At 71.6% G+C, this 57,671-nt stretch carries 28 protein-coding genes and 2 pseudogenes (2 of these 30 only partly in view); 14 read left to right on the top strand and 16 right to left on the bottom strand.

Annotated features, from left to right (window positions below; translation table 11 throughout):
- Positions 1-1,227, bottom strand: the 5' end (the start) of a protein-coding gene (locus N8I87_RS01120; protein WP_263204795.1) for a heavy metal translocating P-type ATPase. Its footprint begins 1,581 nt before the window's first position; 1,227 of the gene's 2,808 nt are visible here — the first part of the coding sequence; the start codon lies at positions 1,225-1,227; its stop codon lies beyond the left edge, outside the window.
- A gap of 202 nt (positions 1,228-1,429) precedes the next feature.
- Between N8I87_RS01120 and N8I87_RS01115 the strand changes: the two genes are divergently transcribed.
- Positions 1,430-1,693 (top strand): SHOCT domain-containing protein, encoded by a 264-nt coding sequence (locus tag N8I87_RS01115; RefSeq protein WP_263204793.1) that lies wholly within the window; start codon positions 1,430-1,432, stop codon positions 1,691-1,693.
- 54 nt (positions 1,694-1,747) lie between these two features.
- Entirely contained in the window at positions 1,748-1,996 is a 249-nt protein-coding gene (locus N8I87_RS01110) for a DUF2933 domain-containing protein (protein ID WP_263204792.1), read from the top strand.
- A gap of 98 nt (positions 1,997-2,094) precedes the next feature.
- Here the strand turns inward: N8I87_RS01110 and N8I87_RS01105 are convergent, their stop codons facing one another.
- The 7 genes from N8I87_RS01105 to N8I87_RS01075 form a co-directional block, all read right to left on the bottom strand.
- A complete protein-coding gene (locus N8I87_RS01105; protein WP_263204791.1) occupies positions 2,095-3,234 on the bottom strand; it encodes a YVTN family beta-propeller repeat protein in 1,140 nt (379 codons plus the stop codon).
- Positions 3,235-3,374: 140 nt separating this feature from the next.
- Positions 3,375-4,511, bottom strand: coding sequence for a sensor histidine kinase (locus N8I87_RS01100; protein ID WP_263204790.1), 1,137 nt, complete (start codon positions 4,509-4,511; stop codon positions 3,375-3,377).
- Positions 4,511-5,227, bottom strand: a complete 717-nt coding sequence (locus N8I87_RS01095; protein ID WP_263204789.1) for a response regulator — start codon at positions 5,225-5,227, stop codon at positions 4,511-4,513. Before N8I87_RS01095 ends, N8I87_RS01100 begins: the two co-directional genes overlap by 1 nt.
- A gap of 113 nt (positions 5,228-5,340) precedes the next feature.
- The gene (locus tag N8I87_RS01090) at positions 5,341-6,822 is read right to left on the bottom strand and encodes a hypothetical protein (protein WP_263204788.1); all 1,482 of its coding nucleotides are present in this window, start codon (positions 6,820-6,822) and stop codon (positions 5,341-5,343) included.
- Positions 6,819-7,655 carry an undecaprenyl-diphosphate phosphatase gene (locus N8I87_RS01085; protein ID WP_263204787.1) on the bottom strand — a complete coding sequence of 279 codons (837 nt, stop codon included), beginning with the start codon at positions 7,653-7,655 and terminating at the stop codon, positions 6,819-6,821. Before N8I87_RS01085 ends, N8I87_RS01090 begins: the two co-directional genes overlap by 4 nt.
- 88 nt (positions 7,656-7,743) lie before the next feature.
- On the bottom strand, positions 7,744-8,961 hold the full coding sequence (locus tag N8I87_RS01080) for a glycosyltransferase family 4 protein (RefSeq protein WP_263204786.1): 1,218 nt from the start codon (positions 8,959-8,961) through the stop codon (positions 7,744-7,746).
- Positions 8,958-9,614 carry a DedA family protein gene (locus N8I87_RS01075; protein ID WP_263204785.1) on the bottom strand — a complete coding sequence of 219 codons (657 nt, stop codon included), beginning with the start codon at positions 9,612-9,614 and terminating at the stop codon, positions 8,958-8,960. The genes N8I87_RS01080 and N8I87_RS01075 overlap by 4 nt, the downstream gene beginning before the upstream one ends.
- Before the next feature lie 129 nt (positions 9,615-9,743).
- Between N8I87_RS01075 and N8I87_RS01070 the strand changes: the two genes are divergently transcribed.
- From N8I87_RS01070 to N8I87_RS01060, 3 genes are all read left to right on the top strand, one after another.
- Positions 9,744-10,133: a BlaI/MecI/CopY family transcriptional regulator gene (locus N8I87_RS01070; RefSeq protein WP_263204783.1), complete on the top strand. Its 390-nt coding sequence runs from the start codon at positions 9,744-9,746 to the stop codon at positions 10,131-10,133.
- Between the two features lie 21 nt (positions 10,134-10,154).
- Positions 10,155-11,099: a M56 family metallopeptidase gene (locus N8I87_RS01065; protein ID WP_263204782.1), complete on the top strand. Its 945-nt coding sequence runs from the start codon at positions 10,155-10,157 to the stop codon at positions 11,097-11,099.
- A gap of 185 nt (positions 11,100-11,284) precedes the next feature.
- Complete coding sequence (locus N8I87_RS01060; RefSeq protein WP_317633434.1) at positions 11,285-11,896, top strand: MarR family winged helix-turn-helix transcriptional regulator; 612 nt, start codon at positions 11,285-11,287, stop codon at positions 11,894-11,896.
- Positions 11,897-11,925: 29 nt separating this feature from the next.
- On the opposite strand, the gene N8I87_RS01055 is transcribed toward N8I87_RS01060, so the two are convergent.
- The 6 genes from N8I87_RS01055 to N8I87_RS01030 form a co-directional block, all read right to left on the bottom strand.
- Positions 11,926-12,306, bottom strand: coding sequence for a DUF3040 domain-containing protein (locus tag N8I87_RS01055; RefSeq protein WP_263204781.1), 381 nt, complete (start codon positions 12,304-12,306; stop codon positions 11,926-11,928).
- Between the two features lie 79 nt (positions 12,307-12,385).
- The gene (locus tag N8I87_RS01050; RefSeq protein WP_263204780.1) at positions 12,386-12,838 is read right to left on the bottom strand and encodes an SPW repeat protein; all 453 of its coding nucleotides are present in this window, start codon (positions 12,836-12,838) and stop codon (positions 12,386-12,388) included.
- 327 nt (positions 12,839-13,165) lie between these two features.
- Entirely contained in the window at positions 13,166-13,978 is an 813-nt protein-coding gene (locus N8I87_RS01045; protein ID WP_263216253.1) for a chloride channel protein, read from the bottom strand.
- A gap of 274 nt (positions 13,979-14,252) precedes the next feature.
- Complete coding sequence (locus N8I87_RS01040; RefSeq protein ID WP_263204779.1) at positions 14,253-14,501, bottom strand: hypothetical protein; 249 nt, start codon at positions 14,499-14,501, stop codon at positions 14,253-14,255.
- Between the two features lie 193 nt (positions 14,502-14,694).
- Positions 14,695-15,210 (bottom strand): GNAT family N-acetyltransferase, encoded by a 516-nt coding sequence (locus N8I87_RS01035; protein WP_263204778.1) that lies wholly within the window; start codon positions 15,208-15,210, stop codon positions 14,695-14,697.
- 372 nt (positions 15,211-15,582) lie between these two features.
- Positions 15,583-17,280 carry an acetolactate synthase large subunit gene (locus N8I87_RS01030; RefSeq protein ID WP_263204777.1) on the bottom strand — a complete coding sequence of 566 codons (1,698 nt, stop codon included), beginning with the start codon at positions 17,278-17,280 and terminating at the stop codon, positions 15,583-15,585.
- 228 nt (positions 17,281-17,508) lie between these two features.
- On the opposite strand from N8I87_RS01030, the gene N8I87_RS01025 reads away from it, so the two are divergent.
- Both N8I87_RS01025 and N8I87_RS01020 read left to right on the top strand, forming a co-directional pair.
- Positions 17,509-18,246, top strand: coding sequence for a flavodoxin family protein (locus N8I87_RS01025; protein WP_263204775.1), 738 nt, complete (start codon positions 17,509-17,511; stop codon positions 18,244-18,246).
- Positions 18,247-18,306: 60 nt separating this feature from the next.
- Positions 18,307-18,999, top strand: coding sequence for a hypothetical protein (locus tag N8I87_RS01020; protein WP_263204774.1), 693 nt, complete (start codon positions 18,307-18,309; stop codon positions 18,997-18,999).
- An 888-nt stretch (positions 19,000-19,887) separates the two neighbouring features.
- Here N8I87_RS01020 and N8I87_RS01015 read toward each other — a convergent pair.
- Positions 19,888-20,973 (bottom strand): DUF2855 family protein, encoded by a 1,086-nt coding sequence (locus tag N8I87_RS01015; RefSeq protein WP_263204773.1) that lies wholly within the window; start codon positions 20,971-20,973, stop codon positions 19,888-19,890.
- A 55-nt stretch (positions 20,974-21,028) separates the two neighbouring features.
- On the opposite strand from N8I87_RS01015, the gene N8I87_RS01010 reads away from it, so the two are divergent.
- The 5 genes and pseudogenes from N8I87_RS01010 (at position 21,029) to N8I87_RS00990 (ending at position 23,708) form a co-directional block, all read left to right on the top strand.
- Entirely contained in the window at positions 21,029-21,691 is a 663-nt protein-coding gene (locus tag N8I87_RS01010) for a TetR/AcrR family transcriptional regulator (RefSeq protein ID WP_263204772.1), read from the top strand.
- Between the two features lie 112 nt (positions 21,692-21,803).
- Positions 21,804-21,926: pseudogene (locus N8I87_RS01005) on the top strand (HNH endonuclease); the annotation flags it as partial.
- Positions 21,927-21,969: 43 nt separating this feature from the next.
- Positions 21,970-22,149 (top strand): annotated as a pseudogene (locus N8I87_RS01000) (hypothetical protein); the annotation flags it as partial.
- Between the two features lie 86 nt (positions 22,150-22,235).
- Positions 22,236-22,841: a hypothetical protein gene (locus tag N8I87_RS00995; RefSeq protein ID WP_263216251.1), complete on the top strand. Its 606-nt coding sequence runs from the start codon at positions 22,236-22,238 to the stop codon at positions 22,839-22,841.
- A 525-nt stretch (positions 22,842-23,366) separates the two neighbouring features.
- The gene (locus tag N8I87_RS00990; protein WP_263204771.1) at positions 23,367-23,708 is read left to right on the top strand and encodes a hypothetical protein; all 342 of its coding nucleotides are present in this window, start codon (positions 23,367-23,369) and stop codon (positions 23,706-23,708) included.
- 146 nt (positions 23,709-23,854) lie between these two features.
- Here the strand turns inward: N8I87_RS00990 and N8I87_RS00985 are convergent, their stop codons facing one another.
- Positions 23,855-24,535, bottom strand: a complete 681-nt coding sequence (locus N8I87_RS00985) for a 4'-phosphopantetheinyl transferase family protein (RefSeq protein ID WP_263204769.1) — start codon at positions 24,533-24,535, stop codon at positions 23,855-23,857.
- 411 nt (positions 24,536-24,946) lie between these two features.
- Here N8I87_RS00985 and N8I87_RS00980 point away from each other — a divergent pair, with 411 nt between their 5' ends.
- Both N8I87_RS00980 and N8I87_RS00975 read left to right on the top strand, forming a co-directional pair.
- The gene (locus N8I87_RS00980; protein ID WP_263204768.1) at positions 24,947-48,292 is read left to right on the top strand and encodes a type I polyketide synthase; all 23,346 of its coding nucleotides are present in this window, start codon (positions 24,947-24,949) and stop codon (positions 48,290-48,292) included.
- A 71-nt stretch (positions 48,293-48,363) separates the two neighbouring features.
- Positions 48,364-57,671 carry the 5' portion of a type I polyketide synthase gene (locus N8I87_RS00975; protein ID WP_263204767.1) on the top strand. It continues 1,405 nt past the right edge of the window, so only the first 9,308 of its 10,713 coding nucleotides appear in the window; its start codon is at positions 48,364-48,366; the stop codon falls past the right edge of the window.

Genomic DNA, 57,671 nt, shown 5'->3' with positions numbered 1-57,671 from the left:
GGCGAGCATCGTGTCCGCGCCGACCTTGGACGCCCGCACCCGCAGGGATCCCGTGCCGTTGACGGTGGCGCCGATGACCGTGTCCCCGGCGCGCTTCGTGACGGGCATGGGCTCGCCGGTGACCATCGACTCGTCCAGCGCCGAGGAGCCGGAGAGGACCTCGGCGTCGACGGGGATCTTCTCGCCGGGCCGGATGACGAGCACGTCTCCGACCCCCACGTCCTCGACGGGGATCTCACTCTCGGTTCCGTCCCGCAGGACGCGAGCGGTGCGGGCCTGCAGGCCCAGGAGGGCACGGATGGCCTCGCCGGTGCCGGCCTTCGCCCGGGCCTCCAGCAGCCGCCCGAGCAGGATGAGGGTCAGGATCACGCCGACGGCCTCGAAGTAGACCTCCCGCACCTCCTCGGGCAGCAGACCGGGGGCAAGGGTTACCAGCAGGCTGTAGCCATAGGCGGCACTCGTACCCAGGGTGATCAGCGAGTTCATGTCTGCGGCGCGGTGGCGCAGGGTCAGCCAGCCCGTCACATGGATCGGCCGGCCGGTGTAGAACATCACGGGCGTGATCAGCGCCAGCTGCAGCCAGTGGTTCAGCATCCAGGCCGGCACCCAGTCGGCGCCGAACAGTTCGTGCGCCATCACCGCGAACAGCACCGGAGCGGTGAGCACCGCGCCCACCAGCACGCGACGGGTCAGGTCCTTGATCTCCGCCTGTCGCTCGGCGGCGTCCGCGGCCTCCGCCTCCGTCGCCGTCCGCTCCTCACCCGCCGGCGGCCCGCCTCCCGCAAGCGGCGCGGGAGGAGGTGTGGCCGTGGCGCCATGGCCGTCCGGCTCGGGCGGCGCGGAGCCGGCTTCCGAGGGTTCGACCAGCAGGGTGCCGTGGATCATGTTCATGCCGCAGGCGAAGCCGAAGGAACCTGGACGGTCGGGGTTCAGCCGAACTGTGGTGCGGGTGTGGGCGGGCAGGCCCGCGCCGATCTTCAAGTCGGGGAAGACCACACGGGAGGTGCACTCGCCGGCCTCCTGCCGGTTGAAGACCAGCTCGACCGGCGTGCCTTGGCGGACCTTGATCAGGTCGGGGCTGTAGCCGCCCCGTACCGTCACTTCCACCCGCTGCACCCCGCCTTCCAGCCGGGCGGCACCGGCCCGGCGCGGGCCGAAGAAGTACCAGCCCAGCGCGGCGATCAGTACGGCCGAGGCCAGGACGACGACGATTTCGAGGGCACCCATGGACAGCTCGCCTCCCTCTTGGTTCCTACTCCAGCCTGCGCCCGGCTACCCCTACCTGGTAGGGGCGCAATGGCCCGTGCTTCCTGGACCATCCGGCTCCAGACCGCCATCCCCGGCAGCGGGACGATGCAGGAGAAGGCAAAGGCCGCTGGATGCCCCTCCGCATCCGGCCACGGAACAAAGCCGAAGCAGGTGAACAGCGATGATGTTCTGGTACGACCACAATGTCAGCGGCTGGGGCTGGTTCGCGATGTCGATCGGCATGGTCCTGTTCTGGGCGCTGATCATCACCATCGCCGTGCTGCTCTTCCGCGCCCTCACCCGGCCCCAGGAGCACACGCACATCACGGCCACGCCCTCGCCGGAGGACATCCTCCGTGAGCGGCTGGCCCGCGGGGAGATCGACGAGGACGACTACCGGCGTCGCCTGAACGCACTGCACGCCGGGCCCCTCACCAAACCCTGAAACTCCCTGGCCGCACCCGTCGCGGCCCGCGTTCTCCGGTGAAGGAGGCAGGTCATGAACAAGCGCAACTACGGCATGTACGCGCTCGCCGCCGCGATCGTCGTCGGAGCCCTGATCCTCGGCGCCTCGCTGGAATCCCTGGTCTGGCTCGCCCTCGTCGCTGCCTGCCCGCTGATGATGTTCTTCATGATGCGCGGCATGCACGGCCAGGACACGCACGCCAGCCACGATCAGCACCGCGCCGACCGCGGCGAGGACCCGCTGCACAAGCACGACCACCCCACCGGCCCGAGCCGGCCCTGACTGCCCGCGACTTGATGGGGCGCGACGCGGAGTTCGCGGGGCGCCCCCCGGCTTCCTGAGCCGAGATCAGGAAGGGCCCACTCACCGGCCGGGTGGCCTCAGTGGTTGTGGTCCATGCCCTCGTGGGACGACTCACCCTCCGACATGGCTGTCCGAGGCAGGGACACCGTGGTCTCCGGGTTTTCGGGTACGACCGGGGCCTGCGAGGTGAAGGAGATGCCGTTGGGGGCGTCACCGACCGGAACGCGGGCGACCACCTTGCGCTCGGCGAGGTCCAGCACGGCTACGTCGTCTTCGTAGACGTTGGTGATGAAGGCGTGCCTGCTTGTCGCGTCGACGGTGATGCCGTGCGGGCCCTTGCCCACGGTCGGCCTGGCCACCACGGTGAACGTCGCCGTGTCGATGATCGAGACCGTCTTGCCCGGTTGCGCCTCGGTACCCTGATTGGCCACCAGGAGATGGCGGCCGTCAGGGCTCGCGTAGATCTGGGCCGGGTGCGGGCCGGAGGGAATCTTCGCCACGACCGTGCGCTTGGCGACATCGATCTTCGCGACCGCATTCTCGCCTCCGAGGGTGACGTAGGCGTACCGGCCGTCCGGTTGGAAGGCAACCTGTACCGGGGCGGCTCCCACCGGGATGCTCGCCACCTGGCGGTCCTTGGCGGTGTCGAGCACGCTGACGGTGCCGGCGCCCATGTTCGCGGTGTACACCCACCGCCCGTCGGGACTGGGCCGCATCCCGTGCGGGCCCTTGTCCACGGTGATCCCTCCCGCGCGGGACAGCGACGTGGCGTCGAAGACGGAGACCGAGCCGTCTCCGGCGTTGGTCACATAGGCGTTTTTGCCGTTCGTGCCGAGGACGACGTGGGCGGGCATGTCGCCGGTCGTGGCCGTCCCGAGGAGCGAGTAGCGGGAGCCGTCCAGCTTCACCACCAGGTTCGCCGGTTCGCTGACCGCCCATACAGTGCGACCGTCCGCTGCGGCCTGCACGTTGTGGGGACCGGCGATTCCCTTCACCGTGGCGGTCACCCGGTTCGTCGAGGCATCGATCGCGGTCAGACTGGCCCCCTTCTCGTTGGCCACCCAAACGGTTCCGGTCACCATGCCCCGGTGCGCGGCAGCCAGTTCGGCCGATGGTGACCGGCCGGGCTTCTGCGACTGCTCCGGGAGTACCAGGAGCACGGTGGTGGCGGACAGGCCGACGGCTGCCGCAGTCAGAAGGACACGTGATTTCCTCACGGGCTGACCTCTCATGGGTGTGTTCATCGATCCCGGCCAGGGACGGACAACTGCTGGGAGGGGCCCGAGGCGACCATCGTTCGCTCGTCGCGTGTTCCTCCCATGAGCTCCGATGGTTCCGGCGGATCATGACGATTCCGTCAAGCTTCGACGTTGCTTCCCTGAAGGTCCGGGCGATCGCTCGCTGCTGGAAGGCCGATACGGAACACGGCACCCCTGCCCGGTCCGTCGCTGCTCGCGGTGATGGTGCCGCCGTGTGCGTGGACGAGGGCACGGGCGATGGCCAGTCCGATGCCCGAGCCGCCGTGCTCCCGGTCGCGGGCCGTGTCGGCCCGGTAGAAGCGTTCAAAGACGTGTGGCAGGTGTTCCGGAGCGATGCCTTCACCGGTGTCGGCGACGCTGATCACGACGCCTCGGTCGGAGGGCTCGGCTGCGAGGGTGACTTTCCCGCCCGCCGGGGTGTGGCGCAGGGCGTTGGTCAGCACGTTCACCAGCACCTGGACCAGCCGGTCCCGGTCCGCGTCGACCGGCGGTGTGCCGGGGGCGACCGTGACGCGCAGGTCCACGCCCTTGGCCTGGAAGCCGGGGCCGACCGCGGCCGCGGCCGCGTTGGCCGGCCGGGCCACCGGGAGGGTGTCCCGCATCAGGCCGAGTCGGTGTTCCTCGGCACGGGAGACCAGCGAGATGTCCTCGACCAGCCGGTGCAGCCTGGTGGTCTGCGCGCCGAGAACATCCAGGGTGTGTGCGTCGAGGATGCGTACCCCGTCGGCGAGGCCCTCCACGTACGCCTCGATGGTCGCGAGTGGGGTGCGTAGTTCGTGGGCGACATCGCCGAGCAGTCGCCGCCGGGTGCGTTCGGTGTTCTCCAGGGCGTCGGCCATGGTGTTGAAGGCGCTGGTGAGAGTCTCGTACTCCGGGCCGAGGAGCGTCGGTCCAAGGCGCGCGGTGTAGTCGCCGGCCGTGACGCGGTCAGCCGCGTCGGCCAGATCATGGAGGGGACGGGACAGCCGTCGTGTGATGAGTACGGCAGCGGCGACGGCAGCGGCCAGGAACGCCGCGATGGCGATGCCGAGAGCGATACTGCCCGCGGCCAGGAACGCATCCTCCAGATGCCGGGACACGTGGGGAGACACCGCCCCCATCGCGCTGCGCAGGTGGCGCCTGAGCAATGGTGGGCCGACGACGAAGGCCACGGCGGAAAGAGTGGCCAGGCCGACAAGCACCACGAGCGACTGAGCCATCACCAGCCGCGCCATGAGGCCGGGGCGCCAGGTCATCAGCCCGTGCCCATCCGGTAGCCCACCCCGCGCACGGTGAGCACGAAGCGTGAGACGGCCGGGTCGTCTCCGAGCTTGCGCCGCAGTCGCGCGACGTGGACGTCCACGATGTGCTCGTCACCGCCCCACTCCGGTCCCCAGACCCGCTCGATCAGCTGCCGTCGGCCGAACGCCAGACGCGGGCGGGACGACAGTGCCTCCAGCAGGTCGAACTCCAGCCGGGTCAACTCCACCGGACGGCCGGCGAGGGTGACCTCCCGCGCGTCCGGATCGACGGTCAGGTCGCCGAAGCGGCGTACCGGCTCCTGCCCCGGCATCGGCTGCCCGCCCCGCGGCCGGCGCAGCATCGCCCTGACCCGGGCGACCAGTTCCCTGGGGCTGAAAGGCTTGGTCACGTAGTCGTCGGCGCCCACGGACAAGCCCACGAGCTTGTCGACCTCGTCCGCGCGGGCGGTCAGCATGATCACGTATGCGCCGGTGAAGGTGCGCAGTTGCCGGCACACCTCCACCCCGTCGATGCCCGGCATCATCAGGTCGAGCACCACGACGTCGGGTTCCGCGGACCGGGCCGACGCCAGGGCGTCCGCACCGGTGCGTACGACGTCCACGGCGAACCCCTCCCGGGACAGGTAGTCGCCGACCAGGCGGCCCAGCTCCACCTCGTCGTCGACCACCAGGGCCCGCCGGGTGCCTGCTGCCACAGGGCCGTCGGTCATCTGGGTCCTTTCTCCTCCGGAGACCTCCACGCTCCCTCGGGTGAGGGAAGTCGCGCATGGGCACCAAGGGTCTTGACCGTGGGCCGAACGGCCCTCTTGGAATGCGGCGGGCGTCACATCGGGCGTCGTAGGGGCGAGTGAACGTAGGCGGTGAGACCAGTTCCTGGCAGGGGCTGGGCCGTCCAGCCGCGGGCGTAGTGGGGTGGGCGGGATCCTCTTCTGACCAGGGCGGCGGTGGGTTCGTGCTCGGCGCGGTGCACGAGGGCAGGCACGGTGGTGTCGCGGTTGTTGCCGTGCACGTCGGCCGAGGCGCAGTCGGTGTAGTAGCCGATGGGCGGCGCGTGTTTGCCGCTGACCAGGCAGGGCGTGGTGAGGCCGAGTCGGCGCAGGTCGTGGGCGGCGGCACGGTATCGGTCGGAGAGGGCGCGGGCGTCGGCCGCCTGGTGGTGCAGGATCGCGAACTGGGTGGACAGGTGTACGGCGAGGAGCCCACCGAGCAGGCCGGTGGCGAGGGTACGGGTGCGGGGTCGGTGGAGGGCCTCCACGACGTGTGCGCCGAGCGTGGCGAGCGGGAGGGACAGCAGGGCGTACGCGGGCAGCAGGAAGCGTGGGGCGGAGTAGCCGATGAGCAGGAGATAGGGGACGCTCAGCGCGGCGGCGCAGGCGACGGGCAACAGGGTGACTGCCGCTCGGCCCGTACGCCAGGCAACGACGCAGGCGGTGACGGCGAGCACGGGCAGGGCGAGCCACCACAGGGTGAGTTCGGGCTGGGTCAGCGGGACGTGGCAGGGGCGGCACAGCAGGGGGCCGTTGAGGCTGCGCCAGGCCAGGCCGCCCGCCCACTGCGTCCGCATGCCGCCCTCCGTGCCACTGGCCGCGTGCAGCCGGGCGCCGACGCCGCCCCAGCGGACGTATGCCTCGGCGACCCATTCCGCCCCGCCCACGACGAGCCCGCCTACCACCGCGAGCGCGGGCGGCGGGCGCCGCCAGGCCGGGACGACCGCACACACGGCGAAAAGTGGCAGGGCGAGCCAGATGCCGTCGGAGAAGCGGAACAGGGTGGCGGCCGCGACCGTGGCGCCCAGGCCGGTCAACGCCCGCCGTCGCGCCCCGGCCCGTACGCCACGCAGGAACCAGCCGACCGCCGCCACCGCCGACAGGGCCACCCACAGATTCGGCATGGCCAGCGGCCCGTACAACGCGGTGGTCCACAGGCCGCCGAACAGCAGCGCCGCCACGGCGGTCCGGCCGGGGCCGAGCAGCGGACGCCAGGTGCGGTAGGCGGCGTGGAGGGCGGCGGCGGACAGCAGCGCCAGCACCATCCGGAGCGCGGTGGTGGATCCGGTGACGGCGAGCACGGGTGCGGTGAGGAAGCTGATGCCCCGCGAGCGAGGAGCGCTGAAGTACGCGGCCGGGTGGCGCGGGTCGACCTGTGAGACGTACACCGTCTCGTCCCAGCCGAGCCCGAGATGCGGGACGACGAACGCGAACTGCACCGCCGCATAGGCGAGCGCCACCAGCGCCAGCCACGGGACGCCGCCCGGCGACCGGAACCGGGCCGTCAGGGGCGGCGTGGCGGCGACCGACACGGTCATGCGCTCAGCGCACCGGTGGCCAGCAGGCCCAGCAGCGCCACCCCGACCACGATCCGGTAGACCACGAACGCGTTGAAGGAGTGCTTCGCCACGAACTTCAGCAACCAGGCGATCGAGCCGTACGCCACCACGAAGGACACGGCGGTGCCCACGGCCAGCGGCGCGACACCGACCCCCGCGCCCACGGCGTCCTTCAGCTCGTACAGGCCCGCGCCGGTCAGAGCCGGAATGCCGAGGAAGAACGACAGACGGGTGGCCGCCACGCGGTCCAGGTCCAGGATCAGGGCCGTGGACATGGTGGCGCCGGAGCGGGAGAAGCCGGGAAAGAGCAGTGCGAGGATCTGTGAACAGCCCACCAGCATCGCGTCCTTCAGCGTGGTGTCGTCCTCACCGCGCTTGTGCCGGCCCATCTGGTCGGCCGCCCACATCACACCCGACCCGACGAGCAACGAACCCGCGACCACCCACAGCGAGGCCAGCGGGCCCTCGATGAGAGGCTTGGCCGCCAGGCCGACGACCACGATCGGGATCGTGGCGTAGATGACCCACCAGGCGAACTTGTAGTCGTGGTGATGCCGCTCCTCGCGGTTGGTGATGCCGCGGCCCCAGGCGGAGACGATCCGCACGATGTCCTTGAAGAAGTAGAAGAGAACGGCGGCGATGGCGCCGACCTGGATGACGGCGGTGAAGCCGACCACGGAGGTGTCGTCGACCGGGATGCCCATCAGCCCCTCGGTGATCTTCAGATGGCCGGTGGAGGAGACGGGCAGGAACTCGGTCACCCCCTCGACTATGCCGAGGACGACGGCCTGACCGAGGCTGATGGCACTCATCGGGGTCCTTTTCTGTTTCTGTGGTGGGCGGGGCAGAGGTGTCGGTGATCGGCACAGCGGCGGAGCTGTGGCACGGGTGACTGCGGCGTCAGCGGCGCAGTCTGCGCAGGGCCCGGCCTGCCCGGCCACGCCATTTGGCCATGGCGCGTTGCCGGCCGCGGGAGGCGCGGGTGGCGGCGAGGTCGGCGAACAGGTCCTCGTAGAGCTGGGCGATCCGCGCGGGGTCGAAGCGGTGAGCGGCGCGCCGGGCGGCTCGGCCCATGCGGCGGCGGTCGGGTTCGTCGGCGATCAGGTCGAGCAGCGCGGTGGCCAGTGCCTGCCGGTCGCCCACGGGGACGAGGCGGCCGTCGACGCCGTCGTGGATGATCTCGGCGGGGCCCAGGGGGCAGTCGGCGGCGACGACCGGGACGCCGCACCGCATGGCCTCGACCAGGGTCATGCCGAAGGACTCGGCCTCGGAGGCGGAGGCGACGATGGACGCCTGGGCGAATTCGGCCTCGATGGGCGAGGCCACGCCCATCAGCACCGCCCGGCCGCCCAGCTCATGGTCGTCGATCAGTTGTCGCAGGCGGCTCTTGTCGGCTCCGGCGCCGTAGATGCGCAGGGTCCAGTCCGGGTGCTTGGCGGCGACCTCGGCGAACGCCTCGATGAGCAGGTCGAACCGCTTGCCGCGGGCCAGACGTCCGGCCGCGGCGATGACCTTGGCGCTGCTGTCCGCGGCCGGAAGGCCGAGGTCGGGCACACCGTTCGGGATCGCCAGGACCCTGACCCCCGGCAGGCGCATCTTCGCCCGGTAGACGGCGGCATCCGCCTCGGTCGTGGTGACCACGGCGTCCAGGCGCCGGTAGTGGCGGGCGAGTTGGGCGCGCAGCTTCGTGCTGTGGCTGTCGTGGGTGAGGTGTTCCTGGGCTATGCGCAGGGCTCGGGGCGGGGCGAACCGGGCCAGGTACACATTGACACCCGGCCGGGTACCGATGATCACGTCCGCGTCGCAGGCCCGCACATACTGCTCGGCCCGCCGGTCGGTCAGGCGGCTGTACTGCCCGTACCGCTTCTCGGCGGTGGGGAAGACCTCGGCCGGCCGGTGCAGCAGCGGGTCGGCCGTGTCGGCGCTGTCGTCGCGTATGTCGACCAAGGGGACCACCGTCACCCGCGGATCGATGGCGAACCGCGGACGGGCGCGGTGGCGCAGCATCGACACGATGGTCACCTCGTGCCGGTCGGCGAGCGCGGCGGCGAGATTGAGTGTGGTGCGGATGGTGCCGCCGATCCCGTACACGTTGTGGATCAGGAAGGTGATCTTCACTCGGAGTTCCCCGGGGCCGGCTCCACGACGGTGCGGGCGCGACGCCGGGACCTGAGGAATTCCAGGGCCAACGGCAGCAGAGAGACGCCGACGATCACCCCGACCAGGGGCAGCAGACAGCGGTCCACATTCGGGATGCTCGACCCGAGGGCGTATCCGCCCAGCACCAGCCCCACCGTCCACACCAGCCCGCCGGTGACCTGCCACAGCGCGAAGGTCCGGGTGGGCACGCCGACGATCCCGGCGAGCGGGTTGAGCACGGTGCGCACCACCGGGATGAACCGGGCCAGCACGATCGCCCTGCCGTGGCCGTAGCGGGACAACAGCTCCTCGGCTCGCGTCACGCCGTTCGCCAGGTGGCGGTTGCGGGTGCGGGCCACGAACGCCCGGCCGGCGCGGCGGCCGAGCAGGTGACCGACCTGGGCACCGAGCAGCGCCCCGGCCGCGGCGGCTGCCAGCACGGCGGGCAGCGAGAGATGCACACCGTTCCGCGTGGTCGCGCACAGCAGACCGGCCGTGAACAGAAGTGAGTCGCCGGGCAGGAAGAACCCGATCAGCAGCCCGGTCTCGGCGAACAGCACCAGGAAGACGCCCGCGGTACCCAGTGCCGTGAGCAGCGAGGTGGCATCCAGCGGATTGAGGGCTTGCGGCACCTGGGATCCTTTCCGGCCTGTGCTGTCCTCGGGCACGGACGCATGGCACACTCGGACCACGGCAGCATTTACACGGCCGTAGAAGTTCTACACGACTGTAGAAGAAGAAGCGGGAGAACGACAAACCCCATGGGAGCCGACACACACGGACGCGGCCCGAAACGGGCCAACGGCGCCCGCGAGGCGGAAATCCTCGACCTGCTCCAGCTCGCCGAGGCAGCGCTGACTCCCGGAGAGGTCGCCGAGCGACTCGGGGACGAGCTGACGTACAGCAGCGTCGTGACGATCCTGACCCGCATGCACACCAAGGGCCTGCTCACCCGCTCTGCGCGCGGCAGGGCGTACGCCTACGCCCCCGTCACCGACGACGCCGGTTTCGCCGCGCGCCGTATGCGCACCGTTCTGGAGGAGCGTCCCGACCGCGAGGCGGTCCTCGCCCGCTTCGCCGATGGGCTGTCCGACACGGACGCCGACCTGCTGCGCCAGCTGCTCGGCCCCGACGAGCACCCCGGACAATAGGAACAGGAAGGGGCCGCTCGGATGCACGTCGCCGTCTATCTGCCGCTGCTGCTCTCGCTCATCGCGCCGCTCGGCGCCCGCCCGCTGGCCGAACGCTGCGAGCCCCGCCTTGCCACCTGTCTGCTCACCACGTCGGCCCTGGTCCTGGGCGCGGCGACCACCATCTCCCTGGGCCTGCTCGCCGTGGCCGGCCTCGTCCGCATTCCGCAACTCGCGGCTCTGGGCCATTGGTCGGCACAGACGGCACGGCACGACGACCCCGCCGAACTGTCCGTTTCACTGATCGCCGGCCTGCTGCTCGGCGGCGCCGTGCTCATGGCCGCCCGGATGCTGTGGCGACGCGCCCGCTCACTGGCCACCGCCGCATGGGAGGCCGCCTGCATGCCCGCGCGCGACGGCCTGGTCGTCGTCGACGACGACACCCCCGACGCCTTCGCCCTCCCCGGACTGCCCGGCCGGGTCGTCGTGTCCACCGGCATGCTGCACACCCTGGACGAGTCCGAGCACGACGTCCTGCTCGCCCACGAACGCGCGCACCTCACCGCCCACCACTACGCCTTCGTCGCCCTCACACAACTCGGCGCCGCCGCCAACCCGCTGCTGCGCCCCTTCGCCACCGCCGCCACGTACACCATCGAGCGCTGGGCCGACGAGAACGCGGCCACCGCCACCGGCGACCGCACCCGCGTAGCCCGCACCGTCGGCAAGGCAGCCCTCGCCGCCCACCGCACCCCGGCCCCCGCCCGCACGACCGGTGCCGCCCTCGGCATCCTCGGCCGCCGCAGCCCCCTCGCCTCTGCCGGCCCCGTGCCCCGCCGCGTCGCCGCACTCCTCGCACCGCCGCTGGGACGTCATCCGGCCCTCACCGCGGCAACCGCGGCCGTCCTGACCGCCGCGACGCTCTCCACCGCCGAGGCCGCCCACGACTTCCATCTGCTGCTGCGGACCATCGGGGCCTGGTCGTAACGACCGCTGTACGCCACGAGGCGTCACCGGCAGCTGCCTGGCCTGCCTTCACGGCGCTGCCCCTTGCCGCGTCCCAACCGTCGCACCCGTACGGCTCAAGCCCTGCGGCACCGTAAAATTGCCTCCTACAATGATTGCAGGGGGCGAAGGCGCCGGGCCGGATCGCACGAGGTGGAGCGCATACGATGACGCGGCAGGACCCGCATCGGCTCACCGCGACCGATGAACCGCCCTCTCCCGCGGAACTCGACCGCGAGGCCGAGGAGGTCACCTTGGCCGTCATGGCCGCCTCCAGGCTGCTCGTCGCGATCTCCGCCCGCGCCCTCGCGTCCACCGACGACTCCTTGACCCTGCCTCAACTGCGCGCCCTGGTGGTGCTGGACACGTGCGGGCCCGTCAAGCTCGCCGCCATGGCGGCGACCCTGGGGGTCAACCCGTCGACGGCCTTGCGCATGGTCGAACGTCTGGAGTCCGTCGGTCTCATCGACCGCAGGACCAACCCCGAGAACCGGCGCGAGGTCATCCTGCGCCTCACCCCCATCGGGCGGGACCTGGTCGAGCGTGTCCTCGCGCACCGGCGCACCGAGATCCGCGCTCTCGTGCAGCAACTGCCCGCCCAGGCACGCGCCGCGCTCGTTCCCGCGCTGAAGGCGCTCACCGAGGCGGCCGGAGAAATGGCGGTGGACCCCTTCGACGAGGTTCGCCGCATCGGCGGCATCATCGACGACCCGCTCAATCCGGCTTCACCGGATGCCCCACAAGGCGGACGCCGCCAGACGAAGGGCAGAACCCCCTGACCTCCGCCGTCCACGGAGGGCGAACCTGGTCAATCCCTGCGGCCCTTGCGGCACCTGCGGCCGCTGCGGCCGCTGCGGCACCTGCCGCCGCTGCGGCCCCTGCGGTCAGAGCGCCGACCGAAACCGGTCAGTTTCGGCAGTGCCGAGACACACGCCATGGTTCCCGCCGCGATCAAGACGGCTGGACTGCGAAGGGCTATGGCCACGCCGAGCAGCGACACCGCGAGGACAAGGAACGCGATCGTGATCAGGGGGATCCCGTGGCCGCGTCGGAGCAGCCGCGGAAGGACGGTGCGCAGGGGTGTGGTCCTGTCGAAGCAACTGAGCATCCGTGCGAGCCGGGGATCGTGCTCGGTCAGGTGCTGCTCGATATCGGCAAGGACCTGCCGGTCGTGCTGGGACAGACTCATGGGACCCTCGCAGGGGTATTCCCGCGCCAGGGGCGCGGCCGGGCCCGGTGGTACAAGCCCGGGCCACACCGATGGGGCGCTACTTCGTGGGGGTGCTGCGACCAGCCGTCCTGACCATGGCCGTGGCGGCCAGTCCCAGGACACACGCGATGCCACCGATCAAGCAGTTGTTCCAGATGATCCCGGCCGGGGCGCCGTGGCCGGCGGTCACCACCCACGGCGAGATGATCATCCAGATGCCCATCGCGACGATGGTCCAGCTCAACCGGAGCATCTTCTCGCCTGCCAGCGTCAGGCCCAGGGCCATCACGACCATGGTGATGCCGACGATGAGGTTGTTCACGGTGATGCCGGGCTGCGTATGGAAGTGCACGACCCACGGTGAGATGGCCGTGTACAGCCCGGTCAGCAGGATCAGCCCGTCGACGGCCACGGTCTGACGGGCGCCCGCCACGCGGGCATAGCGTTCCCGCATCTCGGCCACGTCGGGGTGGCCGGAGATGTCGGTCGGGGTGTGGGAGAGGTCGGACATGCGACTCGCTTCCTCTCATTGCCCTGAAGCTCCCCGAACGGCTGAGGCGGTCGCGTACTGGCCTTCACGGCCAGGTCAGGGTGACCGAGGGGACCGGGCGCGCGCCGGTGGTGGCGTCGGTCATCGGGGTGATGTCTGTGGGCGCCCCTCCACGGGGCCCCTGCCCGTACGACGGCTCCGGCCACCCCTCCGCAGCCGCTTCTTCGATCGTACTATTGCATTCGGCAATGATGCGAAGGTCCCGGTGCGTCGTTCGAACAACGAACAAGCCGGGTCCGGTCGTCCCGGCGCAGCGACGGGGGACGACCGGAGCCGGGCTGCGGATGGTCAGCCGGGGGCTGTGGCAGGAGCGCGGCTCAGGGTGAGGACGCGTTCGGCGTGGTGTTCCTCGTGGAGGTCGATGCGGCGGGCGGTGAGCAGGTCGCGGAGGCTGATGACGCCTTCGACCCGGGGGTGCTCGTCACGGGTGACGACGAGCAGGCGGGTGACGTCGTGCTGGGCCATGCGGTTGGCCAGGGCCCGGAGTGTCTCGTCGGGGTGGGCGGTGACCGGAGCGGCGGCAAGGTCCGCGAGCGGGGTGCGGTCGCCCGGGTCCGCGTGGATGATCGCGTGTCGGGTGACGACGCCGACCAGGGTGCTGTCGGCGTCGAGCACCGGGTAGAGGCGCTGGGCGAGCAGTCGGTCGGGGTCGCCGGTGTCGTGCGCTGTGCGCAGCAGCGCGGTGATCTCGCCCGCCGCGCGGTCGCCGCGGAAGGTGACGGTGGCCGGGGTCTCCAACTGCCGTACGAGGTGCACTTCGAGCGGGTCGACGGAGTACTCGCGGGTCAGGTGCAGGCCGCGTCGTGCGAGCTTCTCGGTCAGCACCGACCGCTTGAGGAGAATCACCGAGAGGAGGTAGGCGGTGGACGCGGTGATCACCATGGGGATCACCGCGTTGATCTCGTGGGTGAGTTCCAGGCAGAAGACGATGCCGGTGAGCGGGGAGCGCATCAGGCCACCAAGGACGCCGGCCAGCGAGACCAGGGCCCAGAAGCCGGGGCTGACGTGGGGGAAGACCAGCGCCTCGGCCGCACCGAGGGCGCCTCCGACCATGAACATGGGGGCGAGGACGCCGCCGGATGTGCCGGAGCCGAGGGACAGGCCCCAGATGAGGGTCGGGGGTCGGGGGGCGGCGTGGGGGAGGGCATGGCAGCTCCGGAGGAGGCGGTTGGCGGATCACCGTCCAGGCACCATGTGCGGTGGGCCCGGTAGGCCCGGCGGGGCCGACGGCGGCTACGGGCGACGCTGCCCGTGCGGTAACGCAGGGAGACGGGAAGGGGCGGACGTCGGCCCGCGCACGGAAGACGGACGTGCCTCTTTGCACGTCCGTCACGGCCGAGCGGCGATCGGTGCCGCCACAAAGGCGCCTGGTGGGCTACAACGGCGCCGGGTGGGCGGCGCGGACCCGGCCCGGGCGCAGAATGCGGATCTTGCGCCCGAGACACACTCGGCAGACGTTCTCCGTGAGCGGCGACGGCACCTTGATGCCGTGCTTCACGTAGTGCTCGGCGTACAGGCACCCGTCGGCATCCCGGGCATGCCGGATCTCGTACTCGCCCTCCCACGAGTGCCCGCAGCGCAAGCACACGAAGGAATGCGCCTCGCGTATTGGTTCGGTCTTCATGGTCATCAACCCTCGGCAGCGAAAGCTGTCGCGCCAGCATGGTCCGTATACAGGGTCATCGTATCATTGCATTCTGCAATGGTCACCATAGGTGACCGGCACGATCCCGCCGCCGAGACGGCTGAGGGGTGCCCCAACCGCCGACAATCACCCCGCTGCCAGCAGCTGTACCCACCGAACACGGAACCGGGCGCTAGAGCAGGATGCGGAGGTCGAGCACGGGCCCGGCGGCGTCGACCGGCGTCGCGTCCAGTTTCTCGAGGACATGGAGCATCCGCTGGTTGCTCGCCGCCACCACGGCGGCCAGCGCGTGGTGTCCCGCGCGGCGGGCAATGGCCGCCGCGTGTTCGGCCAGTGCGGTGCCGAGCCCCCTGGCCTGCCACGCGTCCTCGATCAGGATCGCGAGTTCCCCCACCCCTTGCTGATCGGTGCGCATGACATTGGTCATGGCGATGATGTGGTCCATGCACTCGGCCGGAGAGGTCACCAGCGTCGTGCCGCGCTCCGGACTGGACAGTTGACGCCATTCGGCAGGCGAGAGCCCGGACTTGCCCGCGTGGTATCGCAGGGCTCGGCTGCCCAGCGAGCAACGTCGGTGCAGTTTCTGGACCGGTACCAGGTCGACGGGGGCCGCCTCCCGGGTTCGGGTGGCGGTGCCGTCGGTCAGCGTGATCGAGTGTGCGGCGTCTCGACGACTGGCGTCGGGCATCGGCGTTCTCCTCACATTGCGATTGTGACTGCTGTGCCGCGGATCCTGGGGCGCAGGCGCGGCCTTGCTACCGCAGCAGTCTTTTGCCGCCTTCAGGCCGACTCAAGGGGACTTCGCGTCAAATCGATTGCGCTGCGCTTACGTTTGAACACGGAGGGGTGCGAAAATATGAAGGCGTCATAGCTTTCGTCGACGCCGATGCCGAGCATCGGTCACGTCATCGCTCAAGGATTTACACGGAGGACCGCCCGGCCCGCGCCACCAGGACAGGCCGATGAACGTCCGTACTTTGCTCAAGCGAGCCCCTCCTGCGAGGTACCGGCGACGCTGGAAGAAATCGCCGGCGAAGGTGTCGACCCCGCGCTTCTGAGGTCAGAACGGGCCGTGGAGACTGCCCAGCCTGTCGGTCAGGCGCAGGTTCTCGGAGTAGTCCACGGGGCAGGCGATCACGGAGACCGTGTCGTCGTCGAGGGCGCGGCGCAGCACGGGCAGCAGTTGGTCGGCGGTCTCGATCCTGTACCCGCGTGCGCCGAAGCTTTCGGCGTAGGCGACCAAGTCCGGGTTGGTGAACCGGGTGTGGCTGTGACGGCCGAGTTCGAGTTCCATCTTCCAGGTGATCAGGCCGTATTCCTCGTCCACCAGGACGAGGACGACCAGTGGGACGCGTTCGCGGACGGCCGTCTCCAGTTCCTGGGAGTTCATCAGGAACGAGCCGTCGCCCATCATCGCCAGGACTCGCCGGTCCGGTCGCGCGAGCTTGGCGGCGATGGCGCCCGGCAGTGCGAACCCCATGGTGGACAGACCGTTGGAGACCAGGCAGGTGTCCGGCTCGTAGGTGGGGTAGAGGCGCGCCATCCACATCTTCCCGGCGCCGGTGTCCGCGAGCACGATGTCGTGGCGGTCCAGAGCTGTGCGGACATCGGCCACCACGCGTTGCGGCACCAGGGGGAACGCGTCGTTGTCACGTCCGTATCGGAGTTCTTCGTCGAGCAGCGTGCGGATCTTCTCGCTGCTTCCCGAGTCGTAGGACAGTCCCTCGGGCAGCGCTGCGGCGAGCGCGTCCAGCGCCCGCGAGGGGTCGCCTTCGACGCCCACCGCGACCGGGTAATGGGCGTCCACCTCGGCGGGGAAACAGTGCACGTGCACGATCTGCTTGTCGCCGTCCGGGTTGATCTTCGCCGGGTCGAACTCCTGGATCTCGTAACCCACGCAGATCAGCACGTCGGCCGTGTCGAAGCCGAAGTTGCCGTAGTCGTGGCGCATGAACCCGACCGCGCCGAGGGCATGGGGATGGTCGTCGGGGAAGACTCCCTTGCCGTGGAACGTCGTCGCCACCGGGATGTTCAGCCGCTCGGCGAAGCGTACGAGAGCGGCTGAGGCCCCGGACCTGGCGGCCCCGTGACCTGCCAGCACGACAGGGCGCCGGGCAGAGCCGAGCACCTCTGCGGCACGTGCGACCTGTGAGGGTGACGGTGCGTCAGCCCGCACCGCGGAGATCCGCAACGGCGCCAAGGGCTCGGCCGGGTGCTCCGCCTCGATGTCCTCGGGCACCGCCAGAAACACGGCGCCGGGGCGCTCGCTCTGGGCGATCTTGAACGCCTTGCGTGTCATCTCCGGCACCGCGTCCGGACACTCGATGCGAGCCGCCCACTGGGTGACGGGAGCGAACATCGCTACCAGGTCGATGACCTGGTGGGACTCCTTGTGGATGCGGCGCAGCGAACCCTGGGCGGCCAGGGCCACCAACGGGGCGCTGTTGGTCATCGCGTCCGCGGTGCCGAGCAGCAGATTGATCGCGCCCGGCCCCAACGTGGCCGAACACACCCCGGCCCGGCCGGTCAACCTGCCATAGATCTCAGCCATGAACGAGGCGGCCTGCTCATGGCGCACCAGGACGTATCGGATCCCGGAGCCATTGAGCGCGTCGACGAAGCGGATGTTCTCCTCACCGGGAATCCCGAAGACGTACTCCACGCCTTCAGCCTCCAGACAGCGCACCAGCAGGTGCGCGACGTCCTCCACCGCTGCCGTGTCCCGGTCCCGCGCCCCGGTCGCGCCTTCGCTGCCCATGAGTCGAACGTAGGCACGCCCCTTCTGCCCCGGCCACTCATCGGCCGCCGACCGGGGTGACCGGTGGGCGGGGTGGCCGGTGGCGGGTACCGAAGTCGCCTGGGCTCACGCGCTGCCGGGGCCATTCGGAGGTGCAGTGGTGGCGCCCGCCACGGTCGGCCCGCACGCTGTATCCGGATGTGGACGCACCGCCGCGCACCGCGTGGCGGCAGGCTCTGGGAGGATCGTGTGACCGCTTCGTCGCCCGCCACCGACGCACCGCCGGCCCGGTACGACGACCTGCGCGCCCTGGTGTTCAACTGCACCCTCAAACGCTCGCCGGAGACAAGCAACACCCAGGGACTGATCGACCGCAGCACCACCATCATGGACGCACAGGGGGTGCACGTCGATGTCGTACGGGCCGTCGACCACGACATCGCCACCGGCGTTTGGCCCGACATGACGGAGCACGGCTGGCAGACCGACGCCTGGCCGGATCTGTACCAGCAGGTCCAGGCCGCCGACATCCTCGTGCTGGCCGGACCCATCTGGCTGGGCGACAACAGCTCCGTGATGAAGCAGGTGATCGAACGGCTCTACGCCTGCTCCAGCCTGCTCAACGAGGCCGGGCAATACGCCTATTACGGGCGGGTCGGCGGATGCCTGATCACAGGGAACGAGGACGGCGTCAAGCACTGCGCGATGAACGTCCTCTACAGCCTGCAACACCTGGGTTACACCATTCCGCCGCAGGCGGATGCCGGATGGATCGGCGAGGCGGGCCCCGGTCCCTCCTATCTCGACCCCGGCTCGGGCGGCCCGGAGAACGACTTCACCAACCGCAACACCACCTTCATGACCTGGAACCTGCTCCATCTGGCCCGGGCGCTGAAGGATCTCGGTGGCATCCCCGCCTACGGCAACCAGCGCACCGCCTGGGACGCCGGCTGCCGCCGCGACTACGAAAACCCCGAGCACAGGTAGGGGCACCGAGGGCCGGCGGCTTGGATCAGCAGGGTCTGGGCCCGTTCTAGGATCTTCACCATGGCGAAGCGCGCGGTGCATCGGCGGGCCCGGAAGATACTGGGCGAGGAGCCCTTGGCCCTGGTCTGGTGCGAGATCCACAAGCCCATCCCCACACCGCCAAGAGATGTGCACCGCGCGGCGGGTAAGGGACGGCTGAAGCCGGGCCATCACTGGCTGCTGTACGTCGGGGCCGTAGTGTTCTTCTTCGTCGTCGTCCCGATGATGCTGATCGACAAGTTGGACGCCCGACTCAAACGGTTGTTCCGGGCGCGACGGAGTCGCGGACCGCAGGCCGGGCAGCCGCAGACTCCGCCCGACACCCGCCCCTCCGTGTCGGACCGCGGCTGTGACCGCGATCGCCGACAGGACCCGACCAACGGCGTTTTCGACGGCCACTGGAACCTGACCGCGGGCCAGCTGCTGCTGCGCTGGTACGGGCACTCACCCAACCCCAAACGCCTGGTCATGCTGGCCCGTGATCGCGTCTGCATCGCTACGTCCCCACGCCGTCGGCTGTCGCCCACCAAGGCCGACGACTTCCGGACCGTCGCGGAGTTCCCCCTCGATCAGGTCCACGTCGAAGGCGAGGCGGGCCAGCCGCGTGGATTCGCCACTTTCCGGCTCCGCTTCACCGATGGCTCCTGGCTGGCGCTGGGACGGCTGGGCGAACCCGAGGACGCCGACCATTTCCTTCGCATGGTGAGTGGCTGATCGACCGTCATGCCCCCGCGTCATGTCCTGCCCGGTCACCCGATCCGGGAACAAGTACGCCCCGGTGCGCCGCGCCTGGAACGCCAGGGGGCTGGGCGTTGGCATCGCCGCCGTGAGCGTCATCCTCGTCGTCCTGGTTGTCGTCGTCGCACCGTGCTGTCTGCTGGACGGGGATGCCCCCTCAACGGCTGCCACGGACCGGGCGAAGGCGATCAATGACATCCGGTCCACCTTGCTCCAGGCTCTGGCCGGAGTGGCCTTGCTGATCGGGGCCTTCTTCACCTGGCGGCAACTGCAGGTGACCCGGCAAGGGCAGATCACCCAACGGTGCACAGCCGCCGTGGAGCACCTTGGCAGCACCAGCGCGGAGGTGCGCGTCGGAGCCATCCACGCGCTGGAACGCATCGCCAACGACTCACGACGACCGGGCCTCCATCGCCGAGGTTCTGTGCACCCACATCAGACGCAACGCCCTGGCCTCCCCGCTCGCGGCACGACCGACGCCGCGCGACTCCGCCCACAAGGGCGAACCGGCACGTACACATGCGGGCGACGTCCCCCTCACCGCGCCGCTCCGGACGTGCAGGCCGCGATGACAGTGCTGGGCCGCCGCGCGTTGCCGCCCCACCACCAGGAGCGGGACTTCGCGGTGCGCGCCTGCCGTACGCCAGCCTCGCCGGGGCTGGTCTGTGCGCGCGACCCACCTCAGCGGAGCTGATCCGACCGGTGCCATCGTCGACGGCGCCAGATTCGACCGGCACCAAACTGGCCTCAGTCACGTTGACCGACGCGGTTGCCCTTGCCTGTCGTGCGCCGAAGACAGTTGGTCGAGGCGTACGCGGGTGCTGGGGAGTGCGACCGGCCGTACGTCGTGCGCAACGGTCATCGCTATGGGGTGATGATGTGCCCGGTGCGCGGCGAGGTACGCCCCGACTGGACCTCGTGCCAGACCCGCTCGAGGCTCTGCGGGCCGTCGCTGTGCACGATGTCGACCCACCCCTCGGCCACGGGCAGGAACTCCCTCCACGCCGCGGCGAAACGGTGGTCCAGCCCTTCCCGCCCCCAGTCGCCGATCCGCTTGCGCATCTGGTCGGGGGCGAAGAACATGCCCCGCCCCGTCTCCGCAAGAGTGCCGGCGGGCGCGGGTTCCTGGCTGGTGATGCCGACGACCACCTGGTGCACCAGGGAGTCGCCGAGGTGGGCGCCCAACCGGGCGGACAGCTGCTCGTCGCCCGCGAAGTCTGCGTACAGCGTCGGCGTGTGCGGAAGTCGGGCGACGTCCTCGTAGGTCAGTACCCGGTCGTAGCAGCCGAGGCCCTGGGTGAAGGCGAGGTTGCGCGGGGATGTCAGGCCGACGACCTCGCACCCCTGCCCCTGGAGCAGGTGGGCGGCGCCGTAGGCCGTCTTGCTCGAGGCGGACGACAGCACGACGGTCTTCGCGCCCAGCCAGGCGTTGTCGACGAGCCAGTCGGCCAGCATGAAGGAGGTCCAGAACAGCGGGCGGTACAGAACGTGAAGGTCCTCCCGGTCGGCCTCGTAGGCAAGGTCGCCGGTGGTGAGGGCGTAGGCGTTGTAGGGCCGGGGCAGTGTCCGTCGATGGGGGCCGGCCTCGCGGAATCCGCGCTCGTCCACCCGGTCGGGACGCACCAGCAGGTGGCTCGCCGACGGGAAGTAGCCGTAGTAGCGGCTACCGGTCTCGATGCCCTCGACCCGGGAGGCGACGACGTCGGCGAAGCCCCAGAGCGGGACGATGCCCCAGCCGGCGCGGGGCGCCGGGAAGAACTCCCAGTAGCGGAACGAGTCGCCGAGCGCAGCGTAGGTGACGTTGTTGGCGGTCAGGCCGACCCGGTCGACGCGCAGCAGCGCCTCGCCGTCCCGCACCTGCGGGACGGGGGCGTCGGCCAGCTCCGCGGTGGACAGGTCGTCGCGGCGGACAAGCAGATTCCAGGCGGTGGCGGCGGTTGTGTTGTCCATGGCCGGAAGCTACTTGAATCCGCATTCGGATTCAATACTGGTCTAGGATGTTCGCATGCTCTCCCCTGACTCTGGAGCCGAACAGTCCGCGCGACCCCAGCCGGCCGGGACACGTACCCGGCGCGGTACGCGCACCCGTGACGCCCTGGTGGCCGCGGCCCGGCGGATCTTCGAGCGGGACGGCTATCTGGACGCCCGCATCGTCGACATCGCGGCCGAGGCGAAGGTGGCCACCGGCAGCTTCTACACGCACTTCTCATCCAAGGAGGACGTGTTCGCTGCCGTCCTCGCGCGCCTGCAGGACGAGATGCTGCACGCAGGAGTCAGCGACGGCGATGATGGCTGCGACGGCGGGCGCAAGGACCTGTGGCAGGGGGTCGAGGACGCCAACCGCGCCTACCTGGAGTCCTATCGCCGCAACGCCGCCCTGATGGCCGCCATGGAACAGGCTGCCGCCGTCGACCCCCAGTTCCTGCGGCTGCGGCTGGAACGGTCGCGTGTGTTCATCGACCGCAGTGCCGCCGCCATAACCCGCCTCCAGCAGGCGGGTCTCGCCGACCCGGAACTCGACCCTGATATCACCGCGCGGGCCCTGAACGCGATGGTCAGCCGCCTGGCGTACGCGACCTTCGCCCAGGGTGAATCCGTGCCCTTCGACACGCTGGTGGAGACCGTCACCCGGCTCTGGACGAACGCGCTGCGCATGCCGCGGGACTGAGCCGACAGGGGCGCATCCTGTGATCCGAGTCGCGGCGGGGCCACGGCCGACCAGGCTCGGTTGTCGACAGCCCGATCAGCCGGGGATCACCTCAGCTTCCCAAGCTGAGAGCATGGTCGATTCTCGGCACACGCTCGCCCTCGCCGGCGCAGTGGACGTAGACCATGTGCAGCCGCTTGAACTCGCGGGCGAGGACACGGACGGGAACGTTCAAGTGCTTTGCCGGGGTTGCCACGCGGTGAAAACGGGCGAGGACTTCCCTGCCCCGGTCATCCCCCGACGGCACCACCGCCACTCTCGTGCTACGGGCCAAGGCCACCAAGACCGGCCTGACCAGCAACACCGCCACCGCCACCGGGAACGAACAGGACCCCGACACCACCAACAACACCGACACCGTCGGTGTCTGCGTCGAACCGGCCCCCGCCTGCTGCGACCCCTGCTCCACCCAGAAGTAGGCTGCCCGGACAGATGCCACGCAGGCTGCTGTCACAACCGCCCCGGCCGTCCGCCGGAGTCAGTGTCGCGTGCTATCCAAGCGTGCATGGCGGATACGACGTACGACGAATTGCTGGGAATCATCGACGAGGTCGCCGGAAGGCTGGCCCCTGGGGAACGGCTGGCCTGCCTGTTCGGCGTGATGTCTCCTTTGCTCGACCGCGTCGAGCGAGAGGACGAGGAGCTGAGCGACGACCCGGTCCTGTCGACCCCGGACGCGGTGTGTGAGCTGCGCAGGGCTGCCGCGGGAGAGCCTGTCGACGTCGACGCGGTGCATGAGCAGTTGACCGAGGTGGGTCTGTGCTACTCCGAGGACCAGGACCCGGAGCGGCACCTTGTGTCCCAGTCGGCCTACGCGGCGGCGGCCTGGCTGCGGCTGCTGGCAGGGCGGAAGTTGCGTACCACGGCAGGCCTCGAGGGCGAGGACGAGGATCTGGTCCCGCCGTTCGCCCCGTCGGCGTTCACACGGATCGTCGACCTTCTGGCCTGGACCCGGTCGGACCAGATGTATTTTCACTGGGAGGACGCCATCAACTGTCCCGAGGACTGCGATCTTCCGGCTGCGATACGCGAGCTTCAGGCGATGCACATGGAGATCAGCTGCGTCAGCAGCCAGCGGTACTCGTGCGGCTCGTCTTCACCGGCCGAGTGACCGAGTGGCGTGGGCCGCCTTCACGACGTCGTTCTTCTCCAGGGACGGTGGCTACCTCTGCCGCTCACCCGGTCCGCGGGGACTGGAATGGTCGCCTTGATCCCGCGCCTGTGTCCACGGCCACGGCAGCCGCCCGCGCCTTCCGGACGGTGGCATCGAGGCCGGGGCGACCTCTTTCTGTCCTCCGAACGGAGGCCCCCCATCGTTACTGAAGCCATCGGGTCATCTGAAGGAGTTGAGGCAGCGAGACGGCCAAGCGTGTCACGGACCGTCAGCTGTCTTTTTGCTGATCGCAGCGTGATTCGGAGTTGGGACACGGCCGGTGCCCGGCCCCTCCTCGGCATCGATGGCTCGTACAAGGGAGAGTTACGGATATATCTGCATTTGGTAATGCGACTCATTTCGTTGATCTCGTATCGCCGCGGAGGGCCACAGTGTGGGGCCTCGGCACCGAGCCGGGAATTTGAGATTGCGCGCCCGGCCCCGATCAGGGTCGGTTGTGCACGAACGTGAGGTGACAGATTCATGTCTGTTTCTCGTACGACGATTCGCCTGATCGCCACCTGTGTGGCTTCGGGTGCCCTCGTCGGCGCGGCCGCCACGCCGGCCCTGGCCTCCGGAGCCGGCCACGACCGCGACAACGGGAGGGGCTACTCGCACAGCCACTGGACCGACCGTGACCACGACGGTCGCTTCGGCGACCGGGGTCGGGACAGGGCCAGGGGCTGGGACTGGGGCCGAGGCCGGGATCGGGATCGGGATCGGGATCGGGAACGGGGCTGGGGCTGGGGCTGGGACCAGGGTCGGCACCACGGCTGGTACAGCGAGCGGCACGAGGATCACGACCGCTACTTCGGTCACCTCTAGCCCGCATCGGAGGCTGTGCTGCGAGGGGAGGGCGGCCCCCCACCCTCTGCGACCCGTCGCCGGAGCCGGCACGGCCGCTGCACCCCGTCGGAGGGCCGAAGACCGTACCTTGCGGTCTTCGGCCCTCCGGCAGGAGTTTCTCGGGGTCAGGTGTGCGGCACGCTGACCGCTGTGGCCACCAGCCCCTGCTGGACGGCCCACCGGCCCTCGAGGAGGTTGAGGCGCCGGTCACCCACCGACGGGCCGGGGACGAGGAGCCGGGCGCGGAAGCCGCCGCTGCGCTGCTCGGTGGGGTCGGCGACGACGGTGATGGCGACCTCGGTGAAGTCCAGCAACTTGCCGGTGAGGGGGTACCACGCCTTGTAGACGGACTCCTTGGCGCTGAACAGGAGCCGGTCCCAGTGGACGTCCGGATGGTCGAGGGCCAGGCGGCGCAGCCGCTCCGCCTCCGTGGGCAGGCACACCGCGTCCAGGATGCCGTCCGGGAGCGGCTGGTGGGGTTCTGCGTCGATGCCGAGTGTGGCCAGGTCGACGGTGCGGACCAGGGCGGCGGCACCGTAGCCGTCGCAGTGAGTCATGCTGCCGGCCAGCCCGTCCGGCCAGTTGGGTGCGCCACGCTCGCCGGGCAGGATCGGCTGCGGCGGCACGCCGAGCTTGTCCATGGCGCGGCGGGCACAGGAGCGTACGACGGTGAACTCGCGGCGACGCTTGGCGACCGCCCGGGCGAGGAGAGCCTCCTCCTCGGGGTACAGGGCCGTGTTTCCTGACTCGTCGTCGCCGTACGCTTCGACGGCGACCACGCAGTCCGGCAGCAGTTCCTCGATCAACGGGCCCGTCCTCCCTGGGCAGAATGCGGCGCGGCCGTCTGCGCCGCAGCAAACCCGGGGGCGCGCCGATGAAAGGGCTGTGCTGAGGGATTCCCGGCTGCCTGCAAATGCACCATGAAAGACCTGGAACCTCATCATCGGAGGAGAATTGGGGGAGCCTGCACAGGCTGCAGTTCTCCCACAACTGTCCCTAGGGTTCTCCTTAGAGATGTCCCCAGCTGTCAATGCTCGTGTACGTCGACCATTTGGGGATTCCCCTAGAACTGATCTGCCGCGGCGGTGGCGTGCGACTGTGGGACTGAAACTAAAGTCACGCCGCAACTGGTTGCCGCGCGGTCGGGCCCGATCAGCTGTGCCGTGGTCGTCACGGTGCGGGCCTTTCATTCTCTGTGTGGATGGGTGGAGTGGAATATGGTCGAGTCCGAGCTCAACGGAACGGGGAATCGGGCCGGTTCGGCTTCGGCGGAATCGGCCGATGGCATAGCTGTCATCGGCCTGGCGTGCCGACTGCCGGGGGCCGCCGATCCGGTCGCCTTCTGGCGGCTGCTCAGCGCGGGCGCGGACGCGATCACCGACGTCCCCCCGGACCGGTGGGACGGGGCCGCGGTGGGTGACGCCGACCCGTCCGCACCCGGCAGGACCGACATCCGCCGGGGCGGATTCCTCGACCGCATCGGCCACTTCGACGCCGGGTTCTTCGGGCTGTCCCCCAAGGAGGCCGCCGCCATGGACCCGCAGCAGCGGCTCGTGCTGGAGTTGGCCTGGGAAGCGCTGGAGGACGCACATGTGCGCGCCGAGACGCTGCGCTCCACCCGCACCGGAGTGTTCGTCGGCGCCATCTGGGACGACTACGCGATCCTGCACCACCGTTTGGGACTCACGGCCATCTCCCCGCATACCGTCACCGGCCTGCACCGCAGCATCATCGCCAACCGGGTCTCGTACTTCCTCGGTCTGAACGGCCCCAGCCTGACCGTGGACTCCGGCCAGTCCTCATCCCTGGTCTCGGTCCACCTGGCCTGCGAGAGCCTCCGCAAGGGCGAATCGACGATCGCCCTCGCGGGCGGCGTGAACCTCAACATCGTCCCCGAGAGCACCCTGGGCGCCGCCAAGTTCGGCGGCCTGTCTCCCGACGGCCGTTGCTTCACCTTCGACGCTCGTGCGAACGGTTACGTCCGCGGCGAGGGCGGTGGCATCGTCGTCCTCAAGCCTCTCGCCCGGGCGGTTGCGGACGGCGACCCCGTCTACTGCGTGATCCGCGGCAGTGCGGTCAACAACGACGGTGGCGGCGACGGGCTGACCGTACCTCTGCAGTCCGGGCAGGAACAGGTGCTCCGACTCGCCTACGAACGGGCCGGAATCGACCCCGCCCACGTCGGCTACGTGGAGTTGCACGGCACCGGTACCAAGGTCGGTGACCCCATCGAGGCAGCGGCGCTCGGCGCAGTGCTCGGCACGGGACGCGAGCCCGGCCGCCCTCTGCGGGTCGGCTCGGCCAAGACCAACGTCGGCCATCTGGAGGGCGCCGCCGGCATCACCGGCCTGCTGAAGTCGGTCCTGTCGCTCAACCACCGTCAACTCCCCGCCAGCCTCAACTTCGAGACGCCGAACCCGGCGATCCCGCTGGACCGACTGAACATGCAGGTGCAGACCGAGCACAGCGAATGGGCTGCCGAGGACGGCCGCCCGTTGCTCGCCGGCGTCAACTCGTTCGGCATGGGCGGCACCAACTGCCACATCGTGCTGGCCGAACACCAGGCGACGGCGGCGGGTGAGGCTGCGGGCGCGGGTACGGGCGCGGCTGTGGACGCGGGTACGGGCGCGGCTGCGACCCTTTGGCCGTTGTCCGCCAAGACCGAATCCGGGCTGCGCGCCCAGGCCTCCGCCCTGCTCGCACACGCCGAGGTGTGTCCCGATCTCGCCCTGCCCGACGTCGGCTGGTCGCTGGCCACCGGCCGCACCGCTTTCCAACATCGGGCCGTCGTCGTGGGTGAGGAGCGCGACGACTTCTTGCGCGCCCTGCGCGAGCTGTCCACCGGCGGCATCGACGCCGCACTGACCGCGGGTCGCACCGGCCCGCGCGGCGAGCTCGCCTTTCTCTTCTCGGGCCAGGGCAGCCAGCGAGCCGGCATGGGCCGCGAACCGGCCGAGACCTTCCCGGCGTTCGCCCTCGCGCTGGACGAGGTGTGCGCACACCTCGACCCCTTGCTGCCGCGGCCGCTGCGCGAGGTCATGTTCGCCCGCGAAGGCACCGACGAAGCCGCCGAACTCGACCGGACCCTCTACACGCAGACCTCGCTGTTCGCCGTCGAGGTCGCCCTGTTCCGGCTGCTGGAGAGCTGGGGCATCACGCCCGACGTACTGATGGGGCACTCCATCGGCGAACTCGCCGCCGCGCATGTGGCCGGCGTCCTCTCGCTCGCCGACGCCTGCGCCCTCGTGGCCGCGCGCGGCCGCCTGATGCAGGCCCTGCCCGCCGGCGGCGCCATGATCGCCGTCCAGGCCGCGGAGGACGAGGTCCGTGCCCGTATCGGCGACCACACGGACCGCGTGAGCATCGCCGCCCTGAACGGCCCGGACTCCGTCGTCGTCTCCGGCGACGAGGACCTCGCCACCGAGATCGCCGACGCCTTCGCCGCCCTGGGCCGCAAGACCAGCCGACTGCGGGTCAGCCACGCCTTCCACTCCCCGCACATGGAACCCATGCTGGCGGAGTTCCGGGACGTGGCCAAGCGTCTGACCTTCCACGCCCCGCACATCCCGATCGTGTCCAACGTGACGGGCCGACTGTCCGAGGAGCCCTCGGGGTACGAAGGATGCACGGCCGAGTACTGGGTCCGCCACGTGCGCGACGCGGTCCGCTTCGCCGACGGCGTCGCCCGCCTCGACGAGCACGGCGTCCGCACGTACCTGGAGCTCGGCCCCGGCGGCGTACTCACCGCCATGGCCCGCGCCGGAGCTGACAACGCGTCCCTGTTCGTCCCCGCCCTGCGCGCCCGTCGCCCCGAGGCGCAGGCCCTGCTGGCGGCGGTCGCGTCGCTCCACGTCCACGGCATGGAGCCGGACTGGGACGCCCTGGTCGGCGGCGGGCGAGGCACACGCCGCAAAGTCGCGCTCCCCACCTACGCCTTCGAACGGCAGCGGTACTGGCTCGACGGTGACACCACGTCGCCCGTCACCACCACCGGCTGGGTTCCCGCGGCTCCGCAGCCGGACGCCATCGCCGAGACCGACACAGCGCCTGTCGGAGTCCTGGGCCGGCGGCTGGCCGGACTGCCCGAGTCCGAACGCGACGAGGCCGTGCTCGACCTGGTCCGCGCACACATCGCCGCCGTCCTGGGCCACGCCGAAGCCCGCCGGGTCGAGACCGAGTGGACGTTCAAGGACCTCGGCTTCGACTCGCTCAGCTCGGTGGAACTGCGCAACCAGCTCGGCGAGGCCACCGGCCTCCGCCTGCCCAGCGGGCTGCTGTTCGACCACCCGACCCCTGCCGCGCTCGCCCGCCACCTCGCCGCCCAGTCCCTGGGCGGCGAGGACGCGGCGGCCTCCGCGCCCGCGACGGTGGCCGACCCCGACGAGCCCATCGCCATCGTCGCCATGAGCTGCCGCCTGCCCGGCGGTGTGAGCTCCCCGGAGGACCTGTGGCGACTGGTTGTCTCCGGCGGCGACGCCATCTCCGGATTCCCGGCGGACCGCGGCTGGGACGTCGAAGCGCTCTGCGACCCTGAGCCCGGCACACCCGGCAAGTCCTCGACGCGGCACGGCGGCTTCCTGCACGAGGCGGCCGAGTTCGACGCAGGCTTCTTCGGCATCAGCCCCCGCGAGGCCGCCGCGATCGACCCGCAGCAGCGGCTGGTCCTGGAGACCGCGTGGGAGGCCTTCGAGCGGGCCGGCATCGATCCGGCCTCGCTGCGCGGGAGCCGGGCGGGCGTGTTCATCGGCGCGACCGCACAGGACTACGGCCCTCGGCTGCACGAGCCGGTCGACGGCATCGAGGGCTACCTGCTGACCGGCACGACGACCAGCGTCGCCTCGGGCCGTGTGGCCTACTCGTTCGGCCTCGAAGGCCCCGCGGTCACGGTGGACACGGCCTGCTCGTCGTCCCTGGTCGCCCTGCACCTGGCCGTCCAGTCGCTGCGGAGCGGCGAGTGCACGATGGCCCTGGCCGGCGGCGTCACCGTGATGTCCACGCCCGGCATGTTCGTGGAGTTCAGCCGCCAGCGCGGCCTGTCGGCCGACGGCCGGTGCAAGGCGTTCGCGGCCGACGCGGATGGCACCGGCTGGGCCGAAGGCGTCGGCATGCTCCTGGTGGAGCAGCTCAGCGACGCCCGGCGCAACGGCCACCAGGTGCTGGCCGTCGTGCGGGGCAGCGCGGTCAACCAGGACGGCGCGTCGAACGGACTCACGGCGCCCAACGGCCCCTCCCAGCAGCGCGTCATCCGCCAGGCCCTGGCGGCCGCCGGACTGGCGCCCGCGGACGTCGACGCCGTGGAGGCGCACGGTACGGGCACGCGGCTCGGCGACCCGATCGAGGCGGAAGCCCTCATCGCCGCCTACGGCCAGGGACGGGACAGCGACCGGCCGTTGTGGCTGGGTTCGCTGAAGTCGAACATCGGTCACACACAGGCCGCGGCGGGCGTGGCCGGCGTGATCAAGATGGTCATGGCGATGCGGCACGGTGTGCTGCCGCAGACTCTGCATGTCGACGAGCCGACCCCGCACGTGGACTGGTCGGCAAGCGGCGTACGACTGCTGACCGAGGCCATGGAGTGGCCCGCGCGTGAGGTGCCGCGCCGGGCCGCGGTGTCCTCCTTCGGTATCAGCGGCACCAATGCGCACGTCATCGTCGAGCAGGCCGCGACGAGCGAAGAGCCCGCCCGTGGGACGACGGCAGTTGCGGGACCGGTCCCATGGGTGTTGTCGGCGAAGAGCGATGTGGCGTTGCGGGAGCAGGCGGGGCGGCTGTTGTCGTTCCTGGACGCCGAGGGCGTCGGGGGCGGCGTCGGTGGTGCTGGGGTTCGGCGGGAGGACGTGGCGTTCTCGCTGGCGACGTCGCGTGCGGTGCTGGAGCGCCGTGCGGTGGTTGTGGGGGAGGAGCTCGGGGAGTTCCGGCGGGGGCTGGAGGCGATTGTTTCCGGGGCCGCTTTGGTGGGTGGTGCTGTCGGGGACAAGGTCGGGTTCTTGTTCTCGGGTCAGGGTTCGCAGCGGCTGGGGATGGGGCGTGAGTTGTACGCGTCCTATCCGGTGTTTGCTGCGGCGTACGACGAGGTGTGTGCGCTTCTGGATGGGCCGGTCGATGTCGACTCGGAGACGTTGAATCAGACGGGTTCGACGCAGCCGGCGTTGTTCGCCGTTGAGGTGGCCTTGTTCCGGCTGCTGGAGTCGTGGGGGGTCCGGCCGGACTATGTGGCCGGACACTCGGTGGGTGAGATCGCGGCCGCGCATGTGGCGGGTGTGTTGTCGCTCGAGGATGCGGCGAAGCTGGTGTCGGCGCGTGCGGCGTTGATGCAGGCCCTGCCGACCGGCGGCGCCATGGTCGCGGTCCAGGCGGCCGAGGACGAGGTGCTGCCGCACCTGACCGACGAGGTCGGCATCGCGGCGGTCAACGGCCCTCAGTCCGTTGTGGTTTCCGGCGTGGAGGACGCGGTCGTCGCGATCGGTGAGATCTTCGCCGGTCAGGGTCGTAAGACGTCCCGTCTGAAGGTCAGTCATGCGTTCCATTCGCCGTTGATGGATCCGATGCTGGATGAGTTCGGGGAGGTCCTCCGCGGTCTGACGTTCAGTGAGCCGCGGATCCCGGTGGTCTCCAACCTCACCGGTCGCCTGGCCGAGCCGTACACCCCCGAATACTGGGTCCGGCACGTCCGTGAAGCGGTGCGCTTCGCCGACGGTGTGCGGGCCCTGCACGAGCTGGGTGTGACCACGTTCGTGGAGATCGGTCCCGGCGGTGTCCTCAGCGGCATGGCGCAGGGCTGTGCGGACGACATCGTCACCGTCCCCGTACTCCGGACCGACCACCCCGAGCCGTACGCCCTCGTCACCGCTGTCGGGCAGCTGCACACCCACGGCATCTCGCCCGACTGGCAGGCGCTCTTCCCGGGTGCGCGCCGCGTCGACCTGCCGACCTACGCCTTCCAGCGTGAGCGCTACTGGCTCGATGCGCCTCAGGCGGCGACCGCCGGCGCCCCGGAGGTGATGGACGCCGAGTTCTGGGACTCTGTCGAGAGCGAGGACCAGGCATCTCTCGGTGCGCTCCTGGGACTGGAGCCCGCCGAACTGGACGTGGTCGCACCCAAGTTGTCCGCCTGGCGCCGGCAGCGGCGCGAGCAGTCCACCGCCGACGGCTGGCGCTACCGGATCACCTGGCACCCGCTCGGTGACATCGTCGGGGCCGCTGGGTCGGGGACCTGGCTCTACGTGGTCTCCGAGGAGACCGCGTGGACCGAGGCGATCCGCGCCGGGTTCACGGAACTCGGCGTCGCTCTCGTACCGTTCGCCGTGGGCGAGGACACCGACCGCGAGGCGCTCGCTCGGGCCTTCGCCGACGCCGGGCACGAGCAGGCCGACGGCATCCTGTTCGCCGCAGCACAGGGGGAGGCGGGGACGGGCGCCCTCCAGCGGCTCGTTCTGCTTGTCCAGGCCCTTGGTGACGTCGGGATCGAGGCCCCGCTGTGGTGCCTGACCAGCGGCGCAGTGTCAACCGGCACGGCGGACCTGCTGACCGACCCCGTCTCCGCCCAGCTCTGGGGCCTGGGCAGGATCGTCGCGCTGGAACAGCCGCAGCGCTGGGGTGGGCTCGTCGACCTGCCCGCCGAACTCGACTCCCGCGCGCTGGAGCGACTGGCCGGCCTGCTGACCCAGGCCGACGAGGACCAGCTCGCCGTACGCGCCTCGGGCGTGTACGGCCGCCGCCTGGTGCGTGCGCCGCAGAGCACGGCGCCGGTGGACGCATCCTGGTCGCCGCGCGGCACCGTGCTCGTGACCGGTGGTACGGGTGCGTTGGGTGGGCACGTAGCCCGCTGGCTCGCCGGTGCCGGTGCCGAGCACCTGGTGCTCACCAGTCGTCGGGGCCCCGACGCCCCGGGCGCCGCCGAACTCAAGGCGGAGCTCGAGGAGTTGGGTGCTCAGGTAACGATCACCGCGTGCGATGCGGCCGACCGTGACGCGCTCGCCGAGTTGTTCGGCCGGCACGCCGTGAACGCCGTGGTGCACACCGCGGGCGTACTCGACGACGGGCTGGTCGAATCGCTCACGCCCGAGCGCCTCGACCACGTGCTGCGCCCCAAGGTGGACGCGGCGCTCCACCTGCACGAGCTCACCCGGGACCGCAAGGACCTGGACGCCTTCGTGCTCTTCTCCTCGATGACCGGTGTCTGGGGCAACAGCGGCCAGGGCGCCTACGGTGCCGCGAACGCCTTCCTCGACGCGCTCGCCGAGCAGCGCCGGGCGCAGGGCGTTCCCGCGCTGGCCGTCGCGTGGGGATCCTGGGCTGCCGGAGGGATGGCCGATGGCGCCGCCGGTGACCACCTGCGGCGGCGCGGCGTAAGGGCGATCGCGGCCCTTCCCGCGATCTCCGCGCTGCACGGTGCGCTGACCCACGGCGAGACCTCAGTGACCGTCGCGGACGTGGACTGGGACCGCTTCGTCCCGGCCTTCGCCGGCACGCGTCCCTGCCCGTTGCTGTACGGCGTGCCCGAGGCCCGCAAGGCCCTCGAAGCACGCGCCCAGGCCGCGCAGAGCGCCGAAGTGCCCGTGTCCGCGCTGGTCCAGCGCCTCTTCGGCGCCACGCAAGCAGAACAGGGCCGCATCCTGCTGGACCTGGTCCGCGAGCAGGCCGCCACCGTGCTCGGCCACACGGGCAAGGGCGCCTTCGAAGCCGACCGGACGTTCCGTGAGACCGGCTTCGACTCGCTCACCGCCGTCGAACTGCGCAACAGGCTCAACACGGCCACCGGCCTCAAGCTGCCCACCACCCTGGTCTTCGACCACCCGACCCCCACTGCCCTCGCCCGCCACCTGGGCGAGGAGCTCCTCGGCCGGCAGGGACTGGAGGCGGCCGCCGCGCAGGCGACGGCCGCCGCCGCGGCCGACGAGCCCCTCGCGATCGTCAGCATGAGCTGCCGCTTCCCCGGCGGCGTCCAGTCGCCGGAGGACCTGTGGGAGCTGCTGAGCTCCGGCCGGGACGCGATGTCCGGCTTCCCCACCGACCGCGGCTGGGACATCGACGCGCTCTACGACCCCGACCCCGACCGGCCCGGCAAGACGTACTCGCGCGAGGGCGGCTTCATCCAGGGCGCCGACCGCTTCGACGCCGGTCTGTTCGGGATCTCGCCGCGCGAGGCGCTGGCCATGGATCCTCAGCAGCGGCTGCTCCTGGAGACCGCGTGGGAGGCCTTCGAGCGCGCCGGCATCGCCCCCGCGTCCGTCCGGGCCGGCCGTACCGGTGTCTTCATCGGCACCAACGGCCAGGACTATGCCAACGGGCTGCGCAACGCGCCCGAGGAGATCGAGGGATATGCCCTCACCGGCAAGGCGGCCTCGGTCGTTTCCGGACGCATCTCCTACACGTTCGGCCTCGAGGGCCCAGCGGTCACCGTCGACACGGCGTGCTCGTCGTCGCTCGTGGCCCTCCACCTTGCCGCGCAGGCACTGCGGAGCGGCGAGTGCTCGATGGCCCTGGTCGGGGGTGTCACCGTCATGACCACGCCGGACCTGTTCGTGGAGTTCAGCCGGCAGCGCGGGCTGTCGCCCGACGGCCGGTGCAAGGCGTTCGCGGCCGGTGCCGACGGCACGGGCTGGGGCGAAGGCGTCGGCCTGCTGCTGGTGGAGCGGCTGTCCGACGCCCGTCGGAACGGGCACCGAGTGCTGGCCGTCGTACGGGGCAGTGCGGTGAACCAGGACGGTGCGTCCAACGGTCTGACCGCGCCCAACGGTCCCGCGCAGCAGCGGGTGATCCGGCAGGCGCTGGCGTCCGCCGGGCTCACGCCGGCCGATGTGGACGCCGTCGAGGCCCACGGCACGGGGACCAGGCTCGGCGACCCGATCGAGGCGCAGGCGCTCCTCGCCACGTACGGCCAGGAACACTCCGACGACCGGCCGGTGTGGCTGGGCTCGGTCAAGTCCAACATCGGTCACACACAGGCCGCGGCGGGCGTCGCCGGCGTGATGAAGATGGTGCTGGCGATGCAGTACGGCGTGCTGCCGCAGACACTCCATGTGGACGAGCCGACCGCCCACGTCGACTGGTCCGCGGGCGCCGTGCGGCTGCTGACCGAGCCGGTGCAATGGCCCGGGACCGCCAGGCCCCGCCGGGCCGCGGTGTCGTCCTTCGGCATCGGCGGCACCAACGCGCACACCATCATCGAGGAGGCGCCCGCCGCGGCCACGGCCGAGCCGGCCCGGGAACACCACCCGGTGCCCGTGCCGTGGGTGCTGTCGGCCAAGAGTGAAGTGGCGCTGCGGGCCCAGGCGGACCGTCTGCTGGACTTCGCGACCGACGACGCGTCGCCCGTCGACGTCGGATTCTCGTCGGCCACGACGCGGTCGGCGCTGGAGCACCGGGCCGCGGTGATCGGCATCGACTTTGCCGAACTGCGGGCGGGTCTGGAGGCCCTTGCGGCAGGCGAACCGGCGGCGAACGTCGTCGCCGGGCGCGCTCACTCGGCAGACAAGATCGGGTTCTTGTTCTCGGGTCAGGGGTCGCAGCGGCTGGGGATGGGGCGTGAGTTGTACGCGTCCTGTCCGGTGTTTGCTGCGGCGTACGACGAGGTGTGTGCGCTTCTGGATGGGCCGGTCGATGTCGACTCGGAGACGTTGAATCAGACGGGTTCGACGCAGCCGGCGTTGTTCGCCGTTGAGGTGGCCTTGTTCCGGCTGCTGGAGTCGTGGGGGGTCCGGCCGGACTATGTGGCCGGACACTCGGTGGGTGAGATCGCGGCCGCGCATGTGGCGGGTGTGTTGTCGCTCGAGGATGCGGCGAAGCTGGTGTCGGCGCGCGCCGCGTTGATGCAGGCGCTGCCGACCGGCGGCGCCATGGTCGCGGTCCAGGCGACCGAGGACGAGGTGCTGCCGCACCTGACCGACGAGGTCGGCATCGCGGCGGTCAACGGCCCTCGATCCGTTGTGATCTCCGGAGCCGAGGATGCCGTACTGGGGATCGCCGAGGTCTTCACCCAACAGGGCCGTAAAACTTCCCGGTTGACGGTCAGTCACGCGTTTCATTCGCCGTTGATGGATCCGATGCTGGATGAGTTCGGGGACGTCGTGCGCGGTCTGACGTTCAGTGAGCCGCGGATCCCGGTGGTCTCCAACCTCACCGGTCGCCTGGCCGAGCCGTACACCCCCGAATACTGGGTCCGGCACGTCCGTGAAGCGGTGCGCTTCGCCGATGGCGTGCGGACCCTGCACGAGCTGGGTGTGACCACGTTCGTGGAGATCGGTCCCGGCGGTGTCCTCAGCGGCATGGCGCAGGGCTGTGTGGACGACATCGTCACGGTCCCCGTACTCCGAGCCGACCGCCCCGAACGCCAGGCGCTCACCACCGCGTACGCCCAACTGCACGTCAGCGGCGCCGAAGTGGACTGGCACGCCTTCTTCCCGGGCGCCCGCCGCGTCGACCTGCCGACCTACGCCTTCCAGCGCGAGCGCTACTGGCTCGACGCCCCCGCCTCCGCCGGCGACATGCGCGCGGTGGGGCAGGGCGAGGCCGGTCACCCGCTCCTCGGCGCTGCCGTGCCGCTGGCCGACGGCGACGGACACCTGCTCACCGGGCGGCTCTCGACGCACACGCACCCGTGGCTGGTGGACCACGCCGTCAGTGGGGTCGCACTCCTGCCGGGAACCGCGTTCGTCGAGCTGGCGCTCACCGCTGCCGACGCCGTGGGCTGCGACCTGCTGGAAGAGTTGACGCTGGAGACACCGCTGCTCGTGCCCGAGCGCGGCGGCGTCGCCGTGCAGGTGCGCGTCGGCGCCGATGACGGCTCGGGCCGCAGGACGCTGACCGTGCACTCGCGGATCGACGACCGGGATGCGTACGCCCACGAGGACGACTCCGACCGGGTGTGGGTCCGGCACGCCTCCGGCTCGCTGACCGTCGCCACAGGAGGGCCCGTGGACGGCTCGCACACCGCGTGGCCACCTGTGGGTGCGGAGCCGGTCGACGTCGACGGGTTCTACGACCGCCTCGCCGGCATGGCGCTCGACTACGGTCCCGTCTTCCAGGGGCTGCGCGCCGCGTGGCGGAGCGGGGACGACTTCTTCGCCGAGGTGGAGCTGCCCGGCGCGGAGCGGACGGACGCGGGCGCGTACGGCCTGCACCCCGCGTTGTTCGACGCCGCCCTGCACACCGTCTGGCTGGGCGCGGTCGAGCCCGAGGCCGGGACGGGGAACGGGCTGCTGCCCTTCGCCTGGAGCGGCGTGCGCCTGGCGGCTGCCGGAGCCTCCGGCCTGCGGGTGAAGGTTTCGCGCGCCGGAACAGGCACCTCCACGGTGTCGCTGGTGCTGGCCGACGGCGCCGGAGAGCCGGTCGCGCAGGTCGACTCGCTGACGCTGCGCCCGGTGCCCGTCGACCAGTTGCGTGCCGGTTCCGGCAGCGACGACGCGGTCTTCGGCGTGGAGTGGACGCCGGTCAGCCTGCCGTCCGCGCCGGCCGGCATGAGGATCGAGACGTACCGGGATCTTGCCGCTCTTCGTGCCGCTGACTCGCTGGCGGACACCGAAGCCGATGCCGACGCCGATGCCAGAGCTGTCGCCGATGCCGTCGTCGTGCCCTGCCCGATCGGGGTCGGCGCGGACCTGGCCACGCGGGTCCGTGAGGTCAGCTACGCCGTGCTGGAGTTGTTGCAGTGGTGGCTGGCCGAGGAACGCCCGGGGCGCCTGGTACTGGTGACGCGTACGGGAGACCTCGCCCAGTCGGCGGTCCGTGGCCTGGTGCGCTCGGCGCAGACCGAGAACCCCGACCGCATCGTGCTGGTCGAGACCTCCAGCGATGCCGATGCCGGTGCCAATGGCAACGCCGGCAGCGGTGTTGACGATGCCGGTCTTGCCCGGGTGCTGTCCGGCCTGATCGCGTCGGGTGAGCCACAGGCCGCGGTGGACGGCGACGACGAGGTCCGGGTGCCGAGACTGGTCCGCGTCGCCGCGCCGGACGCGGAGCCGGAGCTTCCCGGCCTCGGCTCCGGCACCGTCCTGCTGACGGGCGCGTCGGGCGGACTTGGCGGGCTGCTCGCCCGGCACCTGGTCGCCGAGCACGGCGTCCGCAGTCTGCTGCTCGTCAGCCGCCGCGGCGGGGATGCGCCCGGCGCCGCCCAACTCGCTGCCGAGCTGACCGCGCAGGGCGCCGACGTCACCTGGGCCGCGTGTGATGTGGCCGACCGCGACGCCGTCCGCGCACTCCTGACCGGGTCCGGGCAGAGTCTGTCCGCGATCATTCACACCGCCGGCGTCCTGGACGACGGAATCATCGGTTCGCTGACCCCCGAGCGGCTGGACGCCGTGTTCCGCCCCAAGGTGGACGCGGCGCTGAACCTGCACGACCTGGCGGGTGAGCTGTCCGGCGACCTGTCCGCGTTCGTGCTCTTCTCCTCGGTGGCGGGCACCCTCGGCACGCCGGGCCAGGGGAACTACGCCGCTGCCAACACCTTCCTCGACGCCCTCGCCGAGCACCGCCGTTCCGTCGGCCTGCGGGCCACGTCGCTGGCCTGGGGCCTGTGGGCGCAGGACAGCGAGAGCGCCATGACCAGCAGGCTCGACCACTCGGATCTCACGCGCATCAAGCGCATGGGCCTCGCCGCGATCCCGCCGGCGGACGGCATGCGGATGTTCGACGCGGCACTGGCCGCCGATCGGGCAGCAGTTGCTCCTGTCCGACTCGACACGTCCGCCTTCCGCGACGGACAGGGCCGGCCCGTTCCGCCGGTCCTGCGTGGACTGGTGCGGGTCGCACCGGTGCGGCGCCCGGCGCGGACCGCGCCGAAGGGATCGCTGGGTCAGCGGCTGGCCGGGCTGCCGGAGGCCGAGCGTGAGCGGGTGGTGCTTGACCTGGTGCGCACCGAGGTCGCCGCCGTGCTCGGGCACGCCGGCGCGCAGTCGGTCGGCGCGGACGACTCGTTCAAGGACATCGGGTTCGACTCGCTGACCGCCGTCGAACTGCGCAACCGGCTCAACTCGGCCGTCGGCATGCGCCTGCCCGCCACCGTGGTCTTCGACTACCCGAACCCGCTCACCCTCGCCCGCTTCCTCACCGCCGAGGCCGCAGGCTCCGGTGAGGCGGTGGCCGCCGTGCCGGTGACCCTCCCCACGGCCACCGGAACGGCGGACGAGCCCATCGCGATCGTGGGCATGGCCTGCCGCTACCCCGGCGGCGTGCGGTCGCCCGAGGACCTGTGGCAGCTGGTGTTCTCCGGCCGCGACGCCGTGTCGGGCTTCCCCGAGGACCGCGGCTGGGACGTGGAGAAGCTCTACGACCCGAACCCCGACCAGTGGGGCACCAGCTACACCCGAGAGGGCGGCTTCCTCCACGACGCGGCGGACTTCGACGCCGAGTTCTTCGGGATCTCGCCGCGTGAGGCGTTGGCGATGGACCCGCAGCAGCGGTTGCTGCTGGAGACGTCGTGGGAGGCGTTCGAGCGGGCCGGGATCGACCCGGCGACGGTGCGGGGCAGCAGGACCGGTGTCTTCGCCGGCGTGATGTACCACGACTACGGCGGGCGCGTGCACACTTCGCCGGCCGGGCTGGAGGGCTACCTCGTCAACGGCAGTGCGGGCAGCGTCGCTTCGGGGCGCGTTTCTTACACGTTCGGGCTCGAGGGCCCGGCGGTCACGGTCGACACGGCGTGCTCGTCCTCGCTGGTGGCGCTGCACCTGGCGGCCCAGGCCCTGCGGAGCGGCGAGTGCTCGATGGCGCTGGTCGGCGGCGTCACGGTGATGGCAGGCCCGTCCGTGTTCGTGGAGTTCAGCCGTCAGCGCGGGCTGTCGGCGGACGGCCGGTGCAAGGCGTTCGCCGCCGGGGCGGACGGTACGGGCTGGGCCGAGGGTGCGGGCATGCTCCTGGTGGAGCGGTTGTCCGACGCGCAGCGCAACGGCCACCAGGTGCTGGCGGTGGTCCGTGGTACGGCGGTGAACCAGGACGGTGCGTCGAACGGTCTGACGGCTCCGAACGGTCCGGCGCAGCAGCGCGTGATCCGGCAGGCGCTGGCCAACGCGGGCCTGTCCTCGGATCAGGTCGATGCGGTGGAGGCGCACGGTACGGGGACGAGGCTGGGTGACCCGATCGAGGCGCAGGCGCTGCTCGCCACTTACGGGCAGGAGCGACCTGGGGACCGGCCGTTGTGGCTGGGTTCGCTGAAGTCGAACATCGGCCACGCCCAGGCCGCGGCCGGTGTCGGTGGTGTGATCAAGATGGTGATGGCGATGCGGCACGGTGTGCTGCCGCAGACCCTGCACGTCGACGAGCCGACGCCGCACGTGGACTGGTCGGCGGGCGCGGTGCAGCTGCTGACCGAGGCCGTGGAGTGGCCTGCGAGCGACGGGCCGCGCCGAGCTGCGGTGTCCTCCTTCGGTGTGAGCGGCACCAATGCGCACGTGATCGTCGAGCAGGCGCCTGGCGTCACGGAGGAGTCCCCGGCTTCGGCCCCGGCTGCGGTCGTGCCATGGGTGCTGTCGGCGAAGAGCGATGCGGCGTTGCGGGAGCAGGCGGGGCGGCTGTTGTCCTTCCTGGACGCCGAGGGTGCCGAGGGCGCCGAGGGCGCCGAGGGCGCCGAGGACGTCGGGGGCATCGGTGGTGCCGGGGTTCGGCCGGAGGACGTGGCGTTCTCGCTGGCGACGTCGCGTGCGGTGCTGGAGCGCCGTGCGGTGGTCGTGGGGGAGGAGCTCGGGGAGTTCCGGCGGGGGCTGGAGGCGATTGTTTCCGGGGCCGCTCCGGCGGGTGGTGCCGTTGGGGGCAAGGTCGGGTTCTTGTTCTCGGGTCAGGGGTCGCAGCGGTTCGGCATGGGGCGCGAACTGTACGAGGCGTACCCGGTATTCGCGGCGGCGTACGACGAGGTGTGTGCGCTTCTGGATGCGCCGGTCGACGTCGACTCGGAGGAGCTCGACCAGACGGGTTCGACGCAGCCCGCGCTTTTCGCTGTCGAGGTCGCTCTGTTCCGCCTTCTCGAATCGTGGGGTATCCGGCCGGATTACGTGGCCGGTCACTCGGTGGGTGAGATCGCGGCCGCTCATGTGGTGGGTGTGTTGTCGATCGAGGACGCGGCGAAGCTGGTGAGCGCGCGCGCCGCGCTGATGCAGGCGCTGCCCGTCGGCGGGGCCATGGTGGCGGTCCAGGCGGCCGAGGGCGAGGTGCTGCCGTACCTGACCGACGAGGTCGGTATCGCGGCGGTCAACGGCCCGCGGTCAGTTGTGGTTTCAGGCGTGGAGGATACGGTCGTCGCGATCGGTGAGACCTTCGCCGGTCAGGGTCGTAAGACGTCCCGTCTGAAGGTCAGTCATGCGTTCCACTCGCCGTTGATGGATCCGATGCTGGAGGAGTTCGCCGAGGCCGTCAGCGGGCTGGCCTTCAACGAGCCGCGGATTCCTGTCGTTTCGAACCTCACCGGTCGCCTGGCCGAGCCGTACACGCCCGAATACTGGGTCCAGCACGTGCGCGAAGCGGTTCGCTTCGCCGACGGCATCGAGACCCTCGGCGACCTGGGTGTGACCACGTTCGTCGAGATCGGCCTGGGCGGCGTCCTCAGCGCCCTCGCCCAGGGCTGCTTCGACGACAGCACAGACGTCGTCACCGTTCCCGCCCTGCGTGCCGACCGCCCCGAGCCGTACGCCCTCGTCACCGCTGTCGGGCAGCTGCACACCCACGGCATCTCGCCCGACTGGCGGGCGGTCTTCCCGGGCGCCCGGCGCGTCGACCTGCCGACCTACGCCTTCCAGCGCGAGCGCTACTGGCTCGATGTTCCCCCGGAGGCCGGTGATGTCCGGGCCGCTGGCCTGGGGGCGGCGGACCACCCGCTGCTCGGCGCCGCGATTGCGACGGCCGACAGCGACGGGGTCCTGCTCACCGGACTGCTCTCCCTCGAAACCCACCCGTGGCTCGCCGACCACGCCGTGAACGGGGCCGTTCTGCTGCCCGGCACCGCGTTCGTCGAGTTGGCGATCCGGGCGGGCGACGAGACGGGGTGCGGATGGATCGAAGACCTCGCCCTTGAGGTTCCGCTGGTCGTGCCCGAGCGCGGTGGCGTGCCCCTTCAGGTGACTGTCGGCCCGGAGGACGAGTCCGGTCGGCGGCAGTTGAGCGTGCACTCGCGCGTCGACGACGGTTCGTGGCTGCGGCACGCGACGGGTGTGCTGTCCTCGGCAGAGGCCCCGTCCGCTGCGGACCTCGGAGCGTGGCCGCCGGCGGATGCGGAGGCCGTCGACCTGACGGCGTTCTACGAGGGTATGGCCGCCGCCGGCCTGGACTACGGTCCGGTCTTCCAGGGCCTGAGCTCGGTGTGGCGCGGCGGGGACGACGTCCTCGCCGAGGTCGAGCTGCCGGAGGAGTCGGTTGCCGAGGCGGCGGCGTTCACCCTGCACCCGGCGCTGCTGGACGCCGCCCTGCACGCACTGGTCGCCGGTGGGCTGGTGTCGCTGGACGACGGCCCGGCCCTGCCGTTCGCCTGGTCCGGCGTCGGCGTGCAGGCCGCCGGTGCCGCGAAGGTGCGGGTGAAGCTGTCTCGGACGGCCACCGGTTCGGTGACGCTGGCCGTGGCCGATGGCGCCGGTGACCCGGTGGCCTCGGTCGAGTCGCTGTCGTTGCGGGCCGTCTCGGCGGACCAACCGCGCAGTGCTGGTGGCAGCGCTCAGCTGTTCGGGCTGGAGTGGACGCCGTTCATGCTTCCCTCCGCGACCGACGCGTTGACGATCGAGACGGCCGCGGACTTCGACGCACTGCGAGAGTCGGAAGGGGCACCGGATGTCGTCGTCGTTCCGTGCCCGGCGGGGTCCGGTGCGGAGACCGCCGAGCGTGTGCACGGCATCGCGAGTGAGGTTCTGGTGTTGGTGCAGTGGTGGTTGGCGCAGGAGCGTGCGGGGCGTCTGGCGTTGGTGACGCGTCCGGGCGATCTGGCTCATGCCGCGGTGTGGGGGCTTGTGCGGTCTGCGCAGTCGGAGAATCCGGACCGGATCGTGCTGGTGGAGGCCGGGGACACCGATGAGGCGGTCCGTGTGCTGCCCGGCGCGCTCGCTTCCGGTGAGCCGCAGTTCGCGGTCCGCGACGGGGAGGTGTTCGTACCGCGTCTGGTGAAGGCCACCGGGACCGCCACCGGCACGCCGGACTTCGGTGCCGGCACCGTCCTGGTGACCGGTGCGTCCGGTGCGCTGGGCGGGCTCGTCGCACGGCACCTGGTCGCCGAGCACGGCGTGCGCAGCCTGCTGCTGCTCAGCCGGCGCGGTGCTCAGGCCCCCGGCGCGGTCGAGCTGGAGGCCGAACTGGCCGCGTGGGGTGCCGAGGTCACCTGGGCGGCCTGCGATGCGGCCGACCGGGGTGCCCTAGCCGAGGTGCTGGCCGGCACGCCGGTGACCGCCGTGGTGCACACGGCCGGCGTCCTCGACGACGGCGTGATCGCCGCGCTCACCCCGGAGCGCATGGAGAAGGTGCTGCGTCCGAAGGTCGACGCCGTGCTCAACCTCCATGAGCTGACGAGTGACCTGTCGGCGTTCGTCGTCTTCTCCTCGGTGTCCGGCATCCTGGGCAGCGCGGGACAGGGCAACTACGCGTCGGCGAACACCTTCCTCGACGCCTTCGCCGAAGTCCGTCGTGCCCAGGGGCTTCCCGCCACGTCGCTGGCGTGGGGCCTGTGGGAGCAGGGCAGCGGCATGGCCGACCGGCTCGACCAGGCGGACCTCGCCCGGCTCAAGCGGGTGGGCCTGGCCCCGATAGCCGTTGACGAGGGCCTGCGGCTGTTCGACGCGGCGCTGGCCCTGGACCGGGCCGCCGTCGCCCCGCTCCGACTGGACCTGGGCGGGCCGCAGGGCACGGTTCCGCCGGTCCTGCGAGGGCTGCGCGGCCCTGTACGGGGCACCACGCGGCGCACGGCGCAGACCGCGCCGAAGGGATCGCTGGGTCAGCGGCTGGCCGGGCTGCCCGAGGCCGAGCGCGAGCAGGTGGTGCTTGACCTGGTGCGCGCCGAGGTCGCCGCCGTGCTCGGCCACGCCTCGGCCCAGTCCGTCCAGCCGGAACACGCGTTCCAGGACGCCGGTTTCGATTCGCTCACCTCCGTGGAACTCCGCAACCGGCTGAACGCGGTGACCGGGCTGCGGCTTCCCGCGACCATGGTCTTCGACCACCCCACGCCCGTCGCGCTCTCCCGCTTCCTGCTGGCCGAGACGCTGGGCGTCCAGGAGCGGTCCGAGGCCGCGGTCGCCGCGGTGACCGGGACGGACGAGCCGATCGCGATCGTGGGCATGGCCTGCCGGTTCCCCGGTGACGTGCGGTCGCCCGAAGGCCTGTGGCGTCTCGTCGCCTCCGGCGGCGACGCGATCTCGGGCTTCCCCGAGGACCGCGGCTGGGACGTGGAGGACCTCTACGACCCGGACCCCGACCGCTCCGGCAAGTCCTATGTGCGGCACGGTGGCTTCCTGCACGGGGCTGCCGAGTTCGACCCGGCCTTCTTCGGGATCTCGCCGCGTGAGGCGTTGGCGATGGACCCGCAGCAGCGGTTGCTGCTGGAGACGTCGTGGGAGGCGTTCGAGCGGGCCGGGATCGACCCGGCGACCGTGCGGGGCAGCAGGACCGGTGTCTTCGCCGGCGTGATGTACCACGACTACGGCGGCCGCGTGACAACGGCTCCCGAGGGCATGGACGCCTACCTGGGCAGTGGCAGCGCGGGCAGCGTCGCCTCCGGCCGCGTTTCTTACACGTTCGGGCTCGAGGGCCCGGCGGTCACGGTCGACACGGCGTGCTCGTCCTCGCTGGTGGCGCTGCACCTGGCGGCCCAGGCGCTGCGAAGTGGCGAGTGCTCGATGGCGCTGGCCGGCGGCGTCACCGTCATGGCGACTCCCTCGACGTTCGTGGAGTTCAGCCGTCAGCGCGGGCTGTCGGCGGACGGCCGGTGCAAGGCGTTCGCCGCCGGGGCGGACGGTACGGGCTGGGCCGAGGGTGCGGGCATGCTCCTGGTGGAGCGGTTGTCCGACGCGCAGCGCAACGGCCACCAGGTGCTGGCGGTGGTCCGTGGTACGGCGGTGAACCAGGACGGTGCGTCGAACGGTCTGACGGCTCCGAACGGTCCGGCGCAGCAGCGCGTGATCCGGCAGGCGCTGGCCAACGCGGGCCTGTCCTCGGATCAGGTCGATGCGGTGGAGGCGCACGGTACGGGGACGAGGCTGGGTGACCCGATCGAGGCGCAGGCGCTGCTCGCCACTTACGGGCAGGAGCGACCTGGGGACCGGCCGTTGTGGCTGGGTTCGCTGAAGTCGAACATCGGCCACGCCCAGGCCGCGGCCGGTGTCGGTGGTGTGATCAAGATGGTGATGGCGATGCGGCACGGTGTGCTGCCGCAGACCCTGCACGTGGACGAGCCGACCCCGCATGTGGACTGGTCGGCCGGTGATGTCCGGCTGTTGACCGAGGCAGTCGACTGGCCCGAGTCGGACCGCCCGCGTCGTGCCGCCGTGTCGTCCTTCGGTATCAGCGGCACCAATGCGCACGTGATCGTCGAGCAGGCTCCCGCTTCGGCGGAGCTGCCGCCCGCGCCCGACTCCGGCGCGGTCGTGCCATGGGTGCTGTCGGGCAGGACCGAGGCGGCGCTGCGGGCACAGGCACAGCGCCTGCTGTCCCTGGCCCACGCCCCGGACACGGACACCGGCACGGACCTGCAGCCGGCCGACATCGGCTTCTCGCTCGCCACCACACGCTCGGCCATGGAGCACAGGGCCGCCGTGGTGGGGGAGAACCGGGATGAACTCCTGGAAGGGCTCCGCGCGCTGGCCGCAGGGTCCACGTCCACCCGGGTCGTCCTGGGCGAACCGGGAACCGGGGGCAAGGTCGGGTTCTTGTTCTCGGGTCAGGGTTCGCAGCGGATCGGCATGGGGCGCGAACTGTACGAGGCGTACCCGGTATTCGCGGCGGCGTACGACGAGGTGTGCGCGCTTCTGGACGCGCCCGTCGACGTCGACTCGGAGGTGCTCGACCAGACGGGTTCGACGCAGCCCTCGCTCTTTGCTGTCGAGGTCGCTCTGTTCCGCCTTCTCGAATCGTGGGGTATCCGGCCGGATTACGTGGCCGGTCACTCGGTGGGTGAGATCGCGGCCGCTCATGTGGTGGGTGTGTTGTCGCTCGAGGACGCGGCGAAGCTGGTGAGCGCGCGCGCCGCGCTGATGCAGGCGCTGCCCGTCGGCGGGGCGATGGTCGCCGTACAGGCGACCGAGGACGAAATCCTTCCGCACCTCACCGACGGCGTCGGCATCGCGGCGGTCAACGGCCCGCGGTCGGTCGTGGTCTCCGGTGCCGAGGACGTGGTCGTCGCCATCGGCGAGGCGTTCCGGGAGCAGCGTCGTAAGACGTCCCGACTGAAGGTCAGTCACGCGTTCCATTCGCCGCTGATGGATCCGATGCTGGAGGAGTTCGCCGAGGCCGTCAGCGGGCTGGCCTTCAACGAGCCGCGGATTCCTGTCGTTTCGAACCTCACCGGCTGCCTGGCCGAGCCGTACACGCCCGAATACTGGGTCCGGCACGTCCGTGAAGCGGTCCGCTTCGCCGACGGCGTCCAGACTCTCCACGAGCTGGGCGTGACGACCTTCGTCGAGATCGGCCCCGGTGGTGTCCTCAGCGCCCTCGCCCAGGACTGCCTCGACAGCGATGCCCATAGCGATAGCGACATCGTCACCGTGCCCGTCGTACGGACCGACCGTCCCGAGCCGCAGGCCGTAGTCACCGCGCTCGCCGAGCTGCACGCCCATGGCGTCTCCCCGGACTGGCGGGCGGTCTTCCCCGGCGCCCGGCGCGTCGACCTGCCGACCTACGCCTTCCAGTACGAGTGCTTCTGGCTGGAAGCGCCCGAGGAGTTCACCGGCAGTGCCGCTGCCACCGGACTCGGGCTGGGTGCGGCGGAGCACCCGTTGGCCGGTGCGGCGGTCGCGCTTCCCGGCGCCGACGGGTTCCTGGTCACCGGGCGGCTCTCGCTCAAGACGCACCCCTGGCTCGCCGACCACACCGTCATGGACAGCGTGCTGCTGCCGGGTACCGCGCTCGTGGAGCTGGCGGTGCGTGCGGGCGACGAAGCCGGTTGTGCACAGGTCGAGGACCTGACGCTGGAAGCACCGCTGATCGTCCCGGAGCGCGGTGGTGTGGCCGTGCAGGTGTGGGTCGGGGCCGAGGAGGAGCCGGGCAGGCGCGCCCTGAGCGTGCACTCGCGACGTGAGGACGCCCCTGACGACGCGCCGTGGGTGCGGCACGCGGTCGGCTTCCTGACGGACGCGCTGCCCGAGCCGCCGCACGGCGCGGACCTCGGCGCGTGGCCGCCGGCGGATGCGGAGGCCGTCGACCTGACCGGGTTCTACGAGGGCCTGGACGGACTCGGCCTGGGCTACGGCCCGGTCTTCCGCGGCCTGCGGTCGGTGTGGCGGAGCGGTAACGACGTCCTCGCCGAGGTCGCCCTCCCCGAGGCCACGGAGGCGGGCGCGTTCGCCGTTCATCCGGCGCTGCTGGACGCGGCGCTCCATGCGATCGGCGCGGGCGGGCTCGTCCCCGTCGTCGACGGTCCTCTGCTGCCCTTCGCCTGGTCCGAAGTGGGTGTGCGTGCCGCGGGGGCGACGGCACTGCGGGTCAAGGTCTCTCGCACGGGTACGGACGCGGTGTCGCTGACCGTGGCCGATGCCTCGGGTGGTCTGGTGGCCACGGTCGGCTCGCTGTCGCTGCGGCCGGTGTCGCGCGAGCAACTGCTCGCGGCGGGCGGCTCCGGCAGGCGCGCCGACGACTCGCTGTTCGGCCTCGCATGGCAGCCCGCGGCCCTCAACGGGACTGCCGCTGCCGCTGGGCTCGACGTACGGAGCTACGCGGGCCTGGCCGCTCTGTCCGCCGAGCCGGCCCTTCCCGATGTCGCGGTGGTCACCGTCGTTCCGTGCCCGGCGGGGTCCGGTGCGGAGACCGCCGAGCGTGTGCACGGCATCGCGAGTGAGGTTCTGGTGTTGGTGCAGTGGTGGTTGGCGCAGGAGCGTGCGGGGCGTCTGGCGTTGGTGACGCGTCCGGGCGATCTGGCTCATGCCGCGGTGTGGGGGCTTGTGCGGTCTGCGCAGTCGGAGAATCCGGACCGGATCGTGCTGGTGGAGGCCGGGGACACCGATGAGGCGGTCCGTGTGCTGCCCGGCGCGCTCGCTTCCGGTGAGCCGCAGTTCGCGGTCCGCGACGGGGAGGTGTTCGTACCGCGTCTGGTGAAGGCCACCGGGACCGCCACCGGCACGCCGGACTTCGGTGCCGGCACCGTCCTGGTGACCGGTGCGTCCGGTGCGCTGGGCGGGCTCGTCGCACGGCACCTGGTCGCCGAGCACGGCGTGCGCAGCCTGCTGCTGCTCAGCCGGCGCGGTGCTCAGGCCCCCGGCGCGGTCGAGCTGGAGGCCGAACTGGTCGCATGGGGTGCCGAGGTCACCTGGGCGGCCTGCGACGTCGCGGACAGGGAGGCCGTCTCCGCAATGCTGGACGGGCTCGGCGAGCACGCGCTGTCGGCCGTCGTGCACACCGCGGGTGTACTCGACGACGGGGTCGTCGCCTCGGTCACGCCGGAGAGGATGAGGGAGGTCTTCCGCCCCAAGGTGGACGCCGTGCTGAACCTGCACGAGTGCACCCGGGGAATGGGCCTGGCCGCCTTCGTGGTGTTCTCGTCCGTCGCCGGCCTGGTCGGCAGCGCCGGTCAGGCGAGCTACGCGGCGGCGAACTCCTTCCTCGACGCCTTCTCGGCGCACCGGCGCCGTGAGGGGCTCCCTGCCACGTCGCTGGCATGGGGTGTGTGGGAACAGTCCGGTGCGATGACGGACGGCCTCGCCGAGGCCGACCGGGCGCGGATGGCGCGCAGCGGCGTGCTGGCGCTACTGCCGGGGGAGGGGCTGCGGCTGTTCGACGCGGCACTGGCTTCGGACGAGGCGGTGCTCGCCCCGGTCCGTATCGACACCGGTGCGCTCCGCGTCGGTGAGGCACCGCCGGTCCTGCGCGCCCTCGTGCCGGCCGCGGCCGCCCGGAGGACCGCGCAGGCAGACGCCTCCTCCGTGTCCTCGTTGGCCGGGCGCCTGGAGGGGCTGCCGGAGGCCGAACGGGAGAAGACCGTCCTGGACCTGGTCCGGGCGGAGGTGGCCGTGGTCCTGGGGCACACGTCGGACCGTACGGTCCGGCCGGAACACGCCTTCCAGGACCTGGGCTTCGACTCCCTCACGGCCGTCGAACTGCGCAACCGGCTGAACAAGGCCACTGGGTTGCGGCTTCCCGCGACGCTGGTCTTCGACCATCCGACACCCATTCTCCTGGCCCGCCATGTGTTCTTGGAGATGGCCGGAGCGGCCGAACCGGCCCTAGTGGATTCCCTACTTGCCGATCTGGACAGGGTCGAACAAGAATTGGTCACGAAGTTGGCGGAGAGCGAAGCTCGCGACCGGATCCTGTCAAAGCTCCAGGGCCTGTTGGCGATTGCCGGTGAATTCGGCGAGGCGTCGGCCCCGGAAGGCCCTGGTATGGGCGGCAGCGATCTGGAATCAGCCACGGACGACGAAGTATTCGATCTGCTCGGCAAGGAATTCGGGATTTCCTGACCGCTCCGGCGCGTCCCGGTGACCCCTTGCCGAATTCCGGTAAGTCTTCGCAGGGGTGAGGGACGATTTCGGTGGCGAACGAGGACAAGCTCCGCTATTTCTTGAAGCGAGTCACCGCAGATCTCCAGGAGACCCGGCGGCGCCTTCGTGACTATGAGGACGCCGCCGGGGAGCCGGTGGCCATCATCGGGATGAGCTGCCGCTACCCGGGAGGGGTCGACTCGCCCGAGGATCTGTGGGAGTTGGTCGCAGGCGGCCGCGACGCCGTCTCGGAGTTCCCCGCCGATCGCGGCTGGGACCTGAACGCTCTCTACGACCCGGACCCGGAGTCCCGCGGGACCAGCTACGCCCGCGAGGGCGGGTTCCTGCGCGACCTGGCGGGGTTCGACGCCCGCCTCTTCGGCATCTCGCCCCGCGAGGCGCTCGCCATGGACCCCCAGCAACGGCTGCTGCTGGAGACGTCGTGGGAGCTGTTCGAACGGGCCGGTATCGATGCCGCCTCGCTGGCGGGGAGCAGGACCGGCGTGTTCGCCGGGGTGATGAACCACGAGTTCCTGGCCGCCCTCCAGAACTCCCCGCAGGACCTGGAGGGTTACCTGGGGACGGGCACCTCGGGCAGCGTCGCCTCCGGCCGCGTGGCCTACACCTTCGGCCTCGAAGGCCCGGCCGTCACGGTCGACACGGCCTGCTCGTCGTCCCTGGTGGCCCTGCACCTGGCCGTCCAGTCGCTGCGCAACGGCGAGTGCTCGCTGGCCGTGGCGGGCGGCGTCACCGCGATGGTCGGCCCCGCCACCTTCGTCGGCTTCAGCCGCCAGCGCGGACTGGCACCCGACGGCCGCTGCAAGGCCTTCTCGGCCGGTGCCGACGGCACCGGCTGGGGCGAGGGCGCCGGCCTGCTGCTCGTGGAACGCCTCTCGGACGCCCGCCGCAATGGACACGAGGTCCTCGCGGTGGTCCGCGGCTCCGCCGTCAACCAGGACGGCGCGTCCAACGGCCTGACCGCCCCCAACGGCCCCTCCCAGCAACGGGTGATCCGCCAGGCCCTGGCCGCCGCTCAACTGACCACCGCACAGGTCGACGCGGTCGAGGCGCATGGCACGGGCACCCGGCTCGGCGACCCGATCGAGGCACAGGCGCTCCTCGCGACGTACGGGCAGGGCCGTGCCGACGACAAGCCGCTGTGGCTGGGCTCGATCAAGTCCAACATCGGCCACACCCAGGCCGCGGCCGGTGTGGCCGGCGTCATCAAGATGGTCATGGCCATGCGCCACGGCGAACTGCCGCGCACGCTGCACGTCGACGCGCCGTCCCCGCACGTCGACTGGTCGGCGGGTGCCGTACGGCTGCTCACCGAGCCCACGCCCTGGCCGACGTCGGACCAGCCGCGCCGAGCCGGTATCTCCTCCTTCGGGATAAGCGGCACCAACGCGCACACGATCATCGAGGAAGCCCCGTCGGTCGAAGCGTTCGCACAGGACGCCGAGATATCGGAATTACCGGAGGAAGGCGCGGAGAGCGCCGAGGCAGTCGCCCCTCGGGCCGCGCGCCCGGCCGAGGGCGGACCGGTGCCGTGGGTGATCTCCGGCAAGACCGAGGAGGCACTGCGCGCCCAGGCCGAACGCCTGCTGTCCCGCACGGACCCCGAAGTCCCCCCGCTCGACGTCGCGTTCTCGCTCGCCACCACGCGCACGGCCCTGGAGCACCGCGCGGTGGTCCAGGGCGAAACGGCGGCGGAACTCGCCGAGGGGCTGCGGGCCCTGGCCTCGGGCTCCCCGGCGCCGTACGTCGCGCGCGGCATCTCCGGCACCGGCGGGCGCGTCGGGTTCCTCTTCTCCGGCCAGGGATCGCAACGCCAGGGCATGGGGCGCGAACTGTACGCGTCCTGCCCGGCGTTCGCCGCCGCGTACGACGAGGTCTGCGCGCACCTCGACGCCGCGGTAGACGTCGACTCGGAAGAACTGCACCGCACGGGCGCCGCCCAGCCCGCACTCTTCGCGGTCGAGGTGGCGCTGTTCCGGCTCCTGGAATCGTGGGGCATCCGGCCGGACTACGTGGCCGGCCACTCCGTGGGCGAGATCGCGGCCGCGCACGTGGCCGGGGTGTTGTCGCTGAAGGACGCCGCGAAGCTGGTGTCCGCACGTGCCCGCCTCATGCAGGCGCTGCCCGTCGGGGGCGCGATGATCGCCGTGCAGGCCACCGAGGACGAAATCCTTCCGCACCTCACCGACGGCGTCGGCATCGCGGCGATCAACGGCCCGCGGTCCGTCGTCGTATCCGGAGCCGAGGACGCGGTCACCGCGATCGCCGAGGTCTTCAGGGAGCAGGGCTGCAAGACCTCCCGGCTGAAGGTCAGCCACGCGTTCCATTCGCCGCTGATGGACCCCATGTCGGCGGAGTTCGCACAGGTCGTCCGCGGGCTGACCTTCGAGAGGCCACGGATCCCGGTGGTCTCCAACCTCACCGGCCGCCTGGCCGAGCCCTACACGCCCGAGTACTGGGTCCGGCACGTCCGCGAGGCGGTCCGCTTCGCCGACGGCGTCCGGACTCTCCACGACCTGGGCGTGACCACGTTCGTCGAGATCGGCCCGGGCGGCGTGCTGAGCGCCCTCGCCCAAGGCTGCCTGGACGACGACGTGGTCACCGTGCCCGCCCTGCGCGCCGACCGCCCCGAGCGGGGCGCACTCGTCGCCGCCGTCTCCGAACTGCACGTACACGGCATCTCCCCGGACTGGCACGCCTTCTTCCCCGGCGCCCGTCGCGTCGAACTGCCCACCTACGCCTTCCAGTACGAGCGCTACTGGCTCGACACCTCACCGGCCGCTCCCGGTGATGTCCGCGCCGCCGGCCTGGGCTCGGCCGACCACCCGCTGCTGGGCGCCGCCGTCTCCGTGGCCGGCGGCGACGAGCGGCTGCTGACCGGCCGGCTGTCCCTGCGCACGCACCCGTGGCTGAGCGACCACGCCGTGCTCGGAACCGTGCTGCTGCCGGGCACCGCGTTCGTCGAACTGGCCGTGCGCGCCGCCGACGAGGCCGGCTGCGAACTGCTGGAGGACCTCACCCTCGAAGCGCCCCTGACGCTGCCCGAGCGGGGCGGCGTCGCGGTTCAGGTGTGGGTCGGTGCGGCCGACGGCACCGGCCGCAGGCCGCTGACCGTGCACTCGCGCCCCGAGGACGACGCCGACCTGCCGTGGGTCCGCCACGCGACCGGCTTCGTCACCGAAGGGACCGAAGAGGCAGGCGCCGCCGCCGGCCTGGCGCTCACGGCGTGGCCGCCCACGGGCTGCGAACCGGTCGGCCTCGACGGCTTCTACGACCGGCTGGCCGCCCAAGGCCTGGCCTACGGACCGGCGTTCCGTGGACTGCGGAGCGTCTGGCGCGCGGGCGACGAAGTCTTCGCGGAGGTCGCCCTCCCCGACGGCACGGACACCGGCTCCTTCCTCCTGCACCCGGCGCTGCTGGACGCGGCGCTGCACGTGATCGGCGCGGGCGGCTCTCTCGTGGCCGAGGTGGACGAGCCGCTCCTGCCGTTCGCCTGGTCCGGGGTGTCCGTGCGCGCCACGGGCGCGTCCACCATACGGGTCAGGCTGGCGCCGGCCGGTACGGACGCGGTGTCCCTGCTGGTGGCCGACGGCGCCGGCGAGCCGGTGGCGTCCGTCGAGTCGCTGACACTGCGCGCGGTGTCGGCCGAGCAGCTCCGCAAGCGCTCCGGTGACGCGATGTTCACCGTCGAGCGGGCGCCGCTGACCCTGCCCTCGGACGACGCGGACGGGACGGCGGTCGCGTACGTCCCGGACCTCGCCGAACTGGCTGACGCCGACGGGCCGTCGCAGCCGGACGCGGTCGTGGTCCCGTGCCCCGACGGCCCGGACGGGGCGACCGAGGCCGAGCGGGTCCGTGCGGTCACCACCGACGTTCTGCGGCTGGTCCAGCGCTGGTTCGCCGAGGACCGGACGTCGTGCCTCGTGCTGGTGGCGCGCTGCGACGACCTCGCGCACGCCGCGGCGGGCGGACTGGTGCGCTCGGCCCAGGCGGAGAACCCCGGCCGGATCGTGCTGCTCGAAACCGACCGCCCGCACGAGGCGGCCGCGCTCGTGCCCGGCGTCGTGCTGTCCGGCGAGCCCCACATCGTCGTCCGCGAAGGGGAGGCCGGCGCACCGCGCCTGGTGCGCGCCGCCTCCTCGGCAACGGAGGACGCGACCACCGCCCCTGCGGACGAAGTGGCCTTCGCCCATGCCGAGGGTGCTGCCCCCACCCACACCGAGGGCGCTCCCTTCGGCCTCGGCACCGTGCTGCTCACCGGCGCCTCCGGCGCGCTGGGCAGAACCCTCGCCCGTCACCTGGTCACCGGACACGGCGTGCGCCGGCTGCTGCTCGTGAGCCGCCGTGGCACCAACGCCCCGGGCGCCGCGGACCTGAAGGCCGAACTCGTGGCGCTCGGCGCCGAAGCGACGTGGGCCGCCTGCGACCTCACCGACCGTGACGCCCTGGCCCGGCTGCTGGCCGCCACCCCGGTCGACTCCGTCGTGCACACCGCCGGCGTGCTCGACGACGGCGTGATCGCCGCGCTGACCCCGGAGCGCGTGGGCGCCGTCCTCGCGCCCAAGGCCGACGCCGTGCTCAACCTGGACGAACTCACCGGCGAGAGCACGACGTTCGTGCTGTTCTCCTCCGCCGCGGGCGTCTTCGGCAACCCCGGCCAGGGCAACTACGCCGCGGCCAACGCCTTCCTCGACGCCTTCGCCCGGTACCGCCGCGCCCAGGGACGGCCCACGGTCTCGCTGGCGTGGGGCCTGTGGGAGCAGGAGGGCGCCATGGCCGACGCCCTCGACGAGGCAGGCAGGTCGCGGATGGCGCGCTCCGGTGTCCTGCCGCTGTCCACCGAGGAGGGCCTGCGGCTGTTCGACGCGGCACTCGCCTCGCACGAGCCCGTGCTCGTACCGGTCCGCCTCGACACCGCACCCCTGCGGAACAGGGCGGCAGGAACCGTACCGGCCCTGCTGCGCGGACTCGTCCGCGTCTCCACGCGCGGCACCGCCCAGCGCGCCGCCACCGGATCCCTGGCCGAACGCCTCACCGGACTGGCCGGCGACAAGCGCGACGAGGCCCTCCTGGAGCTGGTCCGGGCCGAGGCCGCCGCCGTGCTCGGGCACTCCTCGCCCCGGGCCGTACAGCCCGCGCACACCTTCCAGGACCTGGGCTTCGACTCGCTGACGGCCGTAGAACTGCGCAACCGGCTGTCCACCGCCACCGGCCTGCGCCTGCCCGCCACCCTCGTCTTCGACCACCCCACCCCCGCCGCCCTCGCCCGGCACATCGGCACCGAACTCCTCGGCGAAGCCCCGGCCGCCGCCACGGCCAGGGCTGCGGAGCGGCAGACCGTGGCCGCCGCCGACGAGCCGATCGCCATCGTCGGCATGAGCTGCCGCCTCCCGGGCGGCGTGCGCTCGCCCGAGGACCTGTGGCGGCTGGTGGCCTCCGGCCGGGACGGGATCACCCGGTTCCCGGACAACCGCGGCTGGGACGTCGACGGACTCTACGACCCCGACCCCGAGCGCCTCGGCAAGACCTACGTGCGCGAAGGCGGCTTCCTGCACGAGGCGGCCGAGTTCGACGCCGCCTTCTTCGGCATCAGCCCCCGCGAGGCCCTGGCGATGGACCCGCAGCAGCGACTGCTGCTGGAGGCGTCCTGGGAGGCGTTCGAACGCGCCGGGATCGACCCGGCGACGATCCGGGGCAGCCGTACCGGCGTCTTCACCGGCCTGATGTACCACGACTACGGCCAAGGCCCGCGCGAACTGCCCGAGGGCGTCGAGGGCCTGCTCACCACCGGAGGCTCCGGCAGCGTCGCCTCCGGCCGTGTGTCCTACGCCTTCGGCTTGGAGGGCCCCGCCGTGACGATCGACACGGCCTGCTCCTCGTCGCTCGTCGCCCTGCACCTGGCCGTCCAGGCCCTGCGCAACGGCGAGTGCACGATGGCGCTGGCCGGCGGCGTCACGGTCATGGCCGGCCCGACGGTCTTCGTGGAGTTCAGCCGGCAGCGCGGGTTGTCGCCCGACGGCCGGTGCAAGGCGTTCGCGGCCGGTGCCGACGGCACGGGCTGGGGCGAAGGCGTCGGCCTGCTGCTGGTGGAGCGGCTGTCCGACGCGGAGCGCAACGGCCACCGCGTGCTGGCCGTCGTACGGGGCAGTGCGGTGAACCAGGACGGCGCGTCCAACGGTCTGACCGCGCCCAACGGCCCCGCGCAGCAGAAGGTGATCCGGCAGGCGCTGGCGTCCGCCGGGCTCACCCCGGCCGACGTGGACGCGGTGGAGGCGCACGGTACGGGGACGACGCTGGGTGACCCGATCGAGGCGCAGGCGCTCCTCGCCACCTACGGCCAGGAGCGGCCCGAAGGACAGCCGCTGTGGCTGGGCTCACTGAAGTCCAACATCGGCCACACACAGGCCGCCGCGGGCGTCGCCGGCGTGATCAAGATGGTCATGGCCATGCGCCACGGAGTGCTCCCGAAGACCCTGCACGTCGACGAACCCACACCGCACGTGGACTGGTCGGCAGGCGACGTCCGGCTGTTGACCGAGGCCGTCGACTGGCCCGAGTCGGACCGCCCGCGCCGTGCCGCCGTGTCGTCCTTCGGCGTCAGCGGCACCAACGCCCACACGATCATCGAGCAGGCCCCCACGACCGAGGAACCGCCGTCGGCGTACGACTCCGGCACGGCCGTGCCGTGGGTGCTCTCCGGCAGGACCGAAGCAGCGCTGCGGGCGCAGGCCGCCCGCCTCGCGTCCTTCCTGGACGACAACGACAACGACAACGACAACGACAACGACGGCGACGCGGCCCCGGCGGCCGACGCGGCGTACTCGCTGGCAACGACCAGGGTGGCCTTCGAACACCGCGCAGTGGTGGTTGCCGAGACCCCCGAGGAGGTACGGCGGGCACTGGCAGGTGTCGCCAGTGGCGCCACACCGCGCGGCGCGGTGACCGGCACCGCACGCACCGGCGGCAAGACCGTCTTCGTCTTCCCCGGGCAGGGGTCGCAGTGGGTGGGCATGGCCGCCGAACTGCTGGAGACCTCCCCGGTCTTCCGCGACCGGATCGACGCCTGCGAGCGCGCCCTCGCGCCGCACGTGGACTGGTCGTTGACCGCCGTGCTGCGCGGCACGTCCGACGTCGAGCAGGACCGGGTCGACGTGCTGCAGCCCGTGCTGTGGGCGATGACGGTCGCCCTGGCCGACATGTGGCGCTCCTTCGGAGTGACCCCCGACGCGGTCGTCGGGCACTCCCAGGGCGAGGTCTCCGCGGCGGTGGTCGCCGGCGTGGTCTCCGTGGAGGACGGGGCGCGCATCGTGGCGGAGCGCAGCCTCGCGGTCCGTGAACTCCAGGGCCGCGGCGGCATGGCCTCGGTGACCCTCCCGGACGAGGAGGTGCGGGAACTGGTCGGCCGGTGGGCGGGCCGCCTCGGCATCGGCGCCGTGAACGGGCCCGGGACCGTCGTGGTCTCCGGGGACACCGACGCCCTGGACGAACTCCTCGCGCACTGCAAACAGGAAGGCATTCAGGCGCGCAAGGTCGCCGTCGACTACGCCGCGCACTCGCCGCAGATCGAACGCGTCGAAGCGCGGGCGAGTGAGGGGTTCGCCGGCATCAGCCCGCTCCCCGGCTCCGTGCCCTTCTACTCCACGGTGACGGGCGGGAAGCTGGACGCGGACGCGCTCGGCTCCGGCTACTGGTACCGCAACATGCGGCAGACGGTGCGGTTCCACGACGCGATCCGGGCCACTCTGGCCGACGGGCACGACGTGTTCGTCGAAGTCAGCCCCCACCCCGTGCAGTTGGCGGGCATCCAGGACGCCATCGAGGCCGCCGAGGCACAGGCCGTGGTCGTACCGACGCTGCGCCGCGGCGACGGCGGACGGCACCGGATGATGCTGTCCCTGGCCCAGGCCCACGTGCACGGCGTCCGCATCGACTGGGACGCCGTCCTGCCGGGTGCGCGCCGCGTCGACCTCCCGACCTACGCGTTCCAGCACGAGCGGTACTGGCTTCAGGCGGGCGCTCCGGCCGGTGACGTACGAGCGGCCGGGCTGGACGCCGCCGACCACCCGTTCCTGGGCGCGGCGGTGGAACTGCCGGACGCCGGCGGCCACTTGCTGACCGGGCTGCTGTCCCTGCGGGCCCAGCCCTGGCTGGCCGACCACGCGGTGCTGGGCACGGTGCTGCTGCCGGGCACGGCCTTCGTGGAACTGGCCGCCCACGCCGCGGCCGAGACCGGCTGCGATCTGGTCGAGGAACTCACCTTGCACGCCCCGTTGGTGCTGCCCGAGCACGGCGGCGTCGCGCTCCAGGTCCTCGTGGGCGCCCAGGACGACTCCGGCCGCCGCCCGCTGAGCGTGCACTCGCGGGCCGGGGACGGCCCCTGGATCCGCAACGCCACCGGCGCCCTCGCCACCGGCAACACCCCCTCCGGCACCGACCTGAGCAGCTGGCCCCCGGCCGACGCCCAGCCGGTGGACCTGGGCGGCTTCTACGACCGCCTGGCGGACCTCGGCCTGAGCTACGGCCCGCTCTTCCAGGGGCTGCGTGCCGCCTGGCGCGGCCACGACGCGGTGTACGCCGAACTCGCCGTCACCGACGAGGCGCGGGCGGACGCGGACGCGTTCGGCCTGCACCCGGCCCTGCTCGACTCCGCGCTGCACGCGCTGGGCGCGGGTGGCCTCGTACCGGCCGTCGACGGACCCCTGCTGCCCTTCGCGTGGTCCCGCGTCACGCTGCACGGAACCGGAGCAGCCGGCCTACGGGTACGGCTCTCCCCGGCCGGCGGGGGCACGGTACGGCTGGAGGCCGCCGACACCACGGGCCGTCCCGTCGTGTCGGTGGAGTCGCTGACGCTGCGCCCGGTGTCCGCCGAGCAACTGCGCACGAGCTCCAGGGACTCCCTGTTCACCGTGGAGTGGGCACCGCTCGCCACCCCGGCCGACGCGCACGCCCCGGCCGTACGGGTCTACGACGACATCGCCGCCCTCTTCGCGGCCCCCGCGGCGGAGACCGGGGCGCAGGCGGACACGGACGCCGTCGTCGTCCCCTGCCCGGCCGGGTCGGGCACCGACGCCGAACGCTGCCGGGACGTCCTCGCCGAGGTGCTCCGGCTGGTCCAGTGGTGGCTGGCCGAAGACCGGGCCGCCCGCCTGGTGCTGGTGACCCGGGACGCGGTCGCCGCAGGCGACGAGCCGACACACGGCGACCCGGTGCAGGCGGCCGTGTGGGGCCTGGTCCGGTCGGCACAGTCGGAGAACCCGGACCGCATCGTCCTCCTCGACACCGAGGAGAACGCCGACGGAGAGTGGGTCGCGGCTACGGCCGTCACCCGGCTCGTCGCCTC

It is taken from the genome of Streptomyces sp. HUAS 15-9 (genome assembly GCF_025642155.1).
Classification (GTDB): Bacteria; Actinomycetota; Actinomycetes; order Streptomycetales; family Streptomycetaceae; genus Streptomyces.
Note: the sequence above shows the minus strand (reverse complement) of the source record. Positions and strands in the feature narration are given on the sequence as shown.

Bases quoted from the DNA above. Each gene is read 5' to 3' on its own strand.
- N8I87_RS01035 (WP_263204778.1), bottom strand. From the start codon at position 15,210: ATGCCCGACGCCAGTCGTCGAGACGCCGCACACTCGATCACGCTGACC.
- N8I87_RS01055 (WP_263204781.1), bottom strand. From the start codon at position 12,306: ATGAGTCTGTCCCAGCACGACCGGCAGGTCCTTGCCGATATCGAGCAG.
- N8I87_RS01070 (WP_263204783.1), top strand. From the start codon at position 9,744: ATGGGAGCCGACACACACGGACGCGGCCCGAAACGGGCCAACGGCGCC.
- N8I87_RS01010 (WP_263204772.1), top strand. From the start codon at position 21,029: ATGCTCTCCCCTGACTCTGGAGCCGAACAGTCCGCGCGACCCCAGCCG.
- N8I87_RS01085 (WP_263204787.1), bottom strand. From the start codon at position 7,655: ATGAGTGCCATCAGCCTCGGTCAGGCCGTCGTCCTCGGCATAGTCGAG.
- N8I87_RS01100 (WP_263204790.1), bottom strand. From the start codon at position 4,511: ATGACCTGGCGCCCCGGCCTCATGGCGCGGCTGGTGATGGCTCAGTCG.
- N8I87_RS01060 (WP_317633434.1), top strand. From the start codon at position 11,285: ATGACGCGGCAGGACCCGCATCGGCTCACCGCGACCGATGAACCGCCC.
- N8I87_RS01095 (WP_263204789.1), bottom strand. From the start codon at position 5,227: ATGACCGACGGCCCTGTGGCAGCAGGCACCCGGCGGGCCCTGGTGGTC.
- N8I87_RS01065 (WP_263204782.1), top strand. From the start codon at position 10,155: ATGCACGTCGCCGTCTATCTGCCGCTGCTGCTCTCGCTCATCGCGCCG.
- N8I87_RS01015 (WP_263204773.1), bottom strand. From the start codon at position 20,973: ATGGACAACACAACCGCCGCCACCGCCTGGAATCTGCTTGTCCGCCGC.
- N8I87_RS01115 (WP_263204793.1), top strand. From the start codon at position 1,430: ATGATGTTCTGGTACGACCACAATGTCAGCGGCTGGGGCTGGTTCGCG.
- N8I87_RS01020 (WP_263204774.1), top strand. From the start codon at position 18,307: ATGGCGAAGCGCGCGGTGCATCGGCGGGCCCGGAAGATACTGGGCGAG.
- N8I87_RS01110 (WP_263204792.1), top strand. From the start codon at position 1,748: ATGAACAAGCGCAACTACGGCATGTACGCGCTCGCCGCCGCGATCGTC.
- N8I87_RS01090 (WP_263204788.1), bottom strand. From the start codon at position 6,822: ATGACCGTGTCGGTCGCCGCCACGCCGCCCCTGACGGCCCGGTTCCGG.
- N8I87_RS01030 (WP_263204777.1), bottom strand. From the start codon at position 17,280: ATGGGCAGCGAAGGCGCGACCGGGGCGCGGGACCGGGACACGGCAGCG.
- N8I87_RS00995 (WP_263216251.1), top strand. From the start codon at position 22,236: ATGGCGGATACGACGTACGACGAATTGCTGGGAATCATCGACGAGGTC.
- N8I87_RS00990 (WP_263204771.1), top strand. From the start codon at position 23,367: ATGTCTGTTTCTCGTACGACGATTCGCCTGATCGCCACCTGTGTGGCT.
- N8I87_RS01050 (WP_263204780.1), bottom strand. From the start codon at position 12,838: ATGTCCGACCTCTCCCACACCCCGACCGACATCTCCGGCCACCCCGAC.
- N8I87_RS01040 (WP_263204779.1), bottom strand. From the start codon at position 14,501: ATGAAGACCGAACCAATACGCGAGGCGCATTCCTTCGTGTGCTTGCGC.
- N8I87_RS00980 (WP_263204768.1), top strand. From the start codon at position 24,947: ATGGTCGAGTCCGAGCTCAACGGAACGGGGAATCGGGCCGGTTCGGCT.